Source organism: Jejuia pallidilutea (assembly GCF_002973595.1).
Lineage (GTDB): Bacteria > Bacteroidota > Bacteroidia > Flavobacteriales > Flavobacteriaceae > Jejuia > Jejuia pallidilutea.
Genome location: NZ_PVEO01000004.1, coordinates 346,029 through 389,456, shown reverse-complemented (window position 1 = coordinate 389,456; position 43,428 = coordinate 346,029). Strand labels below are relative to the sequence as shown.

Genomic DNA, 43,428 nt, shown 5'->3' with positions numbered 1-43,428 from the left:
TCGACTTGCATGTGTTAGGCCTGCCGCTAGCGTTCATCCTGAGCCAGGATCAAACTCTTCATCGTTAAATTTTTAAGTCTCTTACGACTTGTTTGATTAACGACCAAATAGTATTCTCGGTACTCAAAATGGTCTATTCTTTATGTCAGCAACAACCGTTTCCAATTGCTGCCTACGCTGTCAATTTCAATATGTCTATGAACTTTTCTGTCTTATTGCTTATCTCGTTTCCTCGTTAAGCGGGTGCAAATATAAAACCCTTTTTTTTACCCCACAATACTTTTTTGAACTTTTTTTGAAAAAATTTTTAGGCCCTTTCTAAAAACATATATTATAGCTTGTGGAGGAACTTTCGCCATAACAGTTCTTGACCGTTTTTGCGGGTGCAAACATACTACCTATTTTCGTTTCTGCAAGAACTTTTTTTATCTTTTTTTTAGCTTTTTTTTTTAACCTTATCGCAACCCTTATAAATCAATAAGTTATACCTCAAAAAAATTACCATATTTAATAAACTTTGGCTTGTTTGTAGAAAAATGGATTTTGAAGATACCAAAAACCCGTGTTTTTCACCTAGACTTCTATATATTTATCCATTCTTTGTCTTTTAATTATATATTCTATTATGTAATTTAAACTCCTATCACAACTTGTTAACCATCTTTAGAAATAGTAGCTCATACAGCATTAAAATACAAAACTAGTGTTGAAACGCACAACCCAGCCCAAAAGGGTGAGGCTGTGTGTAAAAAATTATACTTACATATATATTGTATGGATTTGTTTATATATTATCTTTGCACCCTATTTTAAATTGATTAAATGATACATATTACATTACCTGATGGAAGCGTGAAGGCGTTTGAAAAAAACGTTACACCCATGGATGTTGCAAAGAGTATAAGTGAAGGTTTGGCTAGAAACGTGATTTCTGCAAGTTTTAATGGCGCCAAAGTTGAAACAGTAACGCCTTTAAACACAGATGGCGCTTTAGTGCTTTATACATGGAAGGACGACGAGGGTAAACAGGCTTTTTGGCATTCTTCGGCTCATGTTTTAGCGCAAGCCATCGAGGAATTATATCCTGGAGCTAAACTAACTATTGGACCAGCTATTGAAAATGGATTTTATTATGATGTTGATTTTGGTACGCATAGTGTTTCGGAAAAGGATTTTAAGACCATTGAGAACAAAATGTTAGAAATAGCCCGTGGAAAACATGATTTTAAAATGCGATCGGTAACTAAAGCTGATGCTCTTGCGTTTTACAAGAATAATGAGTTTAAAACAGAACTTATAGAGAACCTTGAGGATGGCTCTATTACATTTTGTGACCATAGTACATTTACAGATTTATGCCGTGGAGGCCACATTCCGAATACCGGTATAATAAAAGCCGTTAAGGTTACGAGTGCTGCTGGTGCCTATTGGCGTGGAGATGAGAATAACCCGCAATTAACCCGTATTTACGGTGTGTCTTTCCCTAAACAAAAAGAGCTAACAGAGTATTTAAATTTGTTGGAGGAAGCAAAAAAACGAGATCATAGAAAATTAGGAAAAGAGTTAGAATTATTTACCTTTTCCCAAAAAGTTGGACAAGGGCTACCTTTATGGTTGCCTAAAGGAGCTGCTTTAAGAGAACGCTTAGAAAACTTCTTGAAAGCCGCACAGAAAAAAGCAGGATACGAAATGGTAGTGTCTCCTCATATTGGGCAAAAAGAATTGTATGTTACTTCTGGACATTATGCTAAATATGGCGAAGATAGTTTTCAACCAATAAAAACACCTAAGGAAGATGAAGAGTTTTTATTAAAACCCATGAACTGTCCGCACCATTGTGAAATTTACAAATCGAGCCAGTGGAGCTACAAAGACTTACCGAAACGTTATGCTGAATTTGGAACAGTATATAGATATGAGCAAAGTGGAGAACTACACGGATTAACCCGCGTTAGAGGTTTTACACAAGATGATGCACACTTATTCTGTATGCCAGATCAATTAGATAAAGAGTTTAAAAACGTTATAGATCTAGTATTGTACGTTTTTGGTTCTTTAGGCTTTGAAAATTTTACAGCTCAAGTTTCTGTAAGAGACCCAGAAAATCCTGATAAGTATATAGGTGACATTGAAAATTGGGAAAAAGCAGAACAAGCCATTATTAACGCAGCAGAGGACAAAGGTTTAAATTACATAGTAGAGACAGGTGAAGCCGCATTCTACGGACCAAAATTAGACTTTATGGTTAAGGATGCCTTGGGTAGACGTTGGCAATTAGGCACAATTCAAGTAGATTACACCTTGCCTGAACGATTTGACCTTACTTATAAAGGTAGTGACAACGAATTACACCGTCCAATTATGATACATAGAGCCCCCTTTGGTAGCATGGAACGATTTGTGGCATTATTATTGGAGCATACTGGAGGAAACTTCCCTATTTGGTTAATGCCAATTCAAGCTAAAATATTGTCTCTTAGCGAGAAATATGAAAAATATTCTGAAAAAGTTTTAAATTTGCTTGAAAATAACGAAATTCGCGCTCTTGTAGATCACAGAAATGAAACTATAGGCAAAAAAATTAGGGAAGCTGAGATGCAAAAACACCCATACATGCTTATTATTGGTGAGCAAGAGGAAAACGAAAATAAAATAACCGTGCGTAAACACGGAGGCGAGGATTTAGGAATGATTTCTGTTGAAGAGTTCGCCAACATTATAAAAGAGGATATTAGTAAAACGTTAAAATCGTTCTAGAATAAAAGTTTAATTAAAAAAAGATTTAGCCATAGCAATTAGAAGAAGAAGACAGCCCAATAGAAGGGTTGTTCAAGAAGACAAACACAGAATAAACTCGAAAATTACAGCGCAAAAACTGCGCCTAGTTGGAGATAATGTAGAAGTAGGTATTTATACCAAAGGTGATGCCATGCGACTCGCCGACGAGCTAGGTCTAGACCTAGTAGAGATTTCGCCAAAAGCGGATCCGCCTGTTTGTAAAGTTATGGATTATAAAAAGTTTCTTTACGAACAAAAGAAGCGAGAGAAAGCTTTGAAAGCAAAAGCTTCTAAAGTTGTAGTTAAGGAAATTAGGTTTGGTCCACAAACTGATGACCACGATTACGAGTTTAAAAAGAAACATGCAGAAAAGTTCCTAAAAGATGGAGCTAAATTAAAAGCATTTGTTTTCTTTAAAGGACGCTCTATAGTATTTAAAGAGCAAGGACAAATACTCTTATTACGTTTAGCTCAAGATCTTGAAGAATTTGGTAAAGTTGAACAAATGCCAAGACTAGAAGGAAAACGAATGACAATGTTTATTGCTCCAAAAAAATAAAAGTAGGGAGCACATAAAATAAAAATATTAAGCGCAATAATTAAAACCTAGGAAAAGAAATGCCTAAAATGAAAACAAAATCTAGTGCCAAAAAACGTTTTAAGTTAACAGGTACTGGTAAAATTAAAAGAAAGCACGCTTTTAAGAGTCACATCTTAACAAAGAAATCTAAAAAGCGTAAGCTTGCGTTAACCCATGACACATTAGTGCATAAGGCTGACGAAGATAATATTAAAACCATGTTACGTTTAAAGTAACAAAGGTTTTAATTGGTTAAAACAATTTATAAACCCTGGAGTTAGGCCAATAAAAGAATTCAGGATTCAGAATTCATAATTCAGAATTGCTAAATCGCCTACTACAAAAACAATTAAAATTATGCCAAGATCAGTAAATTCTGTAGCAAAGAGAGCCAGAAGAAAAAAGGTTCTTAAACAAGCAAAAGGTTACTTTGGACGTCGTAAAAACGTTTGGACAGTAGCAAAAAATGCGGTAGACAAAGCGATGCAATACTCGTACAGAGACCGCAGAAACAAAAAGAGAACATTCCGCGCTTTATGGATTACGCGTATTAACGCAGGTGCCAGAGAACACGGATTGTCTTATTCTCAATTTATGGGTAAATTAAAAGCTAATAACATTGAATTGAACCGTAAGGTTTTAGCAGATTTAGCGATGAATAACCCAGAGGCTTTCAAAGCTGTAATTGATAAACTAAAATAAGGCGTATCGCCTATTGTAAAACATATTATTCGCTTAATAAAAAAAAATCCGGTTCGAAAGAATCGGATTTTTTTATTTATAATTGGGCGTTCGTTTGCTCATACCTACAAGCTTTTAAAAACCTTGCAGGATCACTTCGGTCTAAGTTTCAGTTGCAAGTCCTAGCTCCTCCTACATCGGGCTGTGACTTCTTACTGCAATCTATAAAGCACTATCCGCCAAATGCAGTAACCACCAATTTTCTTGACCCTCCGTGGTTTCTATGTTCGCACAAATATACACCTTGCCACGTACCTAAATTTAATCTACCATTAGTAATAGGTATTTGAACAGATGCCCCTAAAAGCGATGCTTTAATGTGTGCTGGCATATCATCAGAACCTTCATAAGTATGCCGATAATAGGATGCATTTTCTGGAACCATTTCATTGAAATGACTCTCAAAATCGGTTCTTACAGTATAATCAGCGTTTTCGTTAATGGTTAAACTTGCAGACGTATGTTTGATAAATATGTGTAACAGACCTAGGTTTATTTCTTTTATTTCAGGTAAAGCATACAAGACCTCATCAGTAATTAAATGAAACCCTCTGGAATAGGGCCTTAATTCTATCTCTTTTTGAAAACATTTCATACTCTTAAATTTCTATTTAAAAGTAAAAAAACTTAACAAAATAAACCTATAGCCTTATATAAAAAACGATATTTAATCATGTACTGGATCTTGGGTACATGGGCAGTTGCTAATACCTTGTAAAAAGTTAAGACCAATAGTTACAACATGGGTTCCAGAATTGTAAGCCGCTAATTCGTTTGTGGTGATTTGGTAGGCATAACCAAAGTAAAATATATTTTTTTGAAAACCTATCATAGGGCCAATATTTAAAGGTTTTAAAACTTGATCATTCAAAAAACGATAAGATATACCACCCCAATAATAATCGCCATACCTGTTGTATTTTCTAAATTTAAAATTTAAATCGGTAGAAGATCTATTGTCACTACCAAACCATTGAAAGAATACAGAAGGTTCGTACTCTAAACCACTCTTTTTAGGCCCTTTTAATGTATATCCTGAATAAACTTGATAGTTAAGTAATAAACTAGGCTCTTTCTTTCTTATAAACTCATCGAAATTTTTAGGTAAAATATTGTTTGCGTTAAAACTTAACCAATAACCGCCAAAACGATACAAAGCCCCAATATCGAAGTTATTGTTTGATGTTCTTCTATCATCTGTTACAAAAGGGTCTATTGTAGGGTTTTCGTAAGTTGTATTAAAATTATTTATGTCTATTCTAAAACTATTGATATTATACGAAATACCAAAAGACAAATACTGCCTAGAATAATAATCTATAATTAAATGATGAGCAAACGAAAACTTTGCACCTGTTTGTATTGTATTACCATTCCTATCATTATACAAAGATAGACCTACACCTGTGCGGTCTGCAATACGAACATCTCCATAAATAGATTGGTTATCTGGAGCTCCTTTAATACCAACCCATTGCGTTAATCCGTTCGCCCTAATTTTTAAGTTATCTCCGATACCCGCGTATGTTGGCGATACCACAAAATTATTATCTGCTAGGTATTGTGTGAATACAGGTAGGTTAAGCTCTTGACTGTAATTTTTAGCTGCTATTAACAATAAAAAAATTGTTACTAGGTTGCGTATCGTAGTTTGTTTTATAGCTTTCATCATCATCATTTTATCTGTATAGTGTAAAATGCCCTACGAACTCCTTATCGTTACGGCTATCGTTTAACTTAACCACATACCAGTAATCTCCTGTTGGTAGCGCTTTACCCTTGTAAGTTCCGTCCCATTTCTCATTCACATTTAAAGTGGCTATTTTACGTCCGTACCTATCAAAAATATCAAAGGTTAAATCGTCGTACTGATCTGCACAATCAATACCCCAACCATCTAAAGTGCCATCATCATTTGGTGTGAAATAGTTTTGGATACATATATCTATAAACTCCATTGGTATTGAAGCAGAAACCGAACATCCGTAACTATCAGTTACCGTTACCGTATATGTTCCAGACTCGTAAATATTAAATGTATTTGTAGTTCCGTAAGATTCGCCATTAAGCGTATATTCATAATTACCATTACCACCAGTAGTTGTTGCCTCAATTTCATTAAGGCCACTTTCAGCAAGTACTAAAGTTAAAGGTTGGTAATCTTCAACATCAAAGTATGCGCTTCTTTGTACACAACCGTTTGTGTGCCTTACATCTATATAATGATCTAACCCAGCCGATACATTGGTAAATATATTATTTGGTTGGTATGGCCCACCATCTAATGCATATTCTAGATCTGTTGGATCAATATCATCTGGATCTAACGTTACAGTAACCGTATTTATAGATGCGTTGTTTTCACATCCATAATCGATTGCTAGTTGAGGATTGATGACTACAGATTCTGGGAAATCTATTTCAAATTCAGCTTCACAACCTTCGCTATCCCTTATGTAAACCACATGATTTCCACCTGCCAAAGCTGTAAAATCGAATACAGTTTGTGCTGCAGTTCCTATTGTATAAGGACCATCATAGTTATCTAAACTTACACTATAGGGTAAACTTCCTCCAGAAACATCTACACTAAATGCGCCATTTAATTCCCCTGAGCATAATTCTGGAATTATTGAATTAGGAACTACGGTTAAGAAAACTGGTACTGGTTCGTTAATACTAAAATCTATAACAACAAAGCACCCCAGTTCATCTTGAACTACTGCTTGATAGGCTCCTGGTGCTAAATCCTCAAAAATTGCTTCATCAAAAAACTGATTTAGCTGTGGTGATATTGCGTACTTTATAGTGCCTGTACCTCCTGTAGCAATAATTTCAATAGAACCATTGTTTTCTCCAGTACAAGTTACATCTGTTGTATTAAATGTTACCTCTAAGGGTAAAGACGGTTCTGTAATTGGTATACTTGCCGATGTTGTTAAACAATCGCCACTATCTACCCTTACTTGATAATTACCTGCTGGAAGTTCTGTAAATACCCCTGGACTAGTTTGCGTAGCTGGAATTATATTACCCAATCCATCTTGAAGAGTATATACATAACTACCTAATCCACCTTCTGCTTCTGCTATGATAACTCCAGTTAAATCACCCGTGCAGTTAATTGTGGCATTCATTGCATCAAGATTAATTGTTAAATCTGGAAGTGGATCTATAGTAATTTGGTTAGATACTTCTGAAGTACAACCGTTAGTGTCTCTCACATAATATTGATACACTCCTGGAGATACTGAGAATGTTGTAGATGTTGTAAACGTACCTATTACGGTTGCAAAATTAGAATTTACACTGTAGGTGTATGGCCCATTTCCTCCACTAGCACTTAAAGTTAGTGTAGACTCTGTTAAACAGGTTTGCGATGTTGCTTTTACAAGTGTAGCTTGTAATTCTGTTGGTTCATTAATTACAATATTTGGCGAATTAAATTCACAATTATAACCATCGGTTACAGTAACACTGTACGTTCCCGCACCTAAATTATTAAAAACAGTAGCTGTTTGAGGACCAGAAGTTGATGGAGTTGGTAGAATTTGATTTAAAGTATACGTGTAGTTTGAACCTTGTCCTCCTGTTGTATTTGTTACTGTAATGGAAGCGTTGGTATCGCCAAAACAAGACAATAATGTTGTACTAGCAGATATTGTTGCATCTATAGGATTTGGTATTATGAGTGTTACATCATCAGAAGCAATACACCCTTCAGCATCGCGTACATTTACAGTATACACTCCTGCTTCTAAATTTGAAAATGTTCCGTTAGATGAATATGCAACTGTAGCTGCTCCTGTTAACTCGTATTCGTAAGTTCCATAACCACCACTAGCCACAGCTGTAATTGTACCTTTATCATTATCGCAAGTAACATTGGACGTTTCTATAGCAACTAGAGTTAATGCCTCTGGTGGCGATTGTATAATTACGTTAGATGTTGTATCACAAAAAGGACTTGCAGTTTGAGTAACTACTACACTATAATTTCCTGATGCCAATCCTGAAACAAATTGTGGGTTTGTAGATGTATTAGCGTTAACTACACCTGTTACTGATACCGAAGCGCTATTAAAAACCTCGTACGTATATGGACCTGAATAACCTGTAACGCTAATTTCAAAACCACCTGTATTATCGCCAAAACAAGTAACTGCGGAAGGTGTTGTTGTTACCGTTGGCGGAACTGCTTCTGGTAAAACAACCTCAACACTAGCAAAACATGTATTAGCATCAGTAATTGTAACTGTATATATTCCAGAAGGTACTCCTGAAAACACATTCCCACTTAAGCTAATACTTGCTGGATTTGGACTAATACTATAGGTGTATACCCCTGTACCTCCAACGCCATTTATGGTAATCTCACCATCATTATTATCACAGGTTGGTAATGCCGTTATATTTGGTGTAACATCTACTGGTGGCGCTATATCTACAGTAACCAAATTACCACAACCATTGGCATCTTGAATCTCTATAGTGTGAGTTCCAGATGGTAAGTTTGTAAGCGTAAACGGTATTGCTCTAGTTTGAAATGCACCGCCATTAACGCTATAACTATATGGTGCAATTCCAGGGGATGTTACAGTTACATCTATTTCAAAACTACCTTCAGTTACGGTACATTGATTATTTACAGTTGCTAAAATTACTGGCTCTGGATCTTGCGGTAACACTACTGCCGCTGTTGTCTTAATACAATTATAAGCGTCTTTTACATGCACATAATATGTGTTAGCATCTACATTGAATGTATTTGTAGAAGCCCATGAAGGATCTGTAGCCAACGGTGCAGTTGCAGATGTTGTAATTTGATAGGAATATGGAGGAGTACCATCTCTTGCTATGGCACTTATAACTCCAGAGTTAGGATTACAATTAGCATTTTTATTTACCGTGGCTGTAATGTTTAAATCTATTGCAGACTCTGTAATATTAAATGGTACAGTTACCACGCCACAACCAGCATTTGGACCACTTGTCTCAGAAATTGAAACGAAATATGTCCCAAAATCTAAAGGCCCTAAATTGTTAACTGACAAACTCCCTCCTGCAGGTACAACTCCTGATCCTGTTACTCCTGTTGACACAAGCGATAAGGAATTGAATATCTCAAAATCCACATTAGTTGCATTACCATAAATACTATTAATTGTGAATGACACATTTCCATCAGCACTTCCTACACAAGTAATGTTGTTTGAGGTTAAAGCAGATGCTGTTAATGTTGAATTGGTAGGAATGGAAGCAGTAGCAGTTTCGTAATACGTACAACCGGTAGAGTCATCATAAACTATAAATGTATAAGTTACTCCAGGAATTAAACCTGTAAAGGTAGTTCTGGGTGTTCCTACTACGGGCGCATCCTGTAAAACCCAAGTACCACTGGGTGGTAGCGGTGGAATAACCCCTCTGTAAATATCGAAATAAAATGGACCAGTACTGGCTAAGGCTGTACTAACACTAACGGTAGCTTCACCTCCTGTAACACAGTCTACCACAGTATCTACTGCTATATCTAAATCATTTGGAGGGGATGCCACCAAAACATTTTGAATAAGTACGGAACAACCATTAGCGTCTACTACATTTATTTGATACAAACCAAAATCAACCACATCAAACGTGGTAGATGTTGTTCCAGAAGCATTTATTTCTGTTGCCGCATATCCATTAGTGCCCGTTACATAATAATTATATGGGGCTGTACCACCTGTAACACTTTGCACGATTACAGATCCTTTTGAGATACCTCCACTTAAAATATCACAAGTTATTGGCAATGCTGTATGCATTACATTTATTGGCGTAGGTTCAGCAATGGTTATAGTTTCAGTATCAGTACAAGAATTTGCGTCAGTTAGTGTAATTGTATAGTCGCCTGCTGGTAATCCAGAAGTTTGTGTGCCATAATCTATTCCTGTTGTATCATTGTTCACATTAATTGAAAATGGCGGTGTTCCTACTAAATTATTAATTGTAATATCAATAGCTGCATTTGCATCGCCATTACACAGAATACCCTGTGTTTGATTAACAGCAGTAATTTCGGGTAGAGATATTGCATTTACAGTTTGTACCCCAGATTCTGCCGTACAATTATTAGCATCGGTAATTTGAAATTGATATGTACCATCGGTTGGCACAGAATAAACAAACGTTGTACCAGTAGCTCCTACGTTTATGTACGAGCCGCCGTTAATGGAAACTGCATAAGTAAATGGCGCTGTTCCTCCAGAAACTGTACCTTCAATTGTTCCATCTGGTGATATTGTACAATCTAAATTCTTTGTAATTATTGCACTAAGCGTTAAAGGAGGCAAAGGGTTAATTGTATAAGTTTCAGCATAAGTACACTCATTTGCATCACGTACTTGGAAAGTATAAGTTCCTGGTGCCAATCCTGAAAACACATTTGATGTTTGATAAGCTGTTGCCAAACCAGAAGGTGCAATAATTTGATATTCTAAAGGCGATAACCCACCAGTAACGGTTAAGCTAACATTTGATGTAAGGCTAGGACAAGTTATTGGCGTACTACTAAAATCTAAATCTGTTGGAGGGTTTAAAGTTTCAACAGTTATAGGATCTGCTACAAAAGTACATATGTTAGCATCTCTTACTGTAACAGTGTAAGTTCCATTTGTTAAACCTGTAAATGTTGTTCCTGTTTGAAAGTTTAAACCATCGATACTATATTCATAAGGCGATGTTCCTCCTACTACTCCAGATACTGTAATAATAGCATCGGTAGTACATGTAAAAGGTGTTGTAAGCGCTACAGTGCCGCTAATTTCGGTTACTGCCGTTATGGTTATAGTTTGTGGTGCTGTGGCACACACATCAGTTCCTAAGGTATACTCTACAACAACGTCGTAATTGCCCGCTGTAATATTTGTGAAGTTAGGTGAACTTTGATATGTTACACCATTATCAATACTGTAACGCAACGTATTACCATTTGCATTAGATACATTTATCGTAATTGAGCCACTATTTGGTGCATCGGCACATAAAATATCGGTTTGTGCTACTGTAAAATTAGGTGCAGGAATTGCATCCACATCAATAGTAGTTTCAGCTTCACAATTATTAAAATCAACAACTCTTATGGTATAGGTTCCTGGTGTTGAAACATCTATAATTGGTGTTGTTTGAAAGGTTGATGCGCCATTTACAAAATAATAATAAGGTGCAGTTCCGCCAACTGGATATACTGTTATTTCGCCATTAGTACACGTTAAAGGCTTAGTTATTGCCGATGTGGCCTCTAATAATGGTGGTTCTATAATTTCAATATCATCAGTAAACGTACATCCGTCTTCAGTAGAAACATTTACGGTATAGGTTCCTGGGTTTAAGTTTTCAAATGTATAATTATCGCTAGTAATTGGGCCAACGCTATTAACCAAAGTTGCACCATCGTAAATTGAAAAGAAATATTGGGGACGCGCATCATTCACCGCTAAAATTACATTTCCTAATTCTCCGTAACATAAGGGCTGTTCAACGGTAGTTTGAACTAAAAAATCCCTTTCTCGAATTTGAACATTAGGTACACCAAAAATACATGGGTTAGGCGTAACACCAAGTTGCCTTACATATACTGAATATATACCTGCTGTAGTTACAGAAAAAGTATTACTCGCTTGGTAGTTAGTACCATCTATACTAAATTCATAGCCACTTGGCACACCACCAACAACTATTTCTCCTGGAGTGGTGCAAATAATATCTCTAGATGTAACTGTTGGCACTAATAAATTTTCGTATACATTGAAATAAAACTGATTGAAACATCCACCGTCGTAATTTAACGTTAATCTGTATTGGCCTGCTGTATCTGCGGTATAATTCGCACCTGTAGCCACTTGATTCCATGAACACGTATCGCTTTCGTTGGCACAATCTTGGTTTAAAACCGCTGTACAGCTAGATTCATCTAAAACCTCCCAAATCATAGAGGATGTATCGGTTATATTTGTTTGAATAAACCTAGAATCGTCTGCACCGCACAAAAAGATATTTGGTAATTCTTTTCCATCGTTAGGGCAAATAACAACCTCGTCGGCAAAAGGGATTACTGGATTTGTAACACCAGCTCCAAAAAGTGTAACATCAAACTGTTGGGTGATAGATTGACAAGGGGCTGTTGCTGCATTGTAAACATAATAAGACCCTGTTGATGTTACTGTAATAGACTGCCCTGTGCCAATTACAGGAGTACCGCTAGGACTAGTAGACCAAGTATAAGAATCGTATCCATTTGCTGCAGTTAGGGTTGTGGAATCTCCACAAAGTACAACATTCTCGTTAAATGTACAATTTAAGTCTGCTAGAAAATTAGTAGCTCTTGGAGTTATTAAACAGCCTGTATTGCTATTGTAACTTGGATCGTCTGAAATTGTGAAGTTTGGATTTATTGTACCTTGATATGTAGCGTATGCTTGATTATCAATAATATTAGAACATGCATCTGTTAACAAACTACAATCTGAAACTACAGTTACTTTAATTCTTATAGCTTGGGCTGGATCGTTTTCTTCTACTACTGAAGGATCTATATTAAAAATAAGCTCTCTAGTTGTTGGGTTGTAACTTTGTACGGTAACTCCTGGTGGTAAAAACTCAACATCTGCTGGGTAATTAAAGACAATATTTACTGGTAAAATATCTCTAATCGTAAGGTTTGTGGCATCGTCATTTCCTGTGTTTTCAAAACCAATAACGTAGTTCAGCTCATCACCTAAGTTCACTTCTTGTCCTTCTATATTTACACCAAATTCATCTTCAACAATTTTGGTAAGTACAATATTGGGCGCAATAATTTCTATGGCAAACGCACTAAAATAATAGTAATATATATCTAAATTACTTCCTAAACTTATAGTTGCCGTTGTATCTCCGTTTCCTATAATAGTATTACCAGCATTAGGAATATTGATAATTCCAGCATCAAAACCCAAGGTATTTGTACCAGCTGGATTTCTGTCAAAAAACAATTCTGGGGTATTGGTGATGGGATCTATTATCGATACAGTACTATTAAAAAAGTTATTCCCGGGACGTATTACGGTTCCTGAATTATCTGTAGCATTTATAATATTACCATTCAACTCTAAATAATCACCAGTATAGCGTCTATCACCTTCAATTGTACTAAACGCAAATTTTGCACGTACAGGACCTACTGGAATGGTTTGGAAACCAGATATAGGAAATGTTTCGTTTATTGTACTTGTAATTTTTGTAAAACCATCAAAAGAAGTAATGTACTTACTTGGTAGCAGTGGGTCTTCATAAATTACAAAAAGCGACCATCCAGCTGAGAGTCCCTCCGAATTAGGTTTTGGGCCAACTAAAGAAGAAATATTAGCTACACCATAAGTTCCTTCAGGGTTTGGTAATGCTGTAAGAATATCGGTGACATCATGATAATATACATATGTATTGGAGTTACGATTATCAGCTGCATTTTGAAAATATATTTGTGTACCTGTTATATCTTGGTAAGGATTACCTGGAGTTCTAAATTTAATATCTGATATTGGATTTGAACCATTAACCACAGCACTCCAATACAATCCAGCATATACAATTTTATAACAGGTGGTGTCATCTGGTACATCTAAATCTGCGGTACTTGAATTAAATGTTGTAGGGTCTCCATCTACATCTACATATACCGCTGCATTAACCCTATCGTTAGTATCGTTTCCATTGTAAGGATTAGTAACATGTAACCCAACATTACTGTTTCCTATTAAAAGCATATCGCCTTTGATGGCCTCGTCGTACCTTGGAGCAAATGGCACTAAGTTTTGAGAAAACAACTGCGTACTAATTAAAAGTACTAAAGCAATAATGCAATTGTTTACATAAGTAGGTGTTTTCATGGTTGTTAGTTTTTCTATTTCAATTTGTTTTGGGGCTAAGAGAAATAGCAATCTATTTTTATCTTCTAATTATCTATTTTTACGAGAGACATTTTACCGTTATAGGGTTTACTTCCTTTTTCTTCTAAGGCATTTTTAGCTTCACTAATGGCATCAAATTTTTCATAGTAAATAAAATATTTATTTGTTTTTACATCAAAAAAGAAGTTTACGTTCTTTTCACCCGAGGCTACTACCTTAGTAACAAATTCATCTCGTTTTTCTACACTATTATGAACTGCAATAACTATATAATATCCAGGTTCTTCATTTAGTACATTCTTTATAATCTGAATGTTTTTTGTTTGCTCCTCTCCAAAATCAAAATCATCTTCCTGAAGCTGCACAGAACTTTCGTCTGTAAACTTCTTAATTCTAGCTAAGGCCGCTTTATCTTTATTAAATCGGTCTTGTTGATTATCGTAAGCTGCACGACGTATACGCCTTTTTCTTTCAAAATCTGTAGCTTCCTTAATTTGTTCAAGATTCATTATTAAATCTCTTTTTGCTGTTATTATTTGGGCTTGTTCAGATTTTAAGCGCTCTAAAGTTTCTAAATAAAAGGCATTAACAGGATCTTCTTTATCTTTTATTTTCTTCTTGCGTTTCAGGTAAATTGTTTCTAGTTCAATAATTTTTACCTTTTGTTCTTCAAGGGTTTTATCTATTTCGTCTTTTAAAGTTTCTAGTGCTTGGTTTTCGGCAGTTAAGCTTTTAAAAGGTTTTGGATCTAAATAAATGCCTTGTTCGCTTAAATCGTTTTCTTCTTTTAAATCATCTAAATCTTTTTGTTTTACAGCTATTTTTTCAGATAACTGTTTCATTAATGCTTCTTGTGTTTCCTTAGTACCAGATGTTGCATTAACCAAAGCATTCATATCTTTAGAAGCTTCATCAGTAGCTTGAGGTATTTGCTGTTGTTTAGTATTTGTTTCGGCTACTGCAACTTCAGTAGCGTTTGCGCTTTTAATAGTTTCTTCTGCTTGCTTAATATTGGCTTCTTCTAATTTTTTAGCCTCTGCCTCTTTTTCTGCTCGTAATTTTTCTTCTTCTAATTTAGCTTTTGCTTTAGCCTCGGCAGCAACCCTTTGGCTTTCTAACTCAATTTGTCTTTTCTCTTCGGCTTCTTTTTGTAACCTTAAGACTTCTGCGGCTTTTGCCTTAGCTTCTGCTGCCAATCGTTCACGCTCCGCTTCAGCTTGCTGTTCTGCCTCTCGCTGTAACCTTGCCTCTAGTTCTGCTTTTGCTTTAGCCTCGGCAGCAACCCTCTGTCTTTCTAACTCAATTTGTCTTTTCTCTTCGGCTTCTTTTTGTAACCTTAAGGCTTCTGCGGCTTTTGCCTTAGCTTCTGCTGCCAATCGTTCACGCTCCACTTCAGCTTGCTGTTCTGCTTCCCGCTGTAACCTTGCCTCTAGTTCTGCTTTTGCTTTAGCCTCGGCAGCAACCCTCTGTCTTTCTAACTCAATTTGTCTTTTCTCTTCGGCTTCTTTTTGTAACCTTAAGGCTTCTGCGGCTTTTGCCTTAGCTTCTGCTGCCAATCGTTCACGCTCCGCTTCAGCTTGCTGTTCTGCTTCCCGCTGTAACCTTGCCTCTAGTTCTGCTTTTGCTTTAGCCTCGGCAACAATCCGTTGTCTTTCTAACTCAATTTGTCTTCTCTCTTCGGCTTCTTTTTGTAACCTTAAGGCTTCTGCGGCTTTGAGTTCTGCTTCTTTTTCTGAGTTTAATTTGGATAATAACTCTTCTTTGTTAACTGTAACCACAGATTCTTTTTCCACAGGTTTACTCTCAATATTTGATGCTGCTTCAAAATTATCTTTCTCCGAATCGCTAGTTTTTCTTGGTATATTGGCTAATTCCGCTTTTTTGGCTTCGGCTTCAGCTTTTCGCCTTGCAGCAATTTCAGCCCTTCGTTCTGCTATTCTAGCCCTATCTTCATCTGTTAAATTATTAGGCTTTCTTTTTCGCTTATTAGAATTGAATACAGACTGCTCATCATCATCATCACCATAACTATAACTATATTTTTTATTGAAACGATATGCTAGCGTAATTTCATGAGAACTTCCAAAATCTGAGAAATTACCCATAGATTGCTCATAATTGTATTCAACAGCAATATTATTAGTTACGTTAATTCCAATACCAGCCGATGCACCATATAGGGTATTATATCCCGCTTGTGCCCAAATACCTTTAGGTACGTTTAGCATTGCAATTCCTGAAATTACGGTTTGGTTCTTTTTAAATTCACTTCTTATTAATGTTGAAAATTTACTTTCATCAAAAAAGCCTCTAGCATCCATATAACCTGTATACATTATATGCGCTTGTAGTGCTTGTTCTGGATTATCTTCTATAATTTTAGAATCGTTTAAATTGTAGGAAACTAAATTATTTATAGCCAATCCAAAATCGAAGAAATCGGTACCATAATTTATCCCTGGATTTATGGTTATTAAAAAGTTAGACGGTACATTTTGCAGGGCAGGATCTGGAGTATTAATCACCACTCGCCCTTCATTAAGACCACTTTGGTAAGCTCCTACATTTAAAGCAAATGTTAAGTTACTTTCTCTGGTTAAACTTGCATTGTAAGCAAAATTAAGCATACCACCAAAGGTTGTTAGCACTCCAAAATCTTGCTGAAATAAACCTATACCTGCACCAATATTTTCTGAAAAACGACCTGCATAACTAAATAAATACGAGTTGGGCGCATCGTTAAATTGAGTCCATTGTTTTTTATTGGTAAAACTTATATACTTATTTTGCTCTCTAACAAAACTAAAAGTTGGGTTTATGGCATATCTATTAAACTTTAAAGAGTTTCTAACAGGTAGTGCTAAAGCAACAACACCATTGCTCTCTTGAGAATGGAATTGCTGTATAGTACATAACGTTATAAACATATATAATAGATATTTGTTCATTTTATCTTAGAACCGTAATAGATCCTTTTATATTTTGATTAGAGGTTTTTATAATATAATAGTAAACAGGGTTTACATCTTTAAAATCTAATTCGTTTTCAGGCCAATTATTTTGATACTCTGTTGTATCTAACACCACTTTACCTTGTGCACTTATTAATGTAACCTGAGTGTTTGTTCCACTTACAAACTCTTGTGGAATTACCCAAGTATCGTTAATACCATCGCCATTGGGTGTTATAACATTTGGAATATTTGCCACATCTGGAAAAGGCTCGTTAACTACAAAATTTATTTCTTGTGAAGCGTTACAACCTTCAGTTTGCGTTATTTTTACTGTATAATTTCCTTGTTGCGATACTTCGTAATTACTTGTAGTAGCGTCTACAATTAGCGTATTGTTTACATACCATTGAAATACTGGGCTTACGGCGGTAGTTGCTACATTTACCAATAAGGTTTCGCCACTATCTAGTATATTGATGTCTTCTACATTAATTTCGCTTGTAAAATCTGTGTTTACTAAATCTATAGATGCAGAGGCTGTACAATTTTCTAAGTTTATATTTACGGCATAAGTTCCAGCTTCATTAGTTTGGTACATTTGGCTTGTTGCACCATCAATTTTCTCTCCATCTTTAAACCATTGGTAACCTATTCCATTAATAGCACTTAATGTTGTTGGCCCATTTACCGAACAATAAGGGTTGCCTAAGCTAGAACTTATGGAAGAAGAAGTTGTTCCTGAAGCAGCTTCACTTACGGTAACGCGATTTGAAAATGAGTTTGACGTACAGGTGCCATAATTGGTTTCTACGAAGTAAACTCCTGGAGTACTTACCTCTAAACTTTCGCCAGAGGCTACAAATACTGATGTTGTAGGGCTTGTTTCTTTATACCAATTAAATGTTAAGTTTTGGTATTGCAGTGGCGAGTCGTTCATGGCATCCCCAGGATTATCTATAGTAAGCAAATAACTTCCACCAGTACAATACACACCAGTTTCTATTAGGTTGTTGATACTAAAAGGGCTATCCTGTATTTTATAATAAGCAGCAAATGCGTTGGACGCACTACTTGTTGCGGAAGGTGCTGTACTTTTTACTCGTATTTTATACCCTTCGCCCGAGGTTTCTGTAGGAATAGAAAAACTTAATGTGGCAGGAGAAGTTGCCACACTTCCTGCATTTGTTGTATGTACTACTGTTGCGTTTGAAAAGCTTCCATCAGCATCAGACATTTCAACAATAAATGTATTGGTTGGTTGTAAATTACCACTAGGTGAAAAAGAAAAAGTAACATTGTAGTTATTAAAAGTAGAACTAGCACACGCTTGTGTAAAACCTAAATTAGGCTTACTTATAACCACTTGTGCACTAAGCGTAAACGTTAGCAACACAAAAACGAGAATATAATAAACAGTAAAATTCCTCATATAGTTCTATTCTTTAATAAAACCTCTAGGAATTTATTTTCTAATATTTAAAAATTAGAATAAAAACTTCCCCAGTGCTTTTGGGGCAAAAAGGAGATGGATTACCTAGAGTTATATCATAGTTACTGGTTAATGTTTTTGTTGTTATTATTAGTCTTCAATTAAATCTGAATCTATATTCGATGCAATAATTTTATTAATCCTCAATCTAAAATCTGGTCTTTTATAATTATTGGCAGAGATAAATGTTTCGGTATTATTACTTTTAGAATACACATTAAAAAATGCACGGTTACCGTACCAATTTTCTAAATCTTCATTATTCGAGTTATTTTCAACAAAAATATTGCCGTTGCAATTATTAAAGTACATTTCTGTAAAGGCAATATTTTCTAAACTTTTTTGGTTTACCTGTATTTGTTGATCTAGTATAACAGCAGGATTAAAGCCAGACACAACACTTTTTAACATATTTAACTCTGTGTTTTCACCCACGTAAATAGCTTCGTGCACTAAATTCATTTCTATGGCAGATTTTAAATCGTCACTATCTGTTAAAAACGTAAGGTTGCTAGCTTCTATTAGTGTTTTATTTTTACTGAAATCTGATTCTTCTTTTTTGTTGTAAGAGCGTACCTCTAAACATCTAACGCCACTACCATTAGATGCGTAAGGCGAACGTAATGCTAATGAATTAAAGATTTGCGATGTAGAACCGTAATTAAATTTGTAGTCGGTGCCTCTAGAACGATAAGACACCAAATTATTTAAGGAAATATTACCGCCCCACACTTCAAACCCATCTTCACCAGAATGGCTAATCATAACATGGTCTATCTTAGTACTTTCACCTACACAAGCTAAAAATAAGCCATTAAAATAGGTGTCTTGCGAAATTCTTTTGCCTGCATACTCAATTCTAACATATTGTAAAACCCCAGAAAACCCTGAAGTATTCTCGCCACCATAATTTGTGTATGTGTAGTCTGCAGGATTAAGGTTTGGGTAATAAGATGCAATAGATCCAGAACCAAATCGGTTAATTGGAGCATCACCTAGTATTACTAATCCTCCCCAATCTCCTGCTCTTTTAACGCTTTTGTTTGAAGAAAAAATTATAGGATCTGTTTGATAACCCTGAGCCATAATTTTTGCGCCTCTAGATATTGTTAAAGAACCTTTAGAATTATAGTCTCCTAGTATTACGGTTCCAGGCTCTATAGTTAGTGTAGCATCATTAGTCACAAAAACACTACCTAAAAGTAAATAGACTTCTCCTTTTTTTAATGTAGTATCTTCAGAAATATTACCTGTTAAAATTTGCGTTGGCTCACCATAATCTATTTCGTTTGGTTTAAACTCTGTCCAATTATTTAACCAATTTGTATCACCTACTATACCTTTTTCTTGTTGTGCAAAACAACACCCAGAGGCTAGTAGAAATCCTAAAATAAGTTGGGTAATTTTTTTCATCTTTTTTTATTTTCTGTTAAGGGTATTTGTGTTTAGTTCAACATATTCAAAACTAAAATAATAATCTATGAAATACCAAATATTTCGATAAAATACGTTTTAAATCGAATAATTTAACAATTAAAATCGACGAAATGCACTCAATAAGGGTTTTTATGAAAAAATAGAAAGAATTAACTTTCTTTGTTAAAAAGAAAGAATATGTATACAAAAAAGATAAAAATAAAATAGTATTACATAAAAAAAGCTCAAAATTTTTGAGCTCTTGTAAAAGAAATTATTTGATATAAATATACTTTAATGAAATTCGCTATATTGATGAAGAGATTTTAAGGTTTCTTCATAAAAAATTATAGCTGAAACTAAATCATTTGTATCAGAATATGGCAAAATTCTTTTTTGAAATTCTGCGTTACTTTCTAAATATTCTTTTGTGGCATCAAACTGGTCGTCCAATGCTTTTCTATTATCACTATCGTTAGGTATACCAAGAGTAGACATTGTTACTCCGGGTTTTGTAGCAAATGCAATGTATGGTAGCAACTTTACCAAGCTTTCAATCCTTTCAACATAAAGTACCAACAGCTCGCCTTTTGCCATCCTATCTAACTCTGCTTTACTGTGGTATTTTTTTATTGCAACACCATCGCTAATTATACTTTTTGGTTGATTCTTTTTTTGAGCTACGCCAATACCAGAAACTAACATAAAGCAAAAACTAAGAAAGAATAATTTCGTTTTCATCGACTAGATTTTGAGGTTTAGGCTGCTAATTTATGCAATTTAACGTAAAAAACAATCGTTTTATCGATTTATTTTTAGTAAATGATACTTCAATTTATTATAATAAAGTACTATAAGCTAGTTTAAAAAGACGATATTTGACATTAATTTAATACGCTTTTTTGATTTTTTTTGTAATTATCTAAGCACCTTTGCAACCTAAATATATTTTATGAACTTATCTCAAGTAAAACTTGTTGTAACCGATATGGATGGTACCTTACTAAATACCCAACATGAAGTAAGTTCGTTATTTTACCATCTTTTTGAAAAATTAAAACAACATAATATTATTTTTGTTGCTGCTAGCGGCAGGCCTTATTACGGTATGGTAGACAAGCTAAGTTCCATAAAAAACCATATGATTATAGTTGCAGAAAATGGTGGTTTAGCAATACAAGGCAATAGTGTATTCCTCTCTAACCCTATTAAACCTAAAAATTTACTAAGGATAATAACTATTATTAACACCATAGATAATACACACCCAGTGTTTTGTACGCGACATAAAGCTTATGTAATGAGTAAGTCTAAGCCATTGTTAAATTTACTACAAGAATATTATAAAAACTACGAACTTATTGATACTCCTGAAATTATAGAAGATGAGGTGTATAAGGTAGCTTTGTTTCATGAAGAAAGTTCAGAAAAATATGTTTATCCGTCAGTTAAGGTGTTGGAAAAAGATTTTAAGGTAAAACTATCTGCCACCCACTGGGTTGATATTTCTGAAAATATAGCCAACAAAGGTACTGCTATTAAACACATTCAAAAAAAATATAATATTAGCAAAGAAGAAACTATGGCGTTTGGAGATTATAACAACGATTTAGAAATGCTAGAAAATGCTTATTTTAGTTTTGCTATGGAAAATGCGCACCCATTAGTAAAGTCTGTAGCTAGATTTAAAACAAAAAGCAATAACGATTTGGGTGTAGAGCTTGTGCTTGAGGAACTCTTAAAAGAAAAAAATAAATTAGTTATTAACTCATAAATTTTAATTTAGTACGCAACCTTTATCCATTTTTATCATCTATAAAATAAAATTCAATACCTTATTAGAATGAAATTTAAGTTTTTAATTCCTATTGTAGCTCTATTTTTTTTAACAAGCTGCAATGTAAATAACGATGATGATTTAGACGCACTAAATCAACAACAAGAGCTACAGATTTACCAATGGCATTTAACGAATGTATCTGGTGGTGTTGACGGGATTGATATTGATTTTGAAGCAGATACCATAATTTGGGTTTTTAGTGTAGATTTTGTTGGAAATGGTAATCTTGAAGTTGAAAATAACAATACAGATGATACATTAGAAGACGGTCTTGATACCGGAACGTATCCTGTTTCTATTCCTGTTTACGATAATCAATCTATACTGTTTGTAGATGGTAATGAATTTGCTGGGGTAGTAACTCCCACTGAACAAGACTTAATAATGAACCAAAATATAAAGTCTACGGGTGAAACCAGTTCCGATGGTTTTATTTATACCTTTAAACGCAAAATAGTTGTAGAAAGTAATTAAGTTTTTTGTTTCTTTTTCTTAGCCGCCGGAAATAACACGTTATTTAAAATTAAACGATAACCTGGTGATGTAGGATGCAAATCTAATTCTGTTTTAGCGTCACCAACACGGTGTTGATAATCTTCAGGATCGTGCCCGCCATAAAATGTAAAAAAGCCTTTACCCTTAATACCGTGAATGTATTTAGCTTCTCCGTTGGTTTTATTCTCTCCCATAACCAATACGTTAGACTTTATCTCGTCTCTAGTAAAAGCTGTAGTTTGTCCCATAAACCCCTTAACTAAAGCTGTATGGTTTTGGCACAACATAGTTGGAATAGGATCCCACTTTGCAGAAAATTCCATAAGGGAAAAATAATCTGTTGTTTTAGATATTGTGCGTTTACGTGTGGTATCTATAGACGAAAACTCGTAAACCTTCGGACTAGTTTCTAGCAGAAAGTTTGTAAAGGCAAACGTTTTATTAAAATCTATTTTATTTTGGTAAGCAGGATCGCTACCATCGCCATCAAACATTGGTTCGCAAATATCTACACCTTCTGCGGCTAAAGCAATATCAAAACTATCAGTTGCACTGCACATGGCAAACATAAAACCTCCACCTAAAACATAATTGCGTATTTTTAATGCTACATCTAGTTTAGCTTTAGAGACTTTACTATAACCAAGTTTTGTTGCCAAAGCCTCTGCATCTTTCTTTTCTTGAATATACCAAGATGAGGAACGGTACATACCATAAAATTTTCCATACTGGCCCGTAAAATCTTCGTGGTGTAAGTGCAACCAATCAAATAATAAAAGCCCATCATTTAAAACTTCCTCATCATAAACAGTTTCGTATGGTATTTCGGCATACTTTAATACCATGGTAACCGCATCGTCCCAAGGCAGTTTTCCTTTTGGCGTGTAAACTGCTATTTTTGGTGCTTTCTCTAAAACCACAGCTTCCATATTTTGGCTAGGGCTTGCTATTTCCTCTAAAATACTTTCTGCTTTTGCATTGGAAATTACTTCAAAAGATACCCCACGAATTTGACATTCTTGTTGAATAGCCTCAGTATCTGGCAACAAAAAAGAACCACCTCTGTAGTTAAGCAGCCACTTTACTTTTAATTGTTTTTCTAAAGTCCAAAACGTTATACCATAAGCCTTTAAATGGTTTTTTTGACTTTCGGCATCCATAGGAATTAAAACATACGAAGCATATGTTTTAATGCTAAAAAAAAGTATTAGTAAAAAAAATAAAAGCTTTTTCATAAGCCGAAAGATAAAGAAAAAAACAGCCTTAAGTAACTAACCAAATGTTAAAAAGGCACATCGTTATCATCGTCTTCATTATTAAAGGAACTACCAAATGCTTGGTCTGGACTTGCTGTAAACCCATCGGTTTTAAAAGTGTCGTCATTGGCAGCTGCATTCATTTTACTATGAAACTCAAATGGTGAATCAAAATCATCAAGGTTATCAAACTTACCTAAATGACCAATAAACTTCAATCGGATGTTTTCCAAACCACCATTTCTATGCTTTGCAATAATAAATTCGGCTTGTCCTTCGGTTGGAGAGCGTTCTTCATCGTCCCATTCATCAATTTTATAATATTCGGGCCTATAAATAAAGCTTACAATATCTGCATCTTGCTCAATTGCACCAGATTCACGTAAATCTGATAGCAGCGGTCTTTTACTGCCTCCACGCGTTTCAACAGCACGCGATAATTGTGATAACGCAATTACAGGAACATTCAATTCTTTAGCTAAGGCCTTTAAGTTTCTAGAAATCATGGATATTTCTTGCTCACGGTTTCCTGCATGACTGCTACCACCTGTCATTAACTGTAAATAATCAATCATAATGAGTTTAATACCGTGCTGCGAAGATAAACGGCGCGCTTTTGCCCTTAAATCGAAAATGGAAAGCGATGGTGTATCGTCTATAAATAAGGGGGCTTTTTCAAGATCTTTAACTTTCACGTTAAGTTGTTCCCACTCATGCTTTTCCAGCTTCCCTGTTCTTAATTTCTCTGAAGACAAACCAGTCTCACTAGAAATTAAACGGGTAATTAACTGAACAGAAGCCATCTCTAAAGAGAAAAAGGCTACTGGAATATTTTGGTCTACAGCAATGTTTCTGGCCATAGAGAGCGTAAGAGCCGTTTTACCCATACCAGGTCTTGCTGCTACAATAATTAAATCGGAGGGTTGCCAACCAGAAGTTAATTTGTCTAGCTTATGAAATCCTGTTGGAATACCACTTAATCCCTCTTTATTAGAAATTTCCTCTATTTTCTTTTTGGCTTGAATTACCAACTCCTGAGCCGTTTCACTAGATTTTTTTATGTTACCTTGAGTAACCTCGTAGAGTTTAGATTCTGCTTTGTCTAACAAATCGAAAACATCTTTGGTTTCATCATAGGAGTCTTCAATAATTTCGTTTGAAATTTTTATTAAACTTCGCTGTATAAACTTTTGAAGTATAATGCGGGCATGAAACTCGATATGTGCAGAAGAAGATACTTTCTGGGTTAGTGAAATAAGGTAAAAATCGCCTCCTACTAATTCTAGTTTTGCGTTTTTCTTTAATTGTGTAGAAACGGTTAATAAGTCTACAGGCTCACTGCCTTCAAATAACTGAAAAATAGCTTCGAATATAAGTTGATGGGCTTCTTTGTAAAATGCATCTGGACTTAAAATATCAATTACTTCATCTACCCCTTTTTTATCAATCATCATCGCTCCAAGTACAACCTCCTCTAAATCAATTGCTTGCGGTGGTATTTTTCCTCTCTCAAGATTGATAAGCGTACTTTTATCTACTTTATATCCTGTTATTTGGTTTGGTTGTTTCATAGCTACGAAAATAGATAATAAATGCGTTTCTTTTTTACAAATGCTGTTTTGGTTGTGAACGCTTCTTTAACAAAATAACTGTTAATAACTTAATTCTATTGTGAATAACCATAAAAAAAACCTGAAGCAAAAACTTCAGATTTTTTAGCTTTTGGTTATAAAGGAGTTACCCTTTGAATACTCCCATGTTAGAATATTTTTCCATACGTTGGTTTACCAAATCTGTTGGTGATAAGTTTTTTAACTCGCCAAAATGTTTTTCTATGGCTGTTGTAACGGTTTTAAAGGTTTTATCTCTATCTCTATGAGCGCCACCTAGAGGCTCTTTAATGATACCGTCTATTAACTTTAACTTTTTCATATCAGTTGCTGTTAATTTAAGTGCTTCTGCAGCAGTTTCTTTATATTCCCAACTGCGCCATAGAATAGATGAGCAAGACTCTGGTGAAATAACCGAGTACCAGGTGTTTTCTAACATTAACACCCTATCGCCTACACCAATACCTAAGGCACCGCCCGATGCACCTTCGCCGATTATAATGGTGATTATAGGCACTTTAAGACGTGTCATCTCTAAAATATTTCTTGCTATGGCTTCGCCTTGTCCGCGCTCCTCAGCCTCTAGCCCTGGGTAAGCTCCTGGAGTATCCAATAGTGTTACAATTGGAATACCAAATTTTTCAGCAGACTTCATTAATCGTAATGCTTTACGGTAACCTTCGGGGTTTGCCATACCAAAATTTCTGTACTGCCTTGTTTTTGTATTGTAGCCCTTTTGTTGGCCAATAAACATATAACTTTGGTCGCCTATTTTACCTAAACCGCCAATCATTGCTTTGTCGTCCTTAAAGTTTCTGTCTCCATGAAGCTCTAAAAAACTATCGCCACAAATGGCATTTATATAATCTAAGGTATAAGGCCTGTTAGGATGTCTGGATAACTGAACACGCTGCCATGGCGTTAGGTTTTTGTAAATATCAGTGGTCGTTTTTTTTAACTTTTCTTCTATTTGCCCACAGGTTTCCGTAACATCAACTTCACTTTCTTCTCCAATAATTCTACATTTTTGAAGTTGGTCTTCGAGTTCTTTAATAGGTAATTCAAATTCTAAATATTCCATAGGAATTTAATTCAGTTTTAAGTTAGCATACAAAACTAAGCAAATTATTTTGTTTCAATTTTAGAAATCAAGGTATTTGTTTTCTTTTAAACGCATGTTTGTTTTTTAAAACACCATTTAACAATACAGTTCCTATAATAATTGTAGCACCATAATAAAAAGCTGTACTCATTTTTTCGCTCTCTGGATACAACATTATAGCAATTAAAATACCATAAATAGGTTCCAGGTTATAGGTAAGTACCACTGTGTAAGGACTTATAAGCTTCATTACATAAACTGCGGCAATAAAAGCATAGGCTGTACATACAGAAGCTAATAAAAATAAATACCAAAAATCTTTAGAACTTAATTTAAAAAAATTAGATGAAAACCCTTCCTCGAAACACAATATGAATATTGAAATAAATAGCACTCCACTTATAAATTCGTAAAAGGAAATAACCGTTGCAGAATGTTGTTTAAGAAAAACACCGTTTAATACCGCAAATAAAGATGAAAAAAATGCTGACGATACACCTAGTAAAATACCTGTAATATATTTTATTTCGCCTTGAGTGATGATGAAAACTCCCGTAATTACCAATACACCAAATACCATTTCGTAGCCTATAATTTTTCTCTTGTAGAATATGGGCTCTATAATAGATGCAAAAAAGGCTCCAGTTGAAAACATAGCTAAGGCTATGGATATGTTGGCTGCATCTATGGCTGCAAAAAAGGTTATCCAGTGTAAAGCTATAATTATACCAGCAATAGATAGCCTTATGAGAGACCTTAAATCTATTGATAATTTTATACCTCTTACTTTTATAAACAACAACATTAAAACTGCTGCCATAGACATACGAAACCACACTAATGGAATTGCAGAGATAGAAATTTCCTTACCTAAAATAGCCGTAAAGCCAGCTATAAACACCAAAAGATGTAAATGCAAATAGTTTTTGAGTTTATCGCTTAGCATTATATAGAAGATATAGAGCTAAAATACCAAAAATGAAATTAGGAAACCACACCGCTATAACCGGAGGAAAGTTGGATTGTTGTGCCATAACTCCAAATATTTTATCGAAAAACACAAATATCATGGCGATACATATACCAAGTGCCAAGTTTACTCCCATACCGCCTCTTCGCTTTATAGACGATACGGCAACTGCTATAATGGTTAAAATAAAAATGGAAACTGGTAAACTCCACTTTCTGTACAGCACCAACTTATAGCGCCCAATATTAGAGGAGCCCCTCGCCTCTTCTTTCTTAATAAAATTAGTTAACTCTGGGTAAGACAATGTTTCTGCGATATAGATAACAGGTGTAAGATCTTCTGCTTCAAAAGAAAACAAGGTATCTTTTCGCCTTTCAATTTCTAAAGTATCACCCAACGCACCTACTTGTCGTTTTACATAATCAATTAATCTGTAGGTGGTATCTTTGTCTATATACCTGATACTTTTAGCGCTTATTTTGTATACTAACTCGTTATTTTCTAAATGTTCTAAAGTAAAATTCTGTCCTAATTTATTCTTAGAATCGTAGCTGCTTACATAAATAAAATCGTTATCATTAATTTGCCTGTAAACATTTTTATTATCTACAGCACTCCTCCCTTGTTTAAAGTATTTATAATCGAATTCATTAAAGCCTTTACTTGCCTCTGGTGCTAAAAACATACCTAAAAAAAGAGCGAAAAGCGCAGTTATAGTAGCACCGTACATGTAAGGCTTAAGAAATCTTGAAAATGATACTCCAGAACTTAAAAAAGCAATAATTTCGGTATTATTAGCCAGTTTGGAGGTAAACCAAATTACAGATAAGAATAAAAACAGAGGAAAAAGCAGGTTTGCAAAATAAATAGTAAAGTCTAGGTAAAAGAGTGCAACCTCATCAAATGGCACATCGTTATCTAGTATCTTTCCTATTTTTTCTGCAAGGTTCACTGTAATTCCAATAGGAATAAACAGTAGTAACATCATTAAAAATGTAAATAAATAACGTTTTAATATGTACCAATCTAATATTTTCATTCTTTAGTAGCCTTTTAAAAAAGGTATTACTCGTGTTTTTTAGTTAAAGCCTATTATCCATTTGCTTTACCATTTTGTTTTTCCACTCAGCAAAATCTCCGGCTAAAATATGCTTTCTTGCCTCACGAACCAACCAAAGGTAAAAGCCTAAATTATGTATGGTTGCAATTTGTTTTCCTAAAAGTTCGTTTACAGAGAACAAATGTTTTAAATAGGCTTTACTGTATTCTGTATCTACAAAAGTAATTGCCATTTCATCAATAGGGGAAAAATCGTTTTCCCATTTTTTATTTTTAATGTTTATAGTACCATAAGCCGTAAACAACATGCCATTTCTGGCATTTCGAGTTGGCATTACGCAATCAAACATATCAATACCTAACGCAATATTTTCTAAAATATTGATTGGTGTACCAACGCCCATTAAATATCGTGGTTTATCTTCGGGTAAAACGTTGCAAACCACCTCTGTCATGGCATACATTTCTTCTGCTGGTTCTCCTACCGACAATCCTCCTATTGCATTACCTACTGCGCCTGCATTGGCAATATATTCGGCAGATTGTATTCTTAAATCTTTATAGGTACTACCTTGAACTATTGGAAAAAAAGCCTGATTATAATCGTATTTAAGCGGTGTTTTTTCTAAATGGTTAATACATCTATCTAACCAACGATGCGTCATGTGCATTGAGCGTTTCGCATAATTATAATCGCAAGGATAAGGCGTACACTCATCGAACGCCATAATTATATCGGCACCAATACTGCGTTGAATTTCCATTACATTTTCTGGTGTAAATGTATGGTAACTTCCGTCTATGTGCGATTTAAATTTTACGCCCTCTTCCTTAATCTTTCTATTTGCTGAAAGGGAATACACTTGGTAACCTCCAGAATCGGTTAAAATATTTCTATCCCAATTCATAAATTTATGTAAACCACCTGCTTGTTCTAAAATTTTAGTTTGGGGCCTTAAGTATAAATGATAGGTGTTTCCTAGAATAATGTCTGGATTAATATCATTTTTAAGTTCGCGTTGGTGCACACCTTTTACACTTGCAACAGTTCCAACGGGCATAAATATTGGAGTTTCAATAACACCATGATCGGTTGTAATTTTTGCTGCTCTTGCCTTACTTTGGGCGTCTTTTTTCTTTAATTCAAATTTCATACACATAAAAACAAGTGAGCAAACCTACATATTTTAAATCAAAAAAAATAAACTTATTGAATCTACTTAAATCTTTAAGTAAATTTATATAAAATAGCACATTATTAGTTTGTAAAACTATCTTATTCCTCTATTTTTGTGGCGCAAAACATAATCATAAAACATGCCAAACATTAAACACTTAGAAGATATTTGTACCCAAGTACGAAGAGATATCTTAAGACAGGTACATAAGGTGAATTCTGGTCACCCAGGAGGTTCTTTAGGATGTACAGAATTTTTCGTTGCTCTTTACAACGAAATAATGGATAGAAAAGACACATTTGATATGGACGGAATTGGGGAAGATTTGTTCTTCCTATCTAACGGACACATTTCGCCCGTGTACTACAGTGTATTGGCTAGAGCTGGTTATTTTCCTGTAGAAGAATTAAATACATTTAGACTTATAGATTCGCGTTTGCAAGGGCACCCTACTACGCATGAAGGGCTTCCTGGAGTTCGTATTGCCTCTGGTTCTTTGGGCCAAGGCATGTCGGTTGCTATTGGTGCAGCACAAGCTAAAAAATTAAATAATGACGATAAACTTGTGTACTCGCTACATGGAGACGGAGAGCTACAAGAAGGCCAAAACTGGGAAGCCATTATGTATGCTGCTGGAAAAAAAGTAGACAACTTAATTTCTACCGTAGATTTAAACGGACAGCAAATTGATGGTGCTACCGATGATGTATTACCTATGGGAGACATTAAAGCTAAATTTGAAGCTTTTGGATGGACTGTTTTAGAAATTGAAGACGGTAATAATTTAGAAGCTGTTTTATCTGGAATGGCAAAAGCTAAAGCCGAAACTGGAAAAGGAAAACCTGTTTGTGTTTTATTAAAAACGGTTATGGGGAATGGTGTTGATTTTATGATGCATACCCACGCATGGCATGGTAAAGCACCAAACGACGAACAATTAGCTGAAGGCTTAGCACAAAACCCTGAAACCCTAGGCGATTATTAAAAGCCCCTTCTAACTTCCCCAAGGGGAAGAATGATAAAACAATGAAAAACACAAACTTTAAAATACAACCCATATAAAATCACACTTAAAGCGTGATTAGGGAGACTTATGAAAACATATACATACACTGAAAAAAAAGATACAAGAAGTGGTTTTGGAGCTGGTTTAACAGAACTTGGTAGAACCAACCCTAATGTAGTAGCACTTTGTGCAGACTTAATTGGCTCTTTAAAAATGAACGACTTTATTAAGGAAAACCCAGAGCGTTTTTTCCAAATAGGTATAGCTGAAGCCAATATGATGGGTATTGCTGCTGGTTTAACTATTGGCGGTAAAATACCATTCACAGGAACTTTTGCAAACTTTTCTACAGGTAGGGTTTACGATCAAATTCGTCAATCTATTGCCTATTCTGGTAAGAATGTAAAAATATGCGCATCGCATGCGGGTTTAACTTTAGGTGAAGACGGTGCTACCCACCAAATACTTGAAGATATTGGTATGATGAAAATGTTGCCGGGAATGACGGTGATTAATCCATGCGATTACAACCAAACCAAAGCAGCTACCATAGCCATTGCAGAACACCAAGGTCCTGTTTATTTACGATTTGGTAGACCATCGGTTCCTATTTTCACACCAGAAAATCAAAAGTTTGAAATTGGTAAAGCTATAAAGTTTACCGAGGGTAACGATGTAACTATTGTTGCTACCGGCCATTTAGTTTGGGAAGCCCTAGAAGCATCAAAAGCGTTACACGAACAAGGCATAACAGCCGAAGTTATTAACATACACACTATTAAACCTTTAGATGATGCTGCTATTTTAGAATCTGTAGCTAAAACAGGATGCATTGTTACAGCCGAAGAACACAATATTTTAGGTGGCTTAGGAGAAAGTGTTGCACGAGTATTGGCTACAAATAATCCTGTACCTCAAGAATTTGTTGGTACTAATGATACCTTTGGCGAATCTGGAACTCCAGCGCAATTAATGGAAAAATACGGACTGAATAGTGCCGCAATAATTAGTAAGGCTAAAAAGGTTATGTCTAGAAAGTAAAAGCGTTACATTTTTAGCTTTAAGCGTTATTTCATAAAAGTTCTGTTAATTAAATTAGCAGAACTTTTTTATTTATAATTTGTTACAATTAAAAATAATTAACGTTTGGCAACGTTTTTGTTATTGTAAATCAAATCTAAAAACGAATATTATGAAGAAATTAATGTTATTTACCGCTTTAACGGTACTATTCTCAACAGTTGCTTTTTCCCAAACCGCTACCGGTTTTGGCTTAAAAGGCGGATTAAACTATAGTGGTAATGGAGATTACTTTGAATCTATAGGTTCTAATGCAGAAAATCCAGATAGAAATATTGGCTACCATGTTGGTGTTTTTGGTAAAATTGGAAAAGATATATACTTAAGACCTGAATTGGTTTATACTAAAACTAAAAGTGATTATAATAGTGACGCTTTTGAAATGAGTAAGCTAGATTTACCTGTTTTAGTTGGTATTAAAGTAATAGGACCAATAAGTGTTTTTGGTGGGCCTTCTTTTCAATATATACTAGATTCTGAATTTAATAATATAAACATAAATGATATAGAAAATGATTTTTCTGTAGGTTTAAACTTTGGAATTGGTTTAAATTTAAATAAGTTAGGTATCGATTTAAGGTACGAACGTGGTTTTAGTAATAATGAAGCTACATTTATTAACAACAATATAGGCGGTGTAGAAAGTAGATTGGATACAAGACCAGACCAATTGATTTTAAGTTTGTCTTTAGTGCTGTAAAACTAAAAAAATGACTGTTGGGTTACTAAATTATTTGGTAAAAACAACTAAATACCCAACAATGAATAACACATTGACTACTTATTGCTAAAGCATTTATTAAAACTAAAGTAACCGCAATAAAATTTAAGTGTAGTAAACTTTAGCTAGATAAATAATGTAGAACAAACAAAAAGGCTCACCATTGGTGAGCTTTTAGTTTACACGTTAGATTCTGTAGCTTCAGGATCTAAATATCTTGGTATCCCATTTGGGCCAATATCATTAGTTGGGTCGCCATCATTATTAAAATCCTCATTAATGGTTAATACGCCATCGCCATCGTCGTCATTATCAAAATAATCTGGAATACCATTCCCATCAGTATCATCATCCGTTTCATCTGTTAAATCATCAAAATTCACTATAAACTCTCCATCATTGTTTAAATCCTCTAAATAAGAAGGTATACCATCAGCATCATGATCGTTTATGGTACTTTGTAACAACTCAAACTTAAAAACTAACGGAGAATATGCTGAAATCCCTGTTGTTGTACTTGAAAAATAACCTAACCCAGAAGGTATAAACATAACTCCGGTACCGTGATTTAAGTAATTTACAGTACCATCACTATTTTCAACAAAATTTTCAGCTATTTTAAACTGCGGCAATACTTTCCTCCAAGCAGGTATTAACGATGTTAAATCAAACTCCACAGGTGTAACGGCACTATCAAACACCTCATCGTCTAGAGTAAATCCTTCGTAAGTAACAAAAACATTATCACAAAAATTTGGTGATTTAGACCCATTACCTTGGTTTAAATTTAAGATATAATATTCGTAGTCGGTTTCTGCAAAAACCAAAGATATAGGATTACCAACGGCATTTATAAGTAAAGAATCTGCATCGCTAGTAATAACTTCATCTGTAATTTCGGTTATCACCAAATCTGCTATTTTTGGATTAGAATTACCTTCAAAAGCACTCTTGTTATAAAAATGTGTAGATAGGTAATTAATTATAGAATCGTTATCTGCTATTTGTTGCTCTGCCCTATCTCTTATAACAACTTCAGGAATATCAGTACTATCATCATCATTATTACAGGAAAAAAAACCAAGTGTAATGCATAATACTAAAAAACCAATTTTTCTTAAACTCATTATTGCTTATTTTTGAGCCGCAAGATACAATTTTAATACAATCTTGTGCAAGAACATTAACGTTAGTTTTTACAATAATTGTATGCGTATTGATAAATATTTGTGGTGTGTAAGGTACTATAAAACCAGAACCTTAGCTACTACTGCCTGCAAAAAAGGACATATAAAAGTAAATGGCGATGTGGTTAAACCTAGTAGGGAAGTTTATGCTACCGATAAAATAGAACTGCGTAAAAACCAGATAAATTATCAGTTAACAGTGAACGATATTCCTCCAAACCGGGTTTCGGCAAAACTTGTAGACATTTATAGGACCGATACCACGCCTAAAGCACAGTTTGAAGCCCAGGAACTGCTAAAATATTCTAAAGATTATTACAGGAAAAAAGGTTCGGGCAGACCCACCAAAAAAGATAGGCGAGATATTGATGATTTTAAAGATGAAAATGATTAATTTTAAACTTTTATTGTTAATAATAAGCGCATGGACTTAAAGGATAATGTAATTTTAAATCACAAAGAAATTCAGCATAAAATAAGACGTATTGCGTTTCAAATTTATGAAAGCAATGTTGATGAACCTGAAGTTATTATTGCCGGTATTGGTAATAATGGTTTTGTTTTTGCTAAAAAACTAAAGGCTGTTCTTGAAAAAATATCTGACATTACACCTGTACTCTGCAAAGTTATTATTGACAAAAAAAATCCGCTTTCAGAAATATCAACATCCTTAAGCCCAGAGGAGTACACCAATAAATCTGTTGTATTGGTTGACGATGTTTTAAATTCTGGAACTACGTTAATATACAGTGTAAAACATTTTTTAAACGTACCCTTAAAACAGTTTAAAACTGCTGTTTTGGTAAATAGAAACCATAAAAAATATCCTGTAAAAGCAGATTTTAAAGGTATTTCCCTATCTACATCGCTACACGAGCATGTAGAGGTAGATTTTAAAGGAAAGGCACACCAAGTAGTCTTAGAATAATGCTAAGATAATATCTTCTACAATCTCTGATTTTTCTTTATGGTCGGTTACAATATGTATTTGAGCCTTATTGTAGAATTGAGAACGCTCAAATAAATGTTTTGCTATAAAATCTTTTAATAATGTTTCTGTTTCTATATGCGCTATTAAAGGACGTTTTGCTTTCTTTTTAAATAGCTTTTTTGATAAAAATGATAAAGAACCTTTTAAATAAATAGAGGTTGCATGTTCTGTATTTAAAATAACATCCATATTGTTACCATAACAAGGGGTGCCTCCTCCTAAAGATAAAATGGTGTTTTCCTTTAACTGCAAAAGTGCTTTTAAATACTCGGTTTCTTTTTTTCTAAAATAGATTTCTCCTTTAGTTTTAAAGATTTCGCTTACGGTTGCATTCTCTTTAGCTTCAATAAAATCATCTAAATCAATTAAATTATAGTTTAATTTCTTTGCCAGAATCTTACCAACTGAAGATTTGCCCGATCCCATATATCCTATTAAAACTATTATCATTTTATCGCTATTAATTGATTATTAAAAACATAGATTATTGCGATGCAAAAAAACAAAAAATTATATAAAAAAAGTATTGTTTTATTAATTAAACATTATATATTTGCACCCGCTAACGACAATTGGTTAGTATAAAAAATGACCGGGTAGCTCAGTTGGTAGAGCATCTCCCTTTTAAGGAGAGGGTCCTGGGTTCGAGCCCCAGCCCGGTCACAAAAATTATTTAAAACAAAACCTTGTTAATTTAAAATTAACAAGGTTTTTTTATTTTAGGTTAAAATGTGAACTTAGGATATTTGGGGGATCAATCTCAAAAGTTGTGTGCAAATTGAAAGTATAGTTTGATATTTGCTAAAAAAACTAAGCATCGGAATTATCTTGGATCTATTACAACTATTGTGGTTAAGCAAAAATTCTGGTTAGTCTAAAAAGGAAGAAATCTATGTTTTGGACACTTCTAAACTAAGGCCTTAAAGCTTTTACAGCTTGCTTATTTAAAAATGATGAGCATTATTTTTAATTATAAGAAAAAAATCCGCCTAAATACAGACGGATTTTCCTAATTAATAACTCCCTATTATAGATTATAAATCTATGCTTTTTACCCTTAAATTTTTATTACAGTAGCTTTAAAGTATATTGTATACCAATTACAATAAAACATCCGTTTTAGCTTCCTCAATCATTATTAATGATTTACAATACATAATTTGAGTTATTACTTTTATGCTGAAATTGGTGATACTTTTTGGGCATCCTTATAATCTTTTGGGTTACAGTTATATTTTTCCTTAAATATTTTTGAAAAGTAACTTCTACTTGAGAAACCTATACTATATACAATTTCAGAAATATTTAAATCGGTGGTTTTTATAAGTTCTTCGGCCTTTAAAACCCTTACTTCTCTAATATATTCTGCAACAGTACGCCCATGCATTCCTTTAAAACCTTCTTGTAGCTTAGATGGTGAAATACCAAACTCTAAACATAATACTGGTATTGATAATTGTTTGTGATAGTTATTTTTTACGAACTGTGATGCTTTTTTTATAAGTTCCATATCCCGCATAGTTAAGGAACCTATAGGAATTTGCCTGTGTTTATCTTCGGCATGTTGCTGTATTTCTAAAGCTAAAATAACATGAACCAAACCTTGTACTAAAAGACTTCTAACTATACCTTTTTGCTTAATGGCATTTAGCTGTTGTATTTTTTCGGCAATCTTTAAATTTTGTGAACCTATGTACACAAAGTTTTCTTTAGCATCTTCATTAAAAAATGTATCCAGTAGCTTACCTTTTAAATTATCTTTTCCGTTAGCCTTAGTTCTATTACTAGTTTGCACCGAAATTAATGTGATTTTAGAACGTTCGTTTTTATTAAAGTACAATTTGTTTACATCACCTAATTGGCTAGTTAAAATACCCGTTTGAAAATTTTCTAAAGTTCTTTGCTTTTCATTTGCACCAAAACTATGACCAAGACTCCCCTCTGAACAGTACGCAAAATATATTGGGTTTTTATTTGGTGTATCTACCGATACTACAACGTCATCAGAAAAAGCCATATCAAACTCAATATAAGATATACCGCCTTGAAGAGCAATACCTTTAATATTACCGTTACCAATTTCGTTTTTAATATCTAAAATATACTCTTTGGATGCTTTTGTAATAGTACCACCAAAATTAAATTTTAGTTGTTTAAACATAGCTTCAATAGTATTTGTATTCAAATTTGTCGTTTTCATATGTTTGGTTTTATTTTTATTGTTGTACTCTATTCGTTCTATTCGGTTTACTTAAAATCATTTTTTATGCTTAATACTTTTACTATGGCTATTATGGCTGCCAATACCAGTAATAAATGGATTAATAATCCTAATTCGTAGAAAAAAAATCCTATAACCCATCCTATTAAGCATAACAAAATAATAATGTACTCTATTCTTAACATTGAGAGATAATTAAAAATTAGCTGTCTGTGGCTTTGTTTAAAAGTTTTGGCTTATTAAATAAAAGCTTTGAAAAAACACTATTAAAAAAAGTTTTAGCCTTCTTTATATTAGAAGTCTTTGGTATAGATTTGCCAACCCTTGCAAATTGTCTCGATTCTAATTTTATGCTATGTTTCATAATATTTATAGTTAAGGTTAATGATTTAAGAAGCGCTCTTTTAACTATAGTGTAAATATCATACCGATTAGCGCAAAAAGTGTTACAGAATTATGTCTTTGTGTTATAAAACTTTAGTTTTTAGGTGAAGAAGTGTTAAAAAAAACACAATTTGCTAACAATATGTTTAAAAACCTTATGAAAAGAAGGCTTTTTTAGAAAATTAATGAACTAGTTATCTTGAAAAAACACAGTTTTTTATGTACATACAAGATTATAAATAGTATTAACAATTAAATTATAGTGTATGCTCGTAAATAATTAGAAGTATACCAAGGTTGAAAAATTAAAATACTAGACGCTTTAAATTTGTGGAGAGTCTTTAATTTATGCTGGAAAATAAACAACAAATTCTGAGCCCACACCCACCTCTCCTTTGGCAAAAATATATCCGTTGTGGTTTTCTACAATTTTTTCACAAATTGCCAAACCTATACCCGTACCCGAATATTCTGTTTTTTGGTGCAAACGCTGAAATACCTCAAATATCTTTTTAGAGTATTTAGTATCAAACCCAATACCATTATCAATAAAAGAAATTCTGTGGTATTTTTTACTTTCCTTTATGATATGCTTTGGAAGCTCTGATGCAGATACCTTCTTATATACTATTTGCACTTTAGGAGCTTTATTGGTACTCTTATATTTAAGTGCATTAGATAATATATTGGTAAACAATTGTTCTACTTGAAAAACAACACCCTTTATTTTTGGCAATTTATCTGCAATTATGGATGCATTGGCTTCTTTTATTCTATCGGCTAAATCGTCTTTTACTTTATCTAAGGCTTGGTTAAGATTTACTTTCTCGAAGTCTTTTTTAGTGCTATCTATTCTAGAGTAAGTTAACAAGTTAGAGATAAGAGCTTGCATGCGCGTAACGGCATTCTTTATCTTACCGAAATAAACTGTTCCTTTTTCTGAAAGTTGGTCGCCTTCCCTATCCTCTATTCTCGACACAAATAATTGTAACTTGCGTAATGGTTCTTGTAAATCGTGACTTGCTACTCGGTTAAACGATTCCAACTCTGCATTAGAACGGGTTAACTCGCGATTTTTTAATTTTAAAAACGCTTCGGCCTTTATATCGTCTGTTACATCTTGTATTAAACCAAAAAGATATTCATCGTCATTATAGGTATCGAAATGGCCGGTGAATTTAAAATATTTAACCGTTTCGTTTTTGGTAATTATCCTGCACCTAAAAGGCTTAAACGTTTTGGAAACTAAAATTTTATTAATATTCTTTTTAAAATTTGATAAGTCATCAGGGTGTACAAATGTAAAATACGCCTTGGGCGTGGGTGCAAACTCATGTGGTTTACAGTCTAACATTCTATATATATTATCTGAAATCTCAGAACTATTATTTGTAGTATTTACTCTAAAACTCCCCATTTTCCCTAATACTTCTGCATCTTCTAAAAAGGTGTTTTGAAATTTTAAGTTATCGTTAGATTGTTTTAGCTTATTTTCAAACTCTACAACAGCTGTAACATCTTGTACTACACCAACTACCACTGTTTTATTATTCTTTTTAATAAACTGTCCGTTAGTTTTTAAATACTTAACGTTCCCTTGTTTTGTAATAATACGGTATGTATGTTCTTCTATTCTCTTGTTTTTTGCAATCTCCAGTCCTTTTTTGTCGTATTCCTGCAAATCGTCAGGGTGAATAAAACTTCTATAGGTTTTAAATGATAATTTAAATTCATTAGGCTCGCAGCCCAATAACCTGTAATAATTATCAGATAGTTCTGAAACATCATCATCTATATCCCATATATAGCTTCCTGTGGCAGCTAATATTTCAGCATCTGCAAAAATTGTATTTTGCACAGAAAGCCTTTCGTTAAGTTGTATTAACTGGTCTGATCTTTTCTTCTCTTCTGTAATATCTACAGTAGTTACAGTTACACCATCACCTAGTTTAATTGCTGTAGCCTTAAACCATTGCTCATAACCATTTTCGTAATATGGTACTTCATAAGTTATTGGTGTTTTGGTTTCTATGGCCTGCACTAAATTCTCAAACACACCATTATTAAAAATACCAGGAAATATTTCAGATGTTTTTTTATTTTTTATTTCACTTGGAATATCGCTGGTTATAGGGTTTATTTTATCGTTTACAAATAAAATCTCAAAATCTATAATAGCGTTGTTCTTGTCTCTTATACTTTTAAAATGCATTACTACATGAGAGATACTTTTAAATAGGTTCCCTAAAAATGCTCTGTTATCAAGTAATTCTAGATTTTGTTTTTCTAAACGTTTTTTTAATTCAAGTTGTGCTGCTTTTGTTTTTTCCTCGTATGTAGCGTTTCTGGAAGTAATAAGTATACCATTTAGTAAAGGAGTTACCAAGGTATAAAACCACATTTTTTTATTTTTTACAATTACCCCTCTATCTAGCTCAACTTTTTGGTTTTCCTTATAACTTTTCACCAACTTATCAAAATCGCCATTATCTACTAAAAACGGAAACGTTTCTGTAAATGTTTTTCCTGTAATAGCCTTAGGTTGTAATCCTAAGTAATCGTAATTACGGTTGTTGGCAAATACAATTTTAAAATCTTTAATATGGTTACTGTTGTGGGCATCAAATATGGGTTCATAATAGTTTACAATATTATCTGTTGTATTTAGTACCGTTTTTAAAAAGAATTCAGACTTTCTAATCTCTAATTTATTAAGATATATTTTGTAAAATGAAATGATAAAAACAAAAAGTGCAAAAAACGCTAATACTAAAAGCACTATAGGCGCAGTAGATTTATGGGATTTATAAACTATTTCCCTTTTCTTCAGTAGGTTTTCCTCTTGCTTTTGCATTCTGTTTTTAATGCCCCTAATATCAAATAGCGTTTTGTTTATTTTAGATTTTTGGTTTTCCCTAATTTCAAAAGGTACTGCATTACTAGTGTAAGTAATCGAGTCTAAATTTATAAGTTGGGAGTAAAGTGAGTTTAATAACGCTTTTAGAGGTTTTAGGTGCGCACGTTGAGATTCGTTATCGCTAACAAGAAATTCCAAATTATTAATTACCGTTTTACCCTCTTGTTTATAAGCTGCAATAGTGCTATTTGCGGCCTTGTTTTTTAGTATTTCATTTCTAAATTCCTCAGAATCGGCTTTGGAGTAATGTGAGGTTAAATCGCCAATGGCATTATAAACTCTAAGCGTATGGGCAACCATATCGGCAGATTCCTGCATGCGCATAATTTGCTTGTAGGCCATACTTGTTGTAAACAAAAGTAAAGCTACTGCTATAATTAATAATACTATATATGTTTTTGAAGACTTATATATGCGCTTAAGATCCATGTGTATTATATACGAAATAGAAAGGTGTCTTTGTTTAAGTTAGAGGTATGGTACTGCCAATTTAACTGTAACACTTTTTCTACTACATCTCGCAATTTACTAAAACTGTGGGGCTTATTTACGTAAATGTTTGCCCCATTTAAAAAAGTTTCTTCAATATCTTTTTCCGAAGAAGATGTTGAATATATTGCTACACACAAGTCTTTTAGTTTAGGGTTTTCTCGTATTTCTTTTAAACACTGCAGTCCATTTTTTATAGGCATGTTTAAATCTAAAAATATCAAATTAGGCATTAAGGCATTAGGCAAGGTGAGATAATCCATTAGCTCTTGTCCGTGGTTAAATAAAGACAGTTCTGTTTTTATAGATATCTCGTCTATAGCTTCAACAAAAAGCATTCTGTCGTCCTCGTCGTCATCTGCTAAAACAACATTAAGTTGGGTTGTGCTCATTTGTATTGTTTTAACAGTTATTGTATTTTATATTGTTTCTTCTTCTTCATTATATTAATAAATGCACTTGGTGTTAATCCTGTGGTTTTTTTAAACTGTCCAGATAAATGCGCTACGCTACTATAATTTAAACGGTACGCAATCTCGGTTAATGTTAAATTGGTATTGCACATAAACTCTTTAGCCAAATCTACTTTTCTAAGAATTGCATAATTTTCTATAGATGTATATGTATTTTCAGAAAACACAGTTGATAGGTATGTGTAAGAATAATTTAAAGTATCTGCTAAGTAAGAAGATAACTTTAAGTGTTTGCTTTTTTCATCCTTAAGCATGCAGTCAATGGCATGTTTTATTCGCTCTACTAACGTTGATTTTTGATTGGTTAATATTTCTATGCCATATTTTTGTAAAGCCGTAGTAAGCGTTTTATACTTATTATCGTTTAAATCGCCATTAACAGTTACTTCATTAACACTGTGGATGGTGTATGAAATATCCAAAGCATCTAAATGCTCACTTACAAAATTTTTACACAATGTATCGAAGTCGTATTTCACAAAAAGTTTCATTCCCAAATAATCATACTTAATTGAACCGAATAAAGATATACTATTTTATTTAGTATTGAAGATTTTTTTTACTTGAAATTTCATCATACTAAAAAATACAACTTAATGAAAAACAAATACTTACATTAAAAATAAGGATATTTCGCAATAGTGCAATTTATTAGAACCTATGCTACAAAAACAAATTATTAAACAAAATCCTGAATTAACAAGCTTTTTATTTAACAAGAACAAACAAAGCCATTAAAAGATTAAACTTACAGATATAACAGATTTAGTATTAATACTATTGAAACGTATTTTTTAATGTATTGCATTAAACATTATTGCTTTTACGATAACATAAACATCTTTATTTCAGTAATTTACAACTGTAAAATTAACTGATTATTTAATTTAATAACAACAAAATGAATAAAGAACAATTAGAAGGTAAGTGGAAACAGGTTAAAGGCAAGTTTAAGCAAAAATATGGTGATTTAACCGATAATGATTTAAAATATTCAGAAGGTAAATTTGACGAAATGTTGGGCAATCTTCAAGAAAAAACAGGAAAGAAAAAAGAAGAATTAAAAAAAGAAATTGAAAACCTGTAACAATTCATTAGATTAATAGTAAATAGGCTGTCTTAAATTTTTTAAGATGGCCTATTTTTTTTAACAACATATAACTTTCACAAAAATTAGTTTCTAAACTTAGTTTTGCAATTCAAAAAAAAAACCAATTACCCAAGAACCTTTGTGCTGCGTTTAATACCCAAGCCATATCTTTTAGCGTATATCCATGTAAACTCTGCGCCGAAAAAAAGAATTAAACAAGAATAAGACACCCAAAGTAATACTAAAACTATTGTTCCAGCTGCACCATATGTAGAACCAGGATCAGCCGTTCCAAAATAAAATCCCAGTAAAGATTTTCCTAAAACAAATAACGTTGATGTTATTAAAGCACCAATCCAAACTGTTTTCCAGTTTATTTTAGCATCTGGTAAATATTTAAAAATTAATGCGAACAATAACGTTATAATGCCTACAGACACAATAAAATCTAACGCAAAGGCAATGTAAACCAACACATCTGGTAACGTACTTTTAATGTAGCTGTTTAGAGCAGAAATAGCTGCGGTTACCAAAAAACTGATTAACAATAAAAAACCAATAACTAAAATAAATGCAAAACTTCGGGCACGGTCTAGCACTATTTTTTTATAGTTAATTTTATCATTTGATGTTATTTCCCAAATTTGATTTAAAGAAATTTGTAAATGATAAAATACTCCCGTAGCACCAAAAATTAAAGTCCCTATTCCAAGTATAGTAGCTATGGTATTTTTTTCTTTATTTTGTGTATCAAGCATCATAGATTTAATTGAGGCAGCGGCATCCCTACCCAGAACACTAGAAATCTCATCTGTTAATTGCCCTTGTACAATTTCTACGCCCCAAAAAAAACCTACTAGGTTAATTATAATAACTAAAAGACCTGGCATTGAAAGTACTGCATAGTATGCCACCACTGCACTTAAACGAAATGGGTTATCGGCATTCCAAGCTTTAAAAGTATCTAGCACTAAACTAGGTAAATGGTTAATCTTAAACTTATCTGTTTGTTTTTTAGGTTCCATACTACAACATATCTTTAATATCATTACACCAAGAAGGATAAGTAAATACGAGCCCTTTTATATCATTTGCAGTCATTTTTTTGCTTATAGCCATTGCAAATAAATTTATAGTTTCTGCAGCTTGTGGGCCCAATAAATGTGCGCCAACAATTTCATTAGTACGCTTATTCATCAATATCTTATAAGCATAAGCCTTTGTATTAATGCGTTTTGCATTATACCAATCTGAAGCAGATTTATAATTAATTATTATGTTTTTGTAACGCTTTTTGGCCTCTTCTTCATTAAGACCTACAGAAGCTAAATTTGGCAGAGTAAATACAACTGAAGGCACTAAAGGAGTATCAATTTTTTTTGTATTGCCATTTATAATATTTTCGGCTACTATGTTTGCCTCCATACCAGATAATGGTGCTAAGGGTTTACTGTGGGCAGATACATCGCCGC

The 43,428-nt window shown here is 33.7% G+C and carries 34 protein-coding genes, 1 tRNA gene and 1 rRNA gene (1 of these 36 cut by a window edge); 13 read left to right on the top strand and 23 right to left on the bottom strand.

Annotated features, from left to right (window positions below):
• Nucleotides 1-65 (bottom strand): 16S ribosomal RNA (locus CLV33_RS09140); the annotation flags it as partial.
• A gap of 757 nt (nucleotides 66-822) precedes the next feature.
• On the opposite strand from CLV33_RS09140, the gene thrS reads away from it, so the two are divergent.
• From thrS to rplT, 4 genes are all read left to right on the top strand, one after another.
• Nucleotides 823-2,757, top strand: coding sequence for a threonine--tRNA ligase (gene thrS, locus CLV33_RS09135; protein ID WP_105473645.1), 1,935 nt, complete (start codon nucleotides 823-825; stop codon nucleotides 2,755-2,757).
• Nucleotides 2,758-2,848: 91 nt separating this feature from the next.
• Entirely contained in the window at nucleotides 2,849-3,337 is a 489-nt protein-coding gene (gene infC, locus CLV33_RS09130) for a translation initiation factor IF-3 (RefSeq protein WP_105473644.1), read from the top strand.
• Nucleotides 3,338-3,396: 59 nt separating this feature from the next.
• The gene (gene rpmI / locus CLV33_RS09125; protein WP_019388182.1) at nucleotides 3,397-3,594 is read left to right on the top strand and encodes a 50S ribosomal protein L35; all 198 of its coding nucleotides are present in this window, start codon (nucleotides 3,397-3,399) and stop codon (nucleotides 3,592-3,594) included.
• Between the two features lie 121 nt (nucleotides 3,595-3,715).
• The gene (gene rplT / locus CLV33_RS09120; protein WP_105473643.1) at nucleotides 3,716-4,060 is read left to right on the top strand and encodes a 50S ribosomal protein L20; all 345 of its coding nucleotides are present in this window, start codon (nucleotides 3,716-3,718) and stop codon (nucleotides 4,058-4,060) included.
• A 211-nt stretch (nucleotides 4,061-4,271) separates the two neighbouring features.
• On the opposite strand, the gene CLV33_RS09115 is transcribed toward rplT, so the two are convergent.
• From CLV33_RS09115 to CLV33_RS09085, 7 genes are all read right to left on the bottom strand, one after another.
• Complete coding sequence (locus tag CLV33_RS09115; RefSeq protein WP_042246849.1) at nucleotides 4,272-4,694, bottom strand: secondary thiamine-phosphate synthase enzyme YjbQ; 423 nt, start codon at nucleotides 4,692-4,694, stop codon at nucleotides 4,272-4,274.
• Between the two features lie 72 nt (nucleotides 4,695-4,766).
• The gene (locus CLV33_RS09110) at nucleotides 4,767-5,768 is read right to left on the bottom strand and encodes a PorP/SprF family type IX secretion system membrane protein (RefSeq protein ID WP_394340402.1); all 1,002 of its coding nucleotides are present in this window, start codon (nucleotides 5,766-5,768) and stop codon (nucleotides 4,767-4,769) included.
• 10 nt (nucleotides 5,769-5,778) lie between these two features.
• Nucleotides 5,779-14,007 (bottom strand): T9SS type B sorting domain-containing protein, encoded by an 8,229-nt coding sequence (locus tag CLV33_RS09105; protein ID WP_105473641.1) that lies wholly within the window; start codon nucleotides 14,005-14,007, stop codon nucleotides 5,779-5,781.
• 65 nt (nucleotides 14,008-14,072) lie between these two features.
• A complete protein-coding gene (locus CLV33_RS09100) occupies nucleotides 14,073-16,976 on the bottom strand; it encodes a PorP/SprF family type IX secretion system membrane protein (protein WP_105473640.1) in 2,904 nt (967 codons plus the stop codon).
• 1 nt (nucleotide 16,977) lies between these two features.
• Nucleotides 16,978-18,411, bottom strand: coding sequence for a T9SS type B sorting domain-containing protein (locus CLV33_RS09095; RefSeq protein WP_105473639.1), 1,434 nt, complete (start codon nucleotides 18,409-18,411; stop codon nucleotides 16,978-16,980).
• Nucleotides 18,412-18,561: 150 nt separating this feature from the next.
• Entirely contained in the window at nucleotides 18,562-19,884 is a 1,323-nt protein-coding gene (locus CLV33_RS09090) for a hypothetical protein (protein ID WP_105473638.1), read from the bottom strand.
• 297 nt (nucleotides 19,885-20,181) lie between these two features.
• Nucleotides 20,182-20,628, bottom strand: a complete 447-nt coding sequence (locus CLV33_RS09085; protein ID WP_042246878.1) for a hypothetical protein — start codon at nucleotides 20,626-20,628, stop codon at nucleotides 20,182-20,184.
• 211 nt (nucleotides 20,629-20,839) lie between these two features.
• Here CLV33_RS09085 and CLV33_RS09080 point away from each other — a divergent pair, with 211 nt between their 5' ends.
• Entirely contained in the window at nucleotides 20,840-21,661 is an 822-nt protein-coding gene (locus CLV33_RS09080) for a Cof-type HAD-IIB family hydrolase (RefSeq protein ID WP_105473637.1), read from the top strand.
• A 69-nt stretch (nucleotides 21,662-21,730) separates the two neighbouring features.
• The gene (locus CLV33_RS09075) at nucleotides 21,731-22,201 is read left to right on the top strand and encodes a hypothetical protein (protein ID WP_042246875.1); all 471 of its coding nucleotides are present in this window, start codon (nucleotides 21,731-21,733) and stop codon (nucleotides 22,199-22,201) included.
• On the opposite strand, the gene CLV33_RS09070 is transcribed toward CLV33_RS09075, so the two are convergent.
• The 6 genes from CLV33_RS09070 to tgt form a co-directional block, all read right to left on the bottom strand.
• Complete coding sequence (locus tag CLV33_RS09070) at nucleotides 22,198-23,382, bottom strand: asparagine synthetase B (RefSeq protein ID WP_105473664.1); 1,185 nt, start codon at nucleotides 23,380-23,382, stop codon at nucleotides 22,198-22,200. The two genes, CLV33_RS09075 and CLV33_RS09070, sit on opposite strands and share 4 nt — an antisense overlap.
• Before the next feature lie 122 nt (nucleotides 23,383-23,504).
• Nucleotides 23,505-25,049, bottom strand: coding sequence for a replicative DNA helicase (gene dnaB / locus CLV33_RS09065; RefSeq protein ID WP_105473636.1), 1,545 nt, complete (start codon nucleotides 25,047-25,049; stop codon nucleotides 23,505-23,507).
• A gap of 166 nt (nucleotides 25,050-25,215) precedes the next feature.
• Entirely contained in the window at nucleotides 25,216-26,169 is a 954-nt protein-coding gene (locus CLV33_RS09060) for an acetyl-CoA carboxylase carboxyltransferase subunit alpha (protein ID WP_042246869.1), read from the bottom strand.
• Between the two features lie 67 nt (nucleotides 26,170-26,236).
• Nucleotides 26,237-27,136: a DMT family transporter gene (locus CLV33_RS09055; RefSeq protein ID WP_105473635.1), complete on the bottom strand. Its 900-nt coding sequence runs from the start codon at nucleotides 27,134-27,136 to the stop codon at nucleotides 26,237-26,239.
• Nucleotides 27,123-28,199, bottom strand: a complete 1,077-nt coding sequence (locus CLV33_RS09050; RefSeq protein ID WP_105473634.1) for an LptF/LptG family permease — start codon at nucleotides 28,197-28,199, stop codon at nucleotides 27,123-27,125. The genes CLV33_RS09055 and CLV33_RS09050 overlap by 14 nt, the downstream gene beginning before the upstream one ends.
• Before the next feature lie 43 nt (nucleotides 28,200-28,242).
• Complete coding sequence (tgt, locus tag CLV33_RS09045) at nucleotides 28,243-29,373, bottom strand: tRNA guanosine(34) transglycosylase Tgt (protein WP_105473633.1); 1,131 nt, start codon at nucleotides 29,371-29,373, stop codon at nucleotides 28,243-28,245.
• Between the two features lie 163 nt (nucleotides 29,374-29,536).
• On the opposite strand from tgt, the gene CLV33_RS09040 reads away from it, so the two are divergent.
• The 3 genes from CLV33_RS09040 to CLV33_RS09030 all read left to right on the top strand — a co-directional run bounded on the left by CLV33_RS09040 (nucleotide 29,537) and on the right by CLV33_RS09030 (nucleotide 32,183).
• A complete protein-coding gene (locus tag CLV33_RS09040) occupies nucleotides 29,537-30,382 on the top strand; it encodes a transketolase (protein ID WP_042245880.1) in 846 nt (281 codons plus the stop codon).
• A 108-nt stretch (nucleotides 30,383-30,490) separates the two neighbouring features.
• Complete coding sequence (locus tag CLV33_RS09035) at nucleotides 30,491-31,444, top strand: transketolase family protein (RefSeq protein WP_105473632.1); 954 nt, start codon at nucleotides 30,491-30,493, stop codon at nucleotides 31,442-31,444.
• Between the two features lie 151 nt (nucleotides 31,445-31,595).
• A complete protein-coding gene (locus tag CLV33_RS09030) occupies nucleotides 31,596-32,183 on the top strand; it encodes an outer membrane beta-barrel protein (RefSeq protein WP_105473631.1) in 588 nt (195 codons plus the stop codon).
• A gap of 200 nt (nucleotides 32,184-32,383) precedes the next feature.
• Here the strand turns inward: CLV33_RS09030 and CLV33_RS09025 are convergent, their stop codons facing one another.
• Complete coding sequence (locus tag CLV33_RS09025; protein ID WP_105473630.1) at nucleotides 32,384-33,331, bottom strand: FKBP-type peptidyl-prolyl cis-trans isomerase; 948 nt, start codon at nucleotides 33,329-33,331, stop codon at nucleotides 32,384-32,386.
• Between the two features lie 82 nt (nucleotides 33,332-33,413).
• Between CLV33_RS09025 and CLV33_RS09020 the strand changes: the two genes are divergently transcribed.
• Nucleotides 33,414-33,785, top strand: coding sequence for an RNA-binding S4 domain-containing protein (locus CLV33_RS09020; RefSeq protein ID WP_105473629.1), 372 nt, complete (start codon nucleotides 33,414-33,416; stop codon nucleotides 33,783-33,785).
• A gap of 30 nt (nucleotides 33,786-33,815) precedes the next feature.
• Entirely contained in the window at nucleotides 33,816-34,319 is a 504-nt protein-coding gene (locus CLV33_RS09015) for a phosphoribosyltransferase family protein (RefSeq protein ID WP_105473628.1), read from the top strand.
• Here the strand turns inward: CLV33_RS09015 and CLV33_RS09010 are convergent.
• Nucleotides 34,311-34,832 carry a shikimate kinase gene (locus CLV33_RS09010; protein WP_105473627.1) on the bottom strand — a complete coding sequence of 174 codons (522 nt, stop codon included), beginning with the start codon at nucleotides 34,830-34,832 and terminating at the stop codon, nucleotides 34,311-34,313. The two genes, CLV33_RS09015 and CLV33_RS09010, sit on opposite strands and share 9 nt — an antisense overlap.
• 140 nt (nucleotides 34,833-34,972) lie before the next feature.
• On the opposite strand from CLV33_RS09010, the gene CLV33_RS09005 reads away from it, so the two are divergent.
• A tRNA-Lys gene (locus tag CLV33_RS09005) sits at nucleotides 34,973-35,045 on the top strand.
• A 511-nt stretch (nucleotides 35,046-35,556) separates the two neighbouring features.
• Here CLV33_RS09005 and CLV33_RS09000 read toward each other — a convergent pair.
• The 5 genes from CLV33_RS09000 to CLV33_RS08980 form a co-directional block, all read right to left on the bottom strand.
• A complete protein-coding gene (locus tag CLV33_RS09000; protein WP_105473626.1) occupies nucleotides 35,557-36,582 on the bottom strand; it encodes an AraC family transcriptional regulator in 1,026 nt (341 codons plus the stop codon).
• Nucleotides 36,583-36,629: 47 nt separating this feature from the next.
• Nucleotides 36,630-36,788 carry a lmo0937 family membrane protein gene (locus CLV33_RS17845; RefSeq protein WP_105473625.1) on the bottom strand — a complete coding sequence of 53 codons (159 nt, stop codon included), beginning with the start codon at nucleotides 36,786-36,788 and terminating at the stop codon, nucleotides 36,630-36,632.
• Between the two features lie 545 nt (nucleotides 36,789-37,333).
• A complete protein-coding gene (locus CLV33_RS08990; RefSeq protein ID WP_146109729.1) occupies nucleotides 37,334-40,333 on the bottom strand; it encodes a PAS domain-containing protein in 3,000 nt (999 codons plus the stop codon).
• A 5-nt stretch (nucleotides 40,334-40,338) separates the two neighbouring features.
• A complete protein-coding gene (locus CLV33_RS08985; RefSeq protein ID WP_042245904.1) occupies nucleotides 40,339-40,785 on the bottom strand; it encodes a response regulator in 447 nt (148 codons plus the stop codon).
• Between the two features lie 17 nt (nucleotides 40,786-40,802).
• Nucleotides 40,803-41,357 carry a helix-turn-helix domain-containing protein gene (locus CLV33_RS08980; RefSeq protein WP_042245906.1) on the bottom strand — a complete coding sequence of 185 codons (555 nt, stop codon included), beginning with the start codon at nucleotides 41,355-41,357 and terminating at the stop codon, nucleotides 40,803-40,805.
• A 410-nt stretch (nucleotides 41,358-41,767) separates the two neighbouring features.
• Here CLV33_RS08980 and CLV33_RS08975 point away from each other — a divergent pair, with 410 nt between their 5' ends.
• Nucleotides 41,768-41,953 (top strand): CsbD family protein, encoded by a 186-nt coding sequence (locus CLV33_RS08975; protein ID WP_042245909.1) that lies wholly within the window; start codon nucleotides 41,768-41,770, stop codon nucleotides 41,951-41,953.
• Nucleotides 41,954-42,081: 128 nt separating this feature from the next.
• Here the strand turns inward: CLV33_RS08975 and CLV33_RS08970 are convergent, their stop codons facing one another.
• Complete coding sequence (locus tag CLV33_RS08970; protein ID WP_105473623.1) at nucleotides 42,082-42,981, bottom strand: YihY/virulence factor BrkB family protein; 900 nt, start codon at nucleotides 42,979-42,981, stop codon at nucleotides 42,082-42,084.
• Between the two features lies 1 nt (nucleotide 42,982).
• On the bottom strand, nucleotides 42,983-43,428 hold the 3' portion of the coding sequence (locus tag CLV33_RS08965; RefSeq protein WP_105473622.1) for a dihydrolipoyl dehydrogenase family protein. The gene runs 904 nt beyond the window's last position; the window shows 446 of its 1,350 coding nt (coding positions 905-1,350); its start codon lies beyond the right edge, outside the window — the gene reads right to left on this strand; it ends in the stop codon at nucleotides 42,983-42,985.

Excerpts from the sequence above, each read along its gene's own strand:
- CLV33_RS08975 (WP_042245909.1), top strand. The coding sequence starts at position 41,768 with ATGAATAAAGAACAATTAGAAGGTAAGTGGAAACAGGTTAAAGGCAAG.
- CLV33_RS09115 (WP_042246849.1), bottom strand. The coding sequence starts at position 4,694 with ATGAAATGTTTTCAAAAAGAGATAGAATTAAGGCCCTATTCCAGAGGG.
- CLV33_RS17845 (WP_105473625.1), bottom strand. The coding sequence starts at position 36,788 with ATGTTAAGAATAGAGTACATTATTATTTTGTTATGCTTAATAGGATGG.
- CLV33_RS08980 (WP_042245906.1), bottom strand. The coding sequence starts at position 41,357 with ATGAAACTTTTTGTGAAATACGACTTCGATACATTGTGTAAAAATTTT.
- CLV33_RS09030 (WP_105473631.1), top strand. The coding sequence starts at position 31,596 with ATGAAGAAATTAATGTTATTTACCGCTTTAACGGTACTATTCTCAACA.
- dnaB (WP_105473636.1), bottom strand. The coding sequence starts at position 25,049 with ATGAAACAACCAAACCAAATAACAGGATATAAAGTAGATAAAAGTACG.
- CLV33_RS09070 (WP_105473664.1), bottom strand. The coding sequence starts at position 23,382 with ATGGATGCCGAAAGTCAAAAAAACCATTTAAAGGCTTATGGTATAACG.
- CLV33_RS09085 (WP_042246878.1), bottom strand. The coding sequence starts at position 20,628 with ATGAAAACGAAATTATTCTTTCTTAGTTTTTGCTTTATGTTAGTTTCT.
- CLV33_RS09100 (WP_105473640.1), bottom strand. The coding sequence starts at position 16,976 with ATGAACAAATATCTATTATATATGTTTATAACGTTATGTACTATACAG.
- CLV33_RS09010 (WP_105473627.1), bottom strand. The coding sequence starts at position 34,832 with ATGATAATAGTTTTAATAGGATATATGGGATCGGGCAAATCTTCAGTT.
- CLV33_RS09060 (WP_042246869.1), bottom strand. The coding sequence starts at position 26,169 with ATGGAATATTTAGAATTTGAATTACCTATTAAAGAACTCGAAGACCAA.
- CLV33_RS09095 (WP_105473639.1), bottom strand. The coding sequence starts at position 18,411 with ATGAGGAATTTTACTGTTTATTATATTCTCGTTTTTGTGTTGCTAACG.
- CLV33_RS09040 (WP_042245880.1), top strand. The coding sequence starts at position 29,537 with ATGCCAAACATTAAACACTTAGAAGATATTTGTACCCAAGTACGAAGA.
- thrS (WP_105473645.1), top strand. The coding sequence starts at position 823 with ATGATACATATTACATTACCTGATGGAAGCGTGAAGGCGTTTGAAAAA.
- CLV33_RS09035 (WP_105473632.1), top strand. The coding sequence starts at position 30,491 with ATGAAAACATATACATACACTGAAAAAAAAGATACAAGAAGTGGTTTT.
- tgt (WP_105473633.1), bottom strand. The coding sequence starts at position 29,373 with ATGAAATTTGAATTAAAGAAAAAAGACGCCCAAAGTAAGGCAAGAGCA.
- CLV33_RS09090 (WP_105473638.1), bottom strand. The coding sequence starts at position 19,884 with ATGAAAAAAATTACCCAACTTATTTTAGGATTTCTACTAGCCTCTGGG.
- CLV33_RS09080 (WP_105473637.1), top strand. The coding sequence starts at position 20,840 with ATGAACTTATCTCAAGTAAAACTTGTTGTAACCGATATGGATGGTACC.
- rpmI (WP_019388182.1), top strand. The coding sequence starts at position 3,397 with ATGCCTAAAATGAAAACAAAATCTAGTGCCAAAAAACGTTTTAAGTTA.
- CLV33_RS08990 (WP_146109729.1), bottom strand. The coding sequence starts at position 40,333 with ATGGATCTTAAGCGCATATATAAGTCTTCAAAAACATATATAGTATTA.
- CLV33_RS09015 (WP_105473628.1), top strand. The coding sequence starts at position 33,816 with ATGGACTTAAAGGATAATGTAATTTTAAATCACAAAGAAATTCAGCAT.
- CLV33_RS09105 (WP_105473641.1), bottom strand. The coding sequence starts at position 14,007 with ATGAAAACACCTACTTATGTAAACAATTGCATTATTGCTTTAGTACTT.
- CLV33_RS09050 (WP_105473634.1), bottom strand. The coding sequence starts at position 28,199 with ATGAAAATATTAGATTGGTACATATTAAAACGTTATTTATTTACATTT.
- CLV33_RS09075 (WP_042246875.1), top strand. The coding sequence starts at position 21,731 with ATGAAATTTAAGTTTTTAATTCCTATTGTAGCTCTATTTTTTTTAACA.
- CLV33_RS09025 (WP_105473630.1), bottom strand. The coding sequence starts at position 33,331 with ATGAGTTTAAGAAAAATTGGTTTTTTAGTATTATGCATTACACTTGGT.
- CLV33_RS09020 (WP_105473629.1), top strand. The coding sequence starts at position 33,414 with ATGCGTATTGATAAATATTTGTGGTGTGTAAGGTACTATAAAACCAGA.
- CLV33_RS08985 (WP_042245904.1), bottom strand. The coding sequence starts at position 40,785 with ATGAGCACAACCCAACTTAATGTTGTTTTAGCAGATGACGACGAGGAC.
- CLV33_RS08970 (WP_105473623.1), bottom strand. The coding sequence starts at position 42,981 with ATGGAACCTAAAAAACAAACAGATAAGTTTAAGATTAACCATTTACCT.
- rplT (WP_105473643.1), top strand. The coding sequence starts at position 3,716 with ATGCCAAGATCAGTAAATTCTGTAGCAAAGAGAGCCAGAAGAAAAAAG.
- CLV33_RS09110 (WP_394340402.1), bottom strand. The coding sequence starts at position 5,768 with ATGAAAGCTATAAAACAAACTACGATACGCAACCTAGTAACAATTTTT.
- CLV33_RS09000 (WP_105473626.1), bottom strand. The coding sequence starts at position 36,582 with ATGAAAACGACAAATTTGAATACAAATACTATTGAAGCTATGTTTAAA.
- CLV33_RS09055 (WP_105473635.1), bottom strand. The coding sequence starts at position 27,136 with ATGCTAAGCGATAAACTCAAAAACTATTTGCATTTACATCTTTTGGTG.